This window comes from Bradyrhizobium sp. BTAi1, assembly GCF_000015165.1.
In the GTDB taxonomy this organism is placed as follows: Bacteria; Pseudomonadota; Alphaproteobacteria; order Rhizobiales; family Xanthobacteraceae; genus Bradyrhizobium; species Bradyrhizobium denitrificans.
Genome location: NC_009485.1, coordinates 3,423,957 through 3,480,395, shown reverse-complemented (window position 1 = coordinate 3,480,395; position 56,439 = coordinate 3,423,957). Strand labels below are relative to the sequence as shown.

Here is a 56,439-nt window from a genome sequence, read left to right as displayed (position 1 = left end):
TGACATGCGGGCCACATCCCAAGACGCTCATTGTGTTAAGCGGATGCAGCGGAACCTGACGTCTGCTGCGTGGTTCGTTTCCATTCCAGGGAGCAGCCAATGTCCATTAAGCAATTCGACGGCACCACGCCGATCTTCCTACCAGAGCGATTCTTCGACGGGCGACTGGAAGGATGGGCTGTGCTTGAAAGCCTGATTGGCGGTCTGCTGAAGCGGGCGACGATCACAGCAGAAGGCCGATGGGACGAAGCGAAGCAGGTCGTTCACTTCGTCGAGACGTATCGTTTCGATGATGGACACGAGGACACGCTCAACTGGACGATCCAAAAGCGTGGCCCCGGTAAGTACAATGGCTTAGAGCCACACCTCGACGGCGAGGCGCAAGGCGACCAGGCCGGTTGCGCATTCCATTGGCGTTACACGAGAGACACACCGCAGTCAGACGGCAAAACCACAAAGCTGAATTTTGACGACTGGTTTTATCTCATCGACGACAACGCCTGCATCGTTCGCGGATCAGCCGGCCGTGCCGGGCTTCCATTCGCGACCGCCCACGTGACCTATCGAAAAATTGCCGGGCCATAGCGGCTTCCGTTCGCGCGACTCGCTTCGCTTCCGTCCGCTCCCATAAGCGGAAGCTGCCGAAACACAGTAGCAGCCGAAAAACGGGTAGCCGCTCGATCCGATCTTTGCTCGGTAATGAAAGGGCGCACCGTGGATGGCCGAACTCGAGCCGAAGCGGAGCGAAGGCAGAGCAGGCACCCGCAGGAGGGTCAGCATAGCGGCCGCCGCGTGAGCGGAGGGACCCGGGACCGAGTGCAGTCGCGAGACCGGTTAACAAGGCACCCGCGCGAAGGCAGCATAGCGGCGCCGCAGCAAAGCGGAGGCGGCCTTCGCGCGAGTGCCTCCGGCGAGCGACACAATACCCGCGGCTTTTGATGGATAAAGGCTCTTCCGTCCAAATTGGGTTGATCGTCAATTCCCCCTGCTCGCCGTAACGGCGTCGGAACCCACCCCGTCCAAACGTCTTGAATCCGGACCGCTTCAACCCTGGAGTTCCGCGTCAATGGCCCCCCGCGCCAACTGGAAAGGCTTTCTGCGTCTGTCGCTCGTCACGTGCCCGGTAGCCCTCTACCCGGCCACGTCAGAGTCCGAGAAGATCTCGTTCAACCAGCTGAACAGGCAGACCGGCCACCGTATCAGGTACGTGAAAGTCGACGCTGACACGGGCGAAGAAGTCCCCAACGAGGACATCGTCAAGGGATATGAGCTCGAGAAGGGCCAATACATTGAGGTCTCGAAGGAGGAGTTCGAGGAGATCGCGCTGGAGTCCACGCGCACGATCGAAATCGACGAGTTCGTGGCCAGGACAGACATCGACCCGCGCTATCTGATCCGCCCCTACTACCTGCGTCCCGATGGCAAGGTCGGCCACGATGCCTTCGCCGTGATCCGCGAAACCATCCGGGAGATGAACAAGGTCGCGATCGGCCGGATCGTTCTCACCAACCGCGAGCACATCATCGCGCTCGAAGCGATGGACAAGGGCCTTGTCGGCACGCTGCTGCGCTATCCCTATGAATTGCGATCGGAGCAGGAGTATTTCGAAGAGATCCAGGACGTGAAGATCACCAAGGACATGCTGGATCTCGCGCGGCACATCGTGGAGCAGAGGGCCGGCACCTTCGCACCGGAGAAGTTCGAGGACCACTATGAGACCGCGCTGATCGACCTGATCAACCAGAAGCGTGCGGGCAAGACGATCCGGCCCAAGGATCGGCCGAAGGGCGAGAATGTCGTCGATCTGATGGAGGCGCTGCGGCGGTCGGTCGGGCAGACAGCATCGCCGACGCAGGCGGCTGCCAAGCCGGCGAAGAAGCCGAAGAAAGCTGCCGCCGGGCAGAAAGAGATGCTGATGCCGATTGCGGGAAAGAAGACCGCCGGTAAGGAGGCGTCGGCGAAGAAGCAGGCATCCGGCCGGCAGCGGAAGTCGGCTTGAAGTATCCCGTAACTCCGGACGGACGCTACTTCGTCGTCCGCGGCCGCCTCTGGCGCATGACCGATCCTGCCATCAGCGAGGACAAAAGAGCTCAGCTGACCACGCAGCTCATGTCGGCCCGGCGCGCGGTTCGGGCCGCCAAAACGGCGAAAAATCCGGATGCCGAAGCTGCAGCCCACCGCGCCGTGGATCAGGCTAAGAGAGCGCTGGGCGAGCGGGGGCCGGTCTGGTGGAGCGACGGCTCGCCCGATCTGAACCGCCACATTGCACGGAACACGCCCTACGCCACGTGGTATGCTGCAGTCTCACAGTCGCCCAGGTAAGCTCCGGTGCCGCGCAAGCTGAAGACCTATCAGACCTCACTTGGTTTCTACGATCTCGCGATCGCGGCGCCCTCCATGAAGGCAGCGCTGGAGGCATGGGGCGCGGGCAGCAATCTCTTTCACCAGGGAGCCGCAACGGAGACCGAAGATCCGGACGTCATTGCCGCCACCATGGCAAAGCCGGGCGTGGTTCTGAAGCGTCCGGCCGGGTCGACGGGACGATTTGCTGAGCAGTCTGAACTGCCCGATCTGGATGATGAGGAAAGTATTCCGAAAAAGAAGGCCGGACGTCCAGAGGCAAAGCGGCGTGCGGCCCCGACAGTGAGCGTTGAAGATTCACGGAAGGCCGCAGCCCAGTTCGAGCGCGAACAGCGGCGTCGAGACGCTCAGCGGCGCAAAGAGGAGGCTATCAGGGAGAAGGAACGGGCTCGGCGCGAAAAGCTGATCGCGAAAGCGCAAGCGGCGCTAGAAGCTGCGCAGCAGGAGCACAATGAGCGGCTTGGGAATCTCGAAGCCGAGCGGCGCGATCTTGAGAAGCGGATCGAAGCCGAAGACCGGCGCTGGGAGGCCGAGAGGGAGAAGCTCAGAGACGCACTACGTCGCGTCCGCGAATAGATTCGCCCGCCGATGTTAGTCGGGCGGACACTCCGGGCAGGTATCGCCGATCGAATCCAGCACGTGGCTAACTTCCGCGACCGCATCTTCGCGAGAGACGCCGGTCGGCGGATTCTGGGTCGCGATTTCAAAGGCTCGCTCGCGCGCATGAGGGTCAGCCCGCTCCTTCGCCCAGCCATGCTCTTCGCATTCCTGGATTGCTCCCGCCTCCTGCAGCACGGAGATCGCCCAGCCGCGCAGGCTGCGGATTGCCGCCCGTCGTTCCGTCGTCATCAGCATCGAAGTCACTCCTGCTGAACGAATCCTTCCACTCGCCTGCTCGTTCCGAGCAGTTACCGCGCAGCAGGGATTCGCAATCGTCGGGGCTCTGGCGTCTTCACCAGTTCGGCAGAGCAGTGCCGAACGCTAGCCGGACGTTGCGGGATCCTCTTTTGGCCCGGTCGCCACGATCTGCAGCGCGCCGTCCGGCAGCGGCCTCTGCAGCGCTTTCGCCTCGTCCCAGGGGGCGCGCAGCCAGGCGTCAAATTCCTCGGGAGACGTCAAGATCACCGGCATCGCCTTCGGGTGGACGCGGCCGACCTCGGCGTTCGGCTCGCACGTCAGGAAGCCATAGACGTCGATCGTGACCTCGCCCTCCTTCGCCTTGCGGACCGACGTCCAGCTGGTCCAGAGGCCGGCGAACGCCAGCGGCGGCCTGCTCTCGTCGGCAGCGAACCAGACCGGCACCTTCTTGCCATCGATGGTGTCGTACTCGGAGAAACTGGTGAACGGCACCAGGCACCGATTTTCCGGGCCGAGCCAACGCTTCCAGTGCGCGCTGGTCACATTGCGGATGTTGGTCGTGCCGCTGTCCGGCTCGAGCCGCAGCAGTTCCTTGAAGTCTGCCACCTTGCCCTTCGCCTGCAGTTTCTCGGCCCGCTTCTTGGTGGCGTCCATGAGCGCCTTGGCTGAGGACGGCATGCCCCAGCGAGCCATCGCGAGTTTCAGGCCGGCGGCGGAATTGCGGATGATGGGAGCCGGATAGTCCGGGAAGATGCCGGGCATGGACGGCAAATTGCCCGTGTGGTCGCTCCCAGGCGAAACGCCGAACAGCCGGCGGATCGCGTCCGCGTTCTTCGTCATCGAGTACAGATTGCACATCGTCAGGTCTCCGGAGCGGCCTGGCGCGGGCGCTGCGCCAACTGTAGCAGCGTCGCTGGCGGCCTGCGATTGACCTTGGCGCACCTGCTGCACCTGAGCCGGCCGGCGAGGTCGTGGATGAAGGTGGTCGACGGGCGGCGCAACGTGGCCGGGTCCACTTCACGCCGCGCTTTGCAGCGCGAGCACGCGATTCCCAACCAGGGATAGCCGCCGTTGATTGCTTGGTCGATCGTGGGAGACGGATCGACCGGACCGCCGTTTGCCCACATGCGCTCATTCCACGACTCGCAAAGGAGCCGGTCGGCCTGCCGGATCAGAGCCTCGCCCTGAGCCCGCACCTCGGCCGCCTGCTCGGCGAGAATTGTCGTCATCGCCCTCGCCCGACCGAGCTCCTTGGCGAGAGCCTTCCGGTCGCCTCCGGAGAGCGGCGTCGGATGATGCTTGGGCGCCATCCGACAGTCAGTCGAATGACGGCCAGCAGCCGTCCTCTTCGTAGCGGCCGGTCCGCTGCGTGCAGGTGTCGTCCAGAAGGCGCTGGCCGACGTCGCGCCAAGTCGCCTCCGAGCCATACAGGCGAACAGCATCATCCTTCTGGATCTCGACCGTGCGCCCGCAGCGCCGACACCCCACCCGCAGCACGTGGTCGGCGATCTCGCCCAGCCGCAGCTGGCTCAGGGAGCCTCTGGGCGACGGAAGCCTTTCGGCAGCGTTGGCCGCCTCCAGGGGCGCCTGCCAGTATTCTTCAGGCAGACAGTCGTTCGGAGCGAGTCCGCGCACCGGCGGGGCCTTTCTGCCGAGGTAGCGGGCCACTTCCTCCATCTGCTTCCGGTTCGGCATACGCCAGCTTGCGGGGCGGTCGGTCATGGCCATCATGAGAACATATCAAGAACTCGAAGTCGAGTCCGTTAGAGAGCGGGATAAGTCGGGGCTCGCACCGGGCGCTCAGCGTTGTCAGAGCCTTCCTCTAGCCACCTCGCCATCGCGCGGCCTCACGGAAGCCGACGGCATGTTTGGTCGACAACACGGGCACCAAGCCATACACCAGCATTTTGGACCTCACTCGCCGAGCCGACCTCAATCTGAGAACCTTGGTAAGGCTCGGGGCTGATGCCTTCTAGTTTCTGAAGATCGGACGCCAAGAGGCTGCCTAGGGCGATCAAGTCGTTGCGGGGCTACACTCTTCCCTGAGGCCGCCTGGCGTGAGCAGGGCATCGAACCCGAGGTTCGGGATCAGCCGGTTGAGATGCCAACTATCACGTCAGGGCGCGAGGTGGTCGAGGATTATCGCGCCGCCGGCATTAGACAGCAAAGGAGCAAGCGGATGATACAGGACGAATGGAAGTCGCAATGCGCGACCATTGGCGAATGCGCCACGGCGATCTTCGCGACGGCTGACGTCAAGATTACGCCGAAGGGCTTTGCCGATCCCCAGTTCCTCGCGTTGATGCTGCTCGCACGCACGGCCTCAAACTTGAAAGCCGCGCTAATCCTGCTCGATTCTGGGCAGATTGTAGAGGCGCGAACAATAACCCGGTGTTGCTTGGAAAATCTCTACTGGGTCGTTGGGCTTGCGGAAGACGGAGATAAATTCGTCAAACAAATGCGAGATGACGAGCTGAGCCACCGCAGAGCGCTTGGCCAAGCGATCTTCGCAGGTGAGTACACTCTCGATCAGGAAGTTGAACAGCGACTGCGCGATCAAATGCGCGACCTGAACCGAAGCGGACTTGCCAACAAGACGCTCAACCCGAAGGTCGTCGCCAGCATGCGCGATGATTTCAAACAAACGTACATCTTCTACTCGCAACTATCGTCGGACTCCGCACACCCGTCGATTTCGGCTCTAAACCGGTATGTCGTTCCCGACCATCCTGAAGGGCCCGGGTTCGACACAGTCCCCATTGTGAAGACTGCGGAGATTGAAGAGACCTACGAGTATCTATCTATGGCAACCATGGGGGTATGCGTGGCCGTAAACCAGATTATCGGCGGCACATCCGGGGGGCAAAAGCTTAACGCAATTGCCGAACAGCACACGATCCTTTCAAACCGCTCAAGGGCAGGAAAAAAGACCGGCAAGGCCGCTTCTGCCTGACCGTGCGCACCACTCAGTTGTCCTGTCATGTACGCAACCGGGACTGGGCGAGCGCCGATGAGCGGGGTTGGCTGTCACAGGCCGGAATGCGCCGGGTTGGTGTGGGCCGGAGGAAGCGAAGCGACCGACTACCCGGCTAGCGAATTTTGCCCGAAGGGCCTGGCCTTGACCGCCTTGGGGGCCGCGCCGCCCCACCGCTTGTGGAGCGGGCCCCAGCAAGCATAATCTAGCCCTGGTTGTTTTTCATTTTGTGAGGACAGGCCGTGCATTTGAAATGGTTTCATGTTCGCGATTTCCAGAGTGTCCGCGACTCCGGCCGCATTACCGTCTCCGACATCACATGTCTGGTGGGGAAGAACGAAGCGGGCAAAAGTGCACTACTAAAGGCTCTTTATCGGCTCAATCCTGTCATCCCAGCCGACGGAAGCTTTGACGTAACCAACGATTATCCGCGAATGGAGGTCGAAGACTACCGGCACGACGTCGAAACCGGCAAGCGAGCAGTCGCTCAACCGATCGAGGCTTGCTACGAATTGGACGCAGACGAGATCTCGGCTATTGCCGATGTCTTCGGTCCGGATTGCGTCTCAACTCCAATGATCAGCTTTGTCAAGAACTATGAAAACGCAATTGCATACAAATTCACAGTCGACGATCGAAAAGGTTTCGAACATCTTATCAGCAAAGCGGACCTTTCCGCTCAGACCAGAGCCGCTTTAAAGGGCGTTGAGCTAACGCCCGACGCCCTCACCCCGGTTCTGCAATCGCAGGAGCAAACAGTACAGGTCTCACAGCTTGTCACCACGTTGGAGGACATTAAGCAAAACGGCCTGATGGGGCACATCTATAATCGTTTGCTTTCGTCCCGCCAGCCCAAGTTTTTGTACTTTGACGAATACTACCAGATGACGGGGCACGAGAATATCGACGCCCTGATCAACCGTGAAAACAGCAACCAGCTGAAACCGTCAGATCATCCGCTGCTCGGCCTCATTCGGCTCGCACGCTTAAAGTTGCCCGAGCTCATCAATCCGGCGAGCACCATAGAGCTCAAAAATAAGCTTGAAGGCGCCAGCAACCATTTGAGCCGGCAAGTTTTGAAATATTGGTCGCAGAACAAGCACCTCCGTATGTCGTTCGACGTACGGCCGGCGCGGCCTGGCGACCCGCCCGGCATGCAGCAAGGCACCAATATATGGGGCGGCGTGTTCGACAGTCGCCACCAGGTCACGACAGAGCTGGGAAGCCGCTCGCGAGGCTTTGTGTGGTTCTTCTCCTTCCTGGCCTGGTACTCGGACGTCAAGAAAGGCGCCGAGCCTATGATCCTACTGCTGGACGAACCTGGGCTGACGCTTCACGCCAAAGCGCAGCACGATCTTCTGAGATATTTCGAGACGGAGCTAAAGGGTTCTCACCAGCTCATCTATTCTACGCATTCGCCGTTCATGGTCGACCCCGAGCATTTTGACCGGGTCCGCATCGTGCAGGACAAGAGTATCGATGCCGAACAGGACGCCGATATCGGGGCGGAAGGGACAACCGTCCTGGAAGATATTTTTGCAGCCAATCCCGACAGCCTTTTTCCCCTCCAGGGTGCGCTTGGCTACGAGCTGCACCAGACCTTGTTCATCGGCCCCTATACTGTGGTAGTTGAAGGAGCCGCCGATCTGCTCTTTCTGCAGGCTGTGTCTTCGATACTGCAGGAAGAAAAGCGGACCGGGCTGGATCCTCGTTGGACAATAACGCCGGTCGGCGGCTCTGCAAAAGTCCCGACATTTGTGGCCTTGCTGGGCTCTCAAAAAGGAATGACGATTGCCACGCTAATTGATAGCCAGGTCGCCGATCAGAAGAAGATCGAGGGATTGTATCGAGAAAAACTGTTGAAGAAAGCCAACGTGATGACTTTTGCGGACTTCACGAAGACGGCGGAGGCAGATATCGAAGATATGCTCGGCGCAGCGTTCTATGTTGACCTGGTCAACGCTGAGTTCGAGGCCCAGCTTTCGGCGCCAATTGATATCAACGCCCTGAATTCCAAGGAACCGAGAATACTGCAGCGGGTCGAAAAGTACCTCGTTGAGCATCCCCTGAAGAATGGAACTTTCAGTCACTACCGCCCCGCCCGGTACTTCAGCGAAAGCTCAAAGAAGCTAGGCAAGAAGTTGCCCAGCGAGGCCAAAAGCAACTTTGAGGCTGCATTCCAGGCGCTAAATGCACTTCTTAAATAGGGAAAGCAGCGCCCCAACTAGTGGGGAGGGCATTTTCGTTGGTTTTAGCCTGATACTCGCAATCTCGCTTGATGGCTATCGCTCGTCGCGTCACCTCAGAGTTGGCGCGGTCAACTCGTAACACATACGCAGGGTCCACGTAGATGGGCGTGGGCCTGACCTAAGCGGTAAGGACCGCAGAGGCGTCAAAAGGAATCCTGGCGTGGTGCATTTCACGCGCCAGCTCCGTTTTCCAGGATGTCCCCTGCCCATAGGAAATGTAGGCGATACCGTCAAAATCAGACGGCTTCTCTACATTCGACTTCAAGAGCGCCGCCACATGTGCCGGGCCGAGCTTTCCGATGAAGAAGCCGAGCTCGAACACGACGTTCTGACGCGCTCTTGGTTGAACGTCCGCGCCCGCAATGCCTCCAACATCGTCTGGCGTCATTAAGATCACAGCGAAGTTCGCTCCGTCTGCCTCCTCCCTGAACTTTGTGAGCAGGTGCCGACCGCTATTTGGTCGAAGATGCAGAATAATCGGATCCAGCCCTAGATTGCGCAGGAAGAGCGCCACTTCGTTTTTAGCCGCCTCGTCGCGGCCATGAACAAGAAAAATCTTGTTACTTGCCGCTGCAGGCTCCAACGTGACTGGTTGGGCGTCTTCAGGGATCATGGATTCGATGTCCTTGCGAGGGAATAATACGCCAAAGGCCCGGTGTTCGGTATCATTGATGTAAGTGCTAAAACTGCCAGTCGGCCAGTTCTGAGTGAGCGCGGCATGGCCTTTGGCCCACCAAAACACGTGAGGGAGTGCCACATCATCACGGATTGCATCGCCGACTACGTAGCGGCGCGCTTTCGCTCGAATCAACTTGTCGTACGCAAATTCACAGATACGCATTTTGGCAGCATGTGCAGAATTCTCAAGGTGCGGCTTCAAGTGGGCAACTGCAGAAGCGGCACTGATCCACTCAAGGCTGCCGGCCGACTCTGCCGCTTCCTTCGCTTCCCTAAGCGCCTTCGCAAGGTCAACGTGTCGATTGCCGACAGCCATGATTCAGGATGCTCCTGGTTTCATATCTGCAAGATCCGTTAGGCGGGTCGATCAGTTTGGTCCGGCTCGCCAAGCACAAGAGAGTAACTGGTGCTTCGGCCGCCCGCGGCGTCTTTCTTGAGGATGCCGCGCTTGATCAAATCGTCAATGTCGCGCGTGGCGGTCGGCTGCGAGACTTTGGCTATCTTGGCCCATTTTGACGAAGTGAGCTTTCCCTCAAAGCCGTCGAGCACGCGATTTAGCAGCAATCGCTGCCGGTCGTTGAGAGCGCTTGCCCCGTGCTTCTCCCATAAGGCTGCCTTCTGCAAGACACTCCCGAGAATCGTGTCGGCACCGTCGAAGGCCCTCTCCAGGCAACCGAGAAACCAGTCGAGCCAGTTGGTGATGTCGAGGGTCCCACGCTGGGTTCGCTCAAGGATGTCGTAGTAGGCTTTACGCTCCTTCCGGATTTGCGCGGACATGCTGTAGAAGCGCTGCGTGCTTTCTTCGGAACGCGCGAGCGCCAGATCCGCGATCGCACGCGCGATTCGTCTGTTGCCGTCTTCAAAAGGATGGATGGTCACAAACCACAGATGCGCAAGCGCGGCCTTGATCACAGGGTCCTGGCCCTGGTCGGCGTTGAACCACTCCAGGAACCCCTTTATCTCGGCTTCAAGCCGCCTGGCAGCCGGCGCTTCAAAGTGAACGCGCTCGCGACCAAAAGCCCCTGACACGACCTGCATTGGTCCCGTCTGGTCGGTACGCCACCCGCCAACCGTGATCTTTTGCATCCCGCTTCGTCCCGTCGGGAATAGGGAGGCATGCCAGCCGAACAGCCGTTCCGCGGTCAAGGCCTGGTCGTATTTCTGGGTCGCATCGAGCATCAGCTCGACCACCCCCTCGATGTGCCGTTCGGCGGGAGTAAGCGCGCCAATGTCCATCCCGAGCCGGCGGGCAATCGACGACCGCACCTGGTCGCGGTCCAGGATCTCGCCCTCGATCTCGCTCGACTTGACCACCTCCTCGGTCAACGTTTGGAGGGAAGCCTCCGCCTTCAGCTGGAACCCAAGACGCTCCATTCGACCAAGCAGTCGCCCCTGCTTATGGCGGACCTGGGCGAGCGTTTCGGAGAGCTTTTCGGTGTTCCACTCGAAGTCGGGCCACTCCGCTCTTTCATGAATATAAACCATAGTCTTTGCACCCCTTGAGCGGAGTATGGGGCTAATCTCTTCATCTTCAAGGCATTCCGATCATCTGGTGATTGGAATAAGGGCATTTATCTCTTCACCGACAAAGACTTGCACGATGAGATAGGATGTCATATAAATAATATGACATGAAGAAGCCCAGCTCCGCCCCTTTCCCGGATCTCACGCCCGCACAGGCTCGTGCCGCGAGGGCCCTCTTGGCCTGGTCCCAACAGGACCTAGCGACCCATGCCAATGTCGCAACCTCTACCGTAGCCGACTTCGAACGGGGCCGCCGAACGCCGGTTCCGCAGAACGCAGAAGCCATGCGTGCGGCTTTCGAACGGGCCGGGATCTCGTTTCCGGCAGGAGGCGCCGTACTGGGGCCGGCCCTGCCGAAGCTTGCCGACCTGACCAAGTCCGGAGCGCCAATCCGATATGTAAACGGCACCGACCTGGCTCAATGGGCGGAGCGCCGCGACGGCCAGGCTTCAATGCCAACCCTGCTCTCGAAGCTCGTTCGGGCAAGCGGAGGCGCCACGCTGCATTTCCCGTCCGATGAAGCCGTCCAGTTTGCAGGTTGGGACGGCACCACCCATGCCGCCTCTGCGTCCGAATACGTCCCGGCCGGGGCCACCGGCTGGGAGATCGGCACACAGCGCGAGGGAATCGCCGGCAAAGCCAATGAGGATTACGTAAAGCGAACCAAAGATCCGCTCGGCCTAAACCAGAGCGAAACCTCCTTCGTTTTCGTCACACCGCGTCCTTGGCCCAAGAAGGACGAATGGGCTCAAGAGAAACGCGCTGAAGGTCCCTGGAAGGATGTCAAAGCCTATGACGGCACGGATCTGGTCCACTGGATCGAACAGTACCCGGCGGTAGGCCAGTGGCTGGCGAGCGCCCTAGGAAAGCGCCCAGCTGGCGTGCGCCAACTGGAAGAAGTTTGGGACGAGTGGTCCCGCGCCACCCAGTGGCCGCTTCCTCCCGACGTGGTCCTCAGCGATCGTAGCGAGGACAGCGCTGTCCTGCTCCGATGGTTGCGCGGCGAGCATTCGGTCGTCGCCTTCCAGAACGAAAGCTCCGAGGAAGTCGCGGCCTTTGCCTACGCCACGATCAATCAGCTCCCCCCCGATATCGCGGAGCATTATTTCGCGCGCTGCGTCGTTGCCTCAAGCTCCGACGCAGCCCGGCAGCTTGCGAGCAGTCGTACACCACTGATCATCGTCATCCTCGAGCCTGAGGCCGGAGTTGCTGAGGCCATCTCAACAAAAGGCCATCACGTTCTGGCGGCGTTCGGCCAGAACCCTGGCTCAATCGGCACCGTGCGGAAGCTGAGTCGTCCGTCGCGCGACGGGATCGAAGCCGCACTGATCGATAGTGGCCTTCCGGAAGAGAAGGCCAAGGCTTTTGCCCGGGATTCTGCCCGAAGCTTAGCGATTCTGCGCCGGTTGATGCCCGGGGTTGCGAGCCGATTACCTAATTGGGCTCAGGGTACGATTTCCCGGTCATTGCTCGCGGCGTTATTGGCCGGAATGTGGGATGAAGACAAAGAAGCGGACAGGGCGATCCTGTCGCGCCTGTCTGAGATGCCCTATGAGGCCTTCATCGCTAGTATCGCGCCCTACGTCGGCGAGTTCGACAGCCCGATCCGCAAGGTTGGAGCAGCCTGGAAAGTGGCTTCGCCACGGGACGCCTGGCTGCTTGTGGCCTCTCATTTCACGGCCGCGGATATCGAGCGATACGAGGCCGCCATCGTCGACGTGCTGAGTGCGGCCGATCCGCGATACACCCTGAGCCCCGAAGACCGTTGGTACGCGTCGATGCGGGGCATCGTACCGGCCTATTCCGCCTACTTGAGACATGGCTTGGGCGAGACCCTTATTTTGCTTGCGCTGTTCGGGGATCGCGCGGCCATGGTGCCCCACGCCTCTCAATATCCCGACATGATCGTCCGGAAAGTGCTGCGAGGTGCCGACAGCCAGCGCTGGTGGTCCTTGTCGCGAGATTTCCAGCTGCTCGCGGAAGCTTCCCCAGACGAATTTCTCTCGGCAGTGGACGACAGCCTCGATAGTGAAGATCCACCGATCGCGGCACTCTTCAAGCCTGACGAGAACCCTGTTTTCGGCAGCGCCGAGCACATCTCGGACTTGCTGTGGGCGCTAGAGTCGCTCGCCTGGTCGCCGCAGCTTTTGCTTCATGTTTCCCTCGTGCTAGCCCGATTAGACGAGATGGACCGCGGCGGCAGGTATTTGAACCGACCGGCGGCCAGCCTTCGCACCGCGTTCCTGCTCTGGAGCCCGCAGACGAACGCTACGTTCAGCCAGCGCCTCAAAGTTTTGGACCGGATCAGGAAGCGCTATCCGAAGCCCGCTTGGAAGCTGATGCTCGGTATCTTGCCCACCGGTCACGATTCTTTCTCGCCAACGCCGTCCACGCGGTGGCGAGACTTCTCGACCGACAAGAAGGAAGTCGTCACCTATCAGCTCATCGGGAAAGGGGCGGAAGCGGTTTTGGATCGCCTCCTGGAGGACATTGGCTCGAACGCCGCCCGCTGGGTCGCGCTACTTGACCGATGGAGTGATTTGGGCGACCGCCGCCAAAAGGCGGCCGAGCAGCTAAAGCAGGTCGCTCAGGGCAATCCCACGAAGGACGATCGCGAGCTGCTTCGTACTAAACTTAGGGGCGTGCTGCACCATCATCGAAGCTTCAGGGATGCCGATTGGGTGCTTCCCGAGGAGGACATCGCAGAACTTCAGGTAATTTACGATGCCCTCGCGCCGCTGGATCCAATCGAGAGCGTTGCTTGGTTGTTTGACCCCTCGGTCTCCCTGCCCAACCCCACTGGCGACTGGGACAAGGATGAGAAGCTCCTTCAGTCGCAAAGAGCGGTTGCAGCAGCTGCTCTCCTCCGAGCCCATGGGACAGAGAGATTCTTCGACCTGATCGAGACGGTCCGTGAACCCGGATTTCTCGGTCAAGCGATCGCGCAATCTGATGCACCTGAAGATATTCAGAGAACACTTTTGGTGCAGGCGCTACGCAGCGAACGAGATGCAGATCAGGTCTTCGCGCGAGGTTTAGTCTGGACCAAGTACCGGAGTGCTGGCCGCGCATGGGCCGAAGGCTTGTTCGATGAGACGCTGAAGGGCGACTGGGGCGACAAGGCACTCCTGACGATCCTTCTGGCCTTGCCCGCAGCGGGCTGGGTTTGGAGCCTCACCAAACGTGCGGGCGAGGTCATCGAGGCATTGTATTGGAAGCGGTTCAATATCTTGTGGAGCAAGGAAGACGACGCCGACCCCACATATGTCGTCGAGAAGCTGATCGAGGCGGGACGAGCACGCGCCAGCGTCCACTTTATTGGCTATCACCTGCATGGCGGAACGACATTCGCCTCTGAGCTACTTGCGAGAGCACTGTTCGAGGCAGGAAGCCAGCCGGTCGAGCGTGAACTGGACGGGAACGACCAGATGCTCCAGTACTATGCGGAGGAGATATTCAAACGCCTAGACGAGGCGAAAGATATGTCGACTGATACCCTCGTCAAGCTGGAATGGCTTTATCTGCCTCTATTTGAGCACTCACAGCGCAAAGCGAAGTGGGTCATGGCAGAGCTTGCTTCCAATCCCGACCTTTTCGTTCAACTACTTTCGGCCGTCTATAAGCCGACGCAAGATAGTGAGGTGGTTGAACCACCCGTCGAAAATGAGGAGCATGCCCAGGCCGTCGCAAACCAAGCTTACAGGCTGCTGCGAATATGGGATGTGATCCCAGGCACGCAAGCAGACGGATCTATTGACGGCGCGAAGCTGGAAGCTTGGATCAAAGAAGCACGCAAACTTGCGCATGCCTTGGGCCGGGGTGTCATTGCGGACCAGAAGATCGGGGAGCTGCTTTCGGCCTCAAAGGTCGACGCAGACGGCATCTGGCCCGCTGTACCCGTCCGCGAGGTGATCGAAGCGATCCGCAGTCGCGATCTCGAAACGGGGGTAATGGTCGGGAAGTTTAACCGCCGGGGGGTGACATCGCGGGCGTATGGGGCCGGTGGTAGTCAGGAAAGGCAGCTTGCCAAGCAATACCGCGACTGGTCCCAGGCCACGGCATTTGATTGGCCGCGCACATCGGGAATTCTTGAGAATCTCGCCAAGGATTACGACCGCCAAGCAACGGCACACGACCAAGATGCGGAGCGGCTAGATTGGCGGTAAGTGCTGCCAATGGATCAATCTCTATTGCGCCCGAAGTGAGCTCAGTCAGAGCGATCAAATCAGATAGGGATTCACTTCTCGCCTCCCCTTGATTGTCCGGTCTCTGCTCTATCGCCGCCTGGCAGCACCGTCGACGATCATCGGCGTCGCACACCAAAACCGTTTGAAAAACCGTTTTAGTTTTCAAAACTCAAACGGTGATTTTGGCTAAGTGCTTGATTTAAATGGCGCGCCCGGAACGATTCGAACGTCCGACCCTCAGTCAGTAGACCTGGTCTATGGAGGTTGCGCCGTTGTTCATTTTGTACCGGTTGACCAAACGACTCGCCCTTCTCGCTCTATGCTAGCCAAATCTTCGATCCTAATCCCAGGACCTCCCTTATCCCGATTTCTTCGATCAGGATGCACAGGTCAGCTCCAATCGCGCGTGGCGAGAGCGCATCTAACGGTTCTGGTCATGAACACCGCATTTCTCCTGATGGCGCAGTATGGTGCCAAAGCCATCATTCCGATTGAGGACGTCTGCCGCGATTATTTTTCACATCTCAGCCCCACGAAGCTCGTCCAGAAGATTGGCGCGGGGGAAATTCCAATCCCCTTGGTACGTATGGAAGCCAGCCAAAAATGCGCGAAGGGCGTACATCTGGTGGATCTCGCTCGATACTTGGATGCTCGGGTTGAAGCTGCGCGCAAGGAATTGAACACCCTCATAAGCTGAAGCGCGTCGACCAGAGCTCCCTGGCATAAGACCAGCGTCGCGATTCGCTGTCAGCGCCGGGCTCCCGTCCTAGCGCCCGGCATCCAGCCAAACTGGTGCCGGCTTCTAAGTCGACTCGGGCTCCCCCTGCGCTTCTCCTGCGGATCGAAGTGGCCTTGGAGCGCTGGGATCCTGCGCGCTTAGCCGGTACGACAAAAGGTACAACACGAGCTAAAAACTCGCCTTAAACTGCTGGCTTTATTCGCTTTTTCTTAGCAACAGGTCCAATCCATCATCGGCGCCACGGAGAAGCGTCCGATTCCGGCGGAGCCGTATTTTGAAGTCTGTTCAGGCACCTGGGAGCCGATCCGAACTCTTGATCCGATCAGCCGCGGACCGCGCCGGACTTCATCCGGCGTCAGACCGCGACTGCAGCACGGCAGGTAATGGGAACGCGAAGTGCCCGCAAGCGCAAAAAGCGCGCCTCCGGCGCATTCCCGGGAGCAGAAACCGGACCATGACACCGGAACGGGCTACGGAAAAGAGGAATGGAACGAGATCAGACCAGGGAGCGTCGAGAACGGACAGGCGTCAGAGCCCCGCCCCCTTCGCGATTGCCGCGGCGAACGAGCGATCGAGAATGGCTGCGGCGTCGAGCCGCTCCTTGATGAGGCCGCTGCGCGTGTAGAGGTCGATCGTCCGCTGTTCGTCGCTGACCACGCTGTCGTCGATCGGCGCGATTCGTACCTTGGCGCGCTTGAGCCAATTGAGCGGCACCGCCGGCGGAATGTTCATCAGCCGGCCCCAGGTCTCGGCGTAGCTCTCGACATTGCCGAGCGACCAGGCGCGCGCGGCGGTGAGGCGCTGCACGAAATCCTCAAGTGCGGCGCGCTTGTCCTTGATCGCCGCTGGCGTTGCCACCTGGAAGCTCAGGCCGGGCGTCAATCCTTCGCCGGTGATGATGCGGCGTGACTTGAACAGCACCTCCTCCTGGCTCACATACGGCTCCCATGTCGACCACGCATCCACCGAGCCTTGCGTATAGGCGACCTTGGCGTCCGACGGCGGAAGGAACACGAGCTGGATATCGTTGGTGGTCCAGCCGCGCGACTCCAGCGCGGCGAGCACAAGCTGATGGCCGATCGAGCCGCGGCCGGTCGCGATGGTCTTGCCCTTGAGATCGTCGAAGCTCCTGATGCGCGAGGTCTCCGGCACCAAGATTGCGAGCCCCTCTTGGGTCTGCCGGATCGCCGCGATGGCCTTGACCGGCACGCCCGAAGCCGCCGCGAAGGTGAACGGCGCGTCGCCGACCAGCCCGGTCTCGATCGCGCCGGCGCTGAGCGCCTCCAGGAGCGGCGCCGCCGCGACGAACTCCTTCCACTCGATCGTGTAAGGCACGTCCTTGAGCACGCCCGCCGCCTCCATCACGGCGCGCGAATTGCCCTTCTGGTCGCCGACACGCAAGCTGACTTGCGCGAGCGCCGATGCGGTGAATGCGAGCAAGATGCCTGCAACAGCGAGAACACGCTTCATTCCGCCGCCACTCCCTTGGCGCGCTGCCGGGCGGCGATCAATTGCCGCGTCGCGGGGATCAGCTCGCGGCCATATTCGATGGCATCGATCAGCGGATCGAAGCCGCGGATCAGGAAGTGGCTGATGCCGAGGTCGTAATAATCGCCGAACACCTCGGCGACCTGCTCCGGCGTGCCGACCAGGGCCGTGGTGTTGCTGTTGGCGCCGGTGAGCTTGGCAATCTCGGTCCACAGCCGCTTGTCAACGCGCTTGCCCTGTTCGGCGATCGCGAGCAGGCGCTTCGCGCCATCGGTGGCATGGCCGTCGGCCGGCTTGCGATAGCCGGTCTGGTCCTGCAATGCGGTGGCGCGCTCGAGAACGGCCTGCGCCTTGGCCCAGGCCTTCTCCTCGGTCTCGGCGAGGATCGGCCGCACCGACAGCGAGAAGCGCGGCGCCGGCCGGCCGTGCCTGGCGGCCGCGGCGCTGACGCGGGCGACCTGCTCGCGCACCTGGGCGTAGGACTCGCCCCACAGCGCATAGGTGTCGGCATGGCGGCCGGCGACGTCGATCGCGGCATCCGAGGCGCCGCCGAAATAGATCCGGATGCCCTCCTTGCGATACGGCTTGACCTGCGCAAACGCGTTCTCGACCTGGTAGTACTTGCCGGCATAGCTGAACGGCTTCTCGCTGGTCCATTGCGACCGGACGATGTCGAGGAACTCGCTGGTCCTGGCGTAGCGCTCGCTCTTGTCGTCCAGCGTATTGCCGTCCTGGCGCAGCTCGGCGGCGTTGCCGCCGGTGATCACGTGCAACGCGACGCGGCCCCTGGAGAATTGATCGAGCACCGCAAACTGCCGCGCTAGCAAGGTCGGCGCAGTGAAGCCCGGCCGCTGCGCGATCAGCACGTTGAGCCGGGAGGTCACGCCCAGCACATGCTGCGCGACCTGCAGACTGTCCGGCGAGGTCGAGTGGAACGCCAGCAGCGCGCGGTCGAAGCCGGCATTCTCATGCGCTTTCGCGACCGTCTCGATGTGCACGGGATCGAGCACCGGGCCCTGCCGCACGATCGTCTCGGACGAGTTGTTGTTGGAAATGAAGCCGATGAATTCGATGTCGGACATGGGTCCTCTCTCCTGAAATCTCAAAGTCCAAGCGCCAGACGGCCGGCAGCAATTCGCGTCGCGTCGTCCTGCGGGGTATGCACGCGCCCGCACAGCACATCGCGATAGTGCCGCTCGAGCGGATTGGCGCGGCTGAGCCCGTGGTTGCTCGACAGCGACAGCGCATCCTCGACCGCGGCGACCGCGTTGTTGGTCACGGTGAGCTTGATCACGTTGCCTTCCACGGGGCTGATCACGCGGCCCTCGTCGAAATCGCGCGCGACGCTATGGATCAGCCGCGCATTCACCTGCAGCCGCGCCTCGATCGCGCCGAGCACCTCCTGTGCCCGCGCCAAGGTCGCCAGCGGCGCGCCGAGGCTCGACGGGGTCCGTGTCTTGAGAAAATCGACGATCCAGTTGCGGGCGGCGCGGGCGACGCCGTCATAAATCGCGCCGACAAAGGCCGCATGCACCAGCGCCTGGGTCGGGTTCTGCACGCGCCAGTCCTCCGGCTTGCGCAGCTCGATCTCGTGGTCGAGCGGAACAACGACGTCGTCGAACACGACATCATGGCTGCCGCTGGCGCGCAGGCCGAGATGGTCCCAGGTCTCCACGATGCTGATGCCGGGCAGTCCCGCCTGCACGAGGAACAGGCCGAGCCGCGGCTCGGCCTCATCCGTCTTGGCCCACACCGAGTACCAGGACAGGATCGGCGCGCCGGTCGAATAGATCTTGTGCCCACTCAGCCGCCAGCCGGTCTCGGTCCGACGCGCAATCGTCTCGGGCAGGCCGCCACGCGACGGCGAGCCCAGCGCCGGCTCGACGCGGAACGTGTTGATGAGGGCGCCGCGCTCGACCGAGTCGCGCGCCAGCTTGCGCGCGAGCCGCGGCGGATATTCCTGATGCCGCGCCATGACGAAATGCTGGATGTAGTGCATGGCCAGCACCAGCGCGGTCGACGGATCGGCTTCGGCGATGATCCCGAGCACACGCGCCGTGAGACCTGCGCCGGCCCCGTGTCCGCCGAGTGCAATCGGCACCGTCAGCGACAGCAGGCCCGCCTCGAACAGGTCCTGGAAGTTCTGGAACGGGAAGCTGCGATCCCGATCATGCAGCGGCGCGCGTTCGGCGAACACCGGCACCAGCCGGAGCGCACGTGCGATCACCTCGTCCTCGTTTGCCGGCGCGGTCTGGCGCGACAGGATGCTTTCCACAGCGGCTACCATGTCGCCTCCAATCCGAGGAGACCGAGGATCTGACGGCGCAGATCGGCAAGATGCGGATCGCCGCGATGCCGCGGATAGGGCCTGTCCACGACGATGTCGGCCTTGATGCGCGCCGGCCGGTCGCTGAGAACGACGACGCGGTTGGCGAGCACCAGCGCCTCCTCGACATCGTGGGTGACCAGCAGCGTCGTGAATCCCTTGCGCTGCCACAGCGTCACGAGCTCCGCCTGCATCGCGATGCGCGTCAGCGAATCGAGTTTGCCGAGCGGCTCGTCCAGCACCAGCACCTTGGGATCGTTGACGAGCGCGCGCGCCAGCGCGACGCGCTGCGCCATGCCGCCGGACAGCTGGTGCGGATAGGCATTGCGGAAATCGGCCAGGCCGACGAGATCGAGCGCGGCGTCGACGCGATGCCGCTGCTTCTTCAGGATGCCCTGCGCCTCCAGGCCGAGCGCGACATTGTCCCAGACGGTGCGCCAGGGAAACAAGGTCGGATCCTGGAACACGACGACGCGCGAGGGATGCGGGCCCTTGATGCTGACATCATCCTCGCGCAGCGCGCCGCTGCGCGGCTTGTCGAGGCCGGCAATCAGGCGCAGCAAGGTCGACTTGCCGCAACCGGATGGTCCAAGCAGCGCCACGAACTCGCCGGGCTCGACGACCAGGCTGACGTCGTCGAGCACCTTGAGCTCGGCGCCGTCGATATCGAAGGCATGATCGACATGCGCAATGTCGATCGCAGCACCGGGGAATTGCGCCCGTGTCGCCTCAGCGACGACTACCATTTGACGACCCCCTTCTGCCAGACCAGCACACGGTCGCGGGTCTTGAACAGCAGCGTGATCGCGCCCGAGCACAGCAGCGACATCACCAGCAGCGCGGCATACATGTTGGCATAAGCGGCCCAGCCTTGCGCCCATTGCAGATACCAGCCGAGCCCAGCCTTCACGCCGATCATCTCGGCAACGACCAGCACAGCGAAGGAGGCGCCGAGCCCCATGAACAGGCCGACGAACACATGAGGCAGCGCCGCGGGAATTGCGACCTTCAGCACCAGGAACCAGGGCTTGGCGCCGAGCGTGCGCGCGACGTCATAATAAGCTGTGTCGGCACGCTGGCGACGCCAGACCAAGTCAGCACCGTCACGGGAAAGCCGGTCGCGAGCGCGATCAGGAAGGTCGATGCGCTCCAGCTGGTCGGGAAGGTGAAGAACGCGATCGGCAGCCACGCCGTGGCCGGCAACGGACCGATGAAACGCAACACCGGATGCACCCAGTAGCCGATCCTGGTCGACCAGCCGATCGAGACACCGGTCACGAAGCCGATCGCAGCGCCGATGACATAGCCGCCGAGCTGCAGCTTGACCGACGCCCATGCGCTGTCGAGCAGCTTCGGCAGATCGTCGGTGTAGACCTCGATGATGGCTTGCGGCGGGGGAAAGAATGGCAGCGGCAGCCAGGCGAATTTGGCTGTCGCGAGTTCCCACGCCGACAAGAAGACGCCGACTGCGATCAGCCAGGGGCTGCGCTTGCGCAAGGCCGCGCCGGCGCGGCCGAGCCGTGACGCGGTCAGACCGGCGACCAGCACCAGCGCTGCGATCACGAAGTCCGCGACGGCGAGATCCGTCGTGCGTGACCAATCGCCGACATCTTCCCGCACCAGGCAGGACACGCCAAACAGCGCCCACGCCAATGCTGCAGCCATGCCCGGCGCGAGTTCACGCAGCCTGTCAGCCAGACCGGTGCCGCGTTCGAGTCCGCCGGCGGTGGTGGCGTCAGACAGAGAAAATGTCGACATAGATTCGCTCGGCAAATTTGTTGGTGTCGGTGCTCGGCTTGAACACGGAGACGACCTTGAGGTCGTCGGCATAGGCCTTCAGCTCCTGCTTCAGCGCCGGACCATGCGGATGGTGATGATGGGTGTGGTAGCGCGCCATGCCTTCGAGATCGGCCAGCGTCGCCTGCTTCGGCGCGTAGGGCTGGAACGACTTCGCCGCCTCGCTCGGATTCTGTGCCGTGAACATCGCGGCATCGAGCAGCGCCTGGGTGATGGCGCGCCCCACGGCCGGCTCGTCGCGCACCAGGCTGCCGCGCAGCCCGAGGATGCAGCAGACCCGGTTCTGATACTCGCCGTCGAGATTGGAGGCCACTTCCTTGTAGGCGGGGTCCTTGAGCCAGAGATAAGCGAGCGGATCGGAGGCCAGGAACGCCTGCGTCTCGCCCTTGTCGGCCGCGACGTTGACGACGGCCCCCGGATAGACCCGCCAGTCGACGTCCTTCACCGGATCGATGCCAAGCCGCGCCAGCTGGATCGAGAAGAAGTTCTTGTCGGGGCCACCGAGATCGCCGACCGCGACCGCCTTGCCCTTAAGGTCTGCGAGCTTGGTGATCCCGGAGTCGGCGCGCACCAGCACGCGCATGCAGCCACCATGCGTGCCGGCGGCGATCTTGACATCAAAACCCTGCTCCAGCGGCTTCAGCCAGCGCAGCGCCATGCCGAGGCCGGCGTCGCTCTTGCCGGTCGCGATGGCCTCCAGCAACTGGTCGGTCGAGCCCGAGTAGTTGATCAGCTCGACGTCGAGATTGTGCTTTTTGAAGAAGCCCTGATCGATCGCCACCGGGACCGGCGTCAGGCAGACCGCACCGGCATTCCAGGACAGTTTCAGCTTGCGCGGCGCCCCCGTGAGGGCTGGTCCATCCGTCGCGGTCCTGCAGATCGGAAACTGCGAGAGATCGATCTGCGGTGTCGCGCGCAGCGACAATGCCTGCGCCCCATACCCGCCAAGCGGCGCCGCAATCGCTGCCGCAGCGCCGGCCTGCAACAGCCTCCGCCGGTCGAGCATCGTGGGTGTCCTACGCTCTTCGTTCATCACTATCTCCCCCGGGAAATGCTCCGCGGCGGGCGCAGACGCATGGCGTCCGCGCACCCGTCCTGCGGCGTGCGTCAATCAATCATCAGACAAGATGGCGGTCTTCACCGCATGAATTCATGCACAAATGATGCGGGCGAGCGGACCAGCCGTCAATGAAATGGATTTTCGAATACACCGCCGCACCAAGTGATTATCTCCCCGCACTGCAACCCAGGCGATGAAATCCGTTTCTTTCGTAGTTGTCCCGATCATGCTCGACGGTCGCAAGACGGACTGCGGATTCGTCCGGCTGCGAATAACGGTGCGACAACGTCCTACGGACTGATGCGTTAACGACACGATCGTTGCCGGGCACGGCTGCAAATCAGTCGGCCATTTCATTGACGCTCTGCCGGACCGTCTTACAGTTCAGCTTTCAGCAACGACACTCAGGATACGACGGAATGACGGCGGCTTCGAAGAGACACGGTTCAATCGATCGGCGAGGGCTGGTGGCGGCCACGCTCGGCACAGCGCTGCTGCTCGCCGGAACGGCATTCGCTGCGGCAGGCGACTCGATCGTGCTGCGTGTCGGCGACCAGAAAGGCGGCAACCGCTCGCTGCTCGAGATTTCCGGTCTCGCGCGCGACCTCCCCTACAAGATCGAGTGGGCCGAGTTCCCCGCAGCCGCGCCCATCCTCGAAGCCATCAATGCCGGCTCGCTCGACGTCGGCTACACTGGCGACCTGTCGTTCCTGACGGTCTATGCCGGCGGCGCGCCGATCAAGGCCATCGGCGGCACGCGCTCCGATGCGAAGACGCAGGCGATCCTGGTGCGCAAGGATTCGCCGATCAAATCCGCGGTCGATCTGAAGGGCAAGAGACTGGCCGGCACGCGCGGCGGCTGGGGACAGTTCCTGATCGATGCGACGCTGGAGAAGGCCGGCTACAAGCTCGACGAGGCCACCTTCGCCCCGCTCGGTCCGGTCGATGCGAAGGTCGCGCTACTGGCTGGCTCCGTCGATGCCTGGGCGGTGTGGGAGCCGTACATCTCCTACGCGACGCTGAAGGATGGTGCGCGGGTGGTCTCGCATGGCGAGGGCCTGACGCCGACCATCACCTTCATCGTCGCCTCGGACACCGCCATCGCCACCAAGCGCGCCGCGCTCCAGGATTTCGTCAACCGGCTGAACCAGGCGCGCCTGTGGTCCCTCGACCATGTCGCCGACTATGCGAGAAGCACGGCCGAGCTGACGAAACTGCCGGAGGACGTCCTGCTGGCGGCCTATCAGGCGCAGCGCACCACCCCGATCGTCATCGATGACGTCGTCGTGACGGAGGTGCAGGCAGCCTCGGACCGCGCCACGCGCTACGGCATCCTGAGCAGGACGCTCGACGTCAGCAAAGCCGTCGATCGCAGCTTCACGGTGCCGGCCGGATCGAACTGAGCTCGCGCAACCAGGCCGAACGAGGCAAGCCCCGTTCGGCCGTTCGTGAACGCCAGACCCTACCAGCTGGGCAGCACAGCACCCTTGAACTTGCTCAGGACGAACTCCTTGACTTCCGGCGTCCTGTAGCTGTCGACAAGCGTCTTCACCCAGGGCTTGTCCTTGTCGGCGGCCCGCACTGCGATCAGGTTGACGTAGGGCCCCTTGGGGTCCTCGCGCAGGATCGGATCCTTCACCGGATCGAGACCCGCCTGGGTCGCGTAGTTGGTGTTGATCGCGGCAGCATCGACGTCGTCCAGCGCCCGCGGCGCCTGCGCCGCATCGACCTCGACGAATTTCAGCTTCTTGGGATTCTCGGTGATGTCGAGCACGGTCGGCTTGAAGCCGACACCGTCCTTCAGCTTGATCACGCCCTTGTCGCGCAACAGCAGCAGCACCCGGCCACCATTGGTCGGATCGTTCGGAATCGAGACCTTGCCGCCATCAGGAATGTCGGCCCAGCTCTTGTGCCTCTTCGAGTAGACTCCGATCGGGAAATTGACGGTCAGGGCGACCGCCTCGATCCTGTAACCGCGATCGGCCTTCTGGTTGTCCAGATACGGCTGGTTCTGAAACGAGTTGGCCTGGATCTCGCCGGCGTCGAGCGCGGCATTCGGCACCACATAGTCCGAGAACTCGACGAGCTGGATCTCCAGCCCCTTGGCCGCGGCAATCGGCTTCACCGCCTCGAGGATCTGCGCATGAGGCCCCGGCGTGACACCGATCTTGATCGTGTCCGCCATGGCCGCGCTCGACCAGGCAAGCGCCGCCGAAACCAGCAGCAAAGAACGTCGCAACATCTGAAATCTCCCAATGATCGATTCTGTCTCCGCGTCGATCAGCCGACGCGGCCGGCCGCCTGACGGTGGGACCTCTCAACGCCGCGCTCGGCCTGGCGCTGCCGTATCCGCGGGATGATCTCTTCGGCGAACCGCGTCATCTCGGCCTCGAAGGGCTGAAATTGCAGCATGAACAGTTCGATGCCAGCGGCATGAAAGTCGATGATGCGATCGGCCACCTCGTCATAGCTGCCGACAAGCCCGGCGGCCGTACCGCCATTGCTGCCCACCCGCGCGCTCTTCTGCATGGTCTGCATCATGACGACCTTGGGGTCGGTGTTCTGCTTCTGGATCGCCTTCATCGGCGCGTCCTTCTCCGCAAGCCGCAGCAGTCGTTCATGCGCCGCATCAGCCTCCGCCGCGGTCGACCGCGCGATCACGAACGCCGACAGGCCGAAGCGAAGCGGCACGGCCGCGCCTCTCGGCCGGGAGGCGACATTGTTGATCAGCGCGGCGACATCGGCGAGCGGCTGGCCGTTGATGAACCAGACATCGCCATGATCGGCCACCAGCGCCCGCGCCGGCTCCGATTCGCCGCCGACATAGATGCGCGGCCGCGCACGATAGAGATCCTTCGGCCGCAGCGCGTAGTCCTGCACATCGAAATATTTGCCTTTGTAGGTCAGGCGCTCGCCCTGCAGCAGCCGCGACACCACGGTGATCCATTCCCGGCCATAGGCATAGCGCTCATCGTGCTCGGCAAAGCCGATCCCGGCGCGCGCCAGCTCCGGCCTGTTCCAGGCATTGACGAGGTTGATCGCGAAGCGACCTCTGCTGATGTTTTCGATGCCGAGCGCCATCTTGGCGAGCACCACGGGATGGAAGAGGTATGGCTTGATGGCAGTGATGATTTCGATGCGGCTGGTGAGCGCGGCGAGCGCCGCGGCCGCGCTCCAGGCCTCCAGCTGATCGAGATCCTCCTGATGCGGATTGATCGTGTGCTGGGCCACCAGCGTGGCATCGTAGCCGAGCTCCTCCGCCTTCAACACGAGAGCGCGATTGCGCTCCCACGACGCATCATAGGGCTCCTCCGGATCCTGATGGGCCGCGCGCGGGCCATGCACCGACGCCCAGATGCCGAAACGAAGCGGATGAACCATGATCGAACCTCGCGAACGCGTCCGGATCGTCCCCGCGGCGCGGCACGATCTCCGGCTATCCTACTAACAAATTCAGAAAAGAAGTTCTTGCCGCTTTTGGCTCACGGCGGAAACCGAAAACCTCCAACCGCGACGACAATTGGAATACCGCTCTATTCCGGTCCGCGATGTTTCGTGGGAAAGTTTGGCGGCATCAAGCGGCGGCGCCGGCCTGGCTTGAAGAGCCCGGTGCGTCAAAGCCCACGCGTGCCGACGCGCATGACGCGGACGCACCTGACATCGCGAGGACTGCACGACTTTGAGCAATATCGACCAGACCGCAGGACCGATCGAACTGGCCCAGGCGACCACCGACGGGCATCTCAACGGAGCGGATCGGCGTCATGCGATCGGCCCGGCGACGCTGCAGGCCTTGTCGTGGCTGGCGCCGGCGCTTCTGGTCGTGATCTGGGAAGCGCTGGCCCAAGGCGGCTACCTGTCGCCGCAGGTGCTGCCGGCTCCGAGCAAGATCCTGCGCACGGCCTACAAGCTGACGACGCAGGGGACCTTGCTCAATGATCTCGGCGTCAGCCTGTTGCGGGCGACTGCAGGCTTTGCGATCGGCGGCGCCATCGGCTTCGTCCTCGGCCTGCTCGTCGGTTTCTCCCGCCTCGCCGAAGCCCTCATCGATCGCAGCATTCAGATGATCCGCGCGATCCCCTTCCTGGCCGTGCTGCCGCTGGTGATCGTGTGGCTTGGCGTCGGCGAGGCCGAGAAGGTCTTCCTCGTTGCGCTCGGCGTCACCTTTCCGATCTACATCAACACGACACTCGGCATCCGGCAGGTCGATCCGAAGCTGATCGAGCTCGCGCGCGTACAGGGCCTGTCGCCGCTCGCATTGATCCGGCGCATCATTCTGCCCGGCGCCCTGCCCTCGATTCTCACAGGTGTGCGCTATGCGCTGGCGACCGCCTGGCTCGCGCTGGTCGTCGCCGAGACCATCGGCGCGCAATCGGGCCTCGGCTTCCTCGCGATGGACGCCCGCGAATTCCTGCGCACCGACGTGATCGTGCTGACGATCGTCATCTACGCGCTGATCGGCGTGCTCGCTGACCTGATCGCGCGCTGGCTGGAGCGACGGCTGCTCGCCTGGCATCCGAACTACGGAGCCGGGCGATGAGCGTCCATGAGGCTGCAGCGGCGCAGCGTCCGGCCGAACCAGCCGTGATCGTCAACGGCCTCCGCCGCGCCTATGGCGACCGGACCGTGATCCAGGGTCTCGACCTTCGTATCGAACGCGGCGAGTTCGTGGCGCTGCTGGGCGAGAGCGGATGCGGCAAGACAACACTGCTGCGCGCGCTCGCCGGTCTCGACCCGATCCAGGGCGGCCGGATCATCGCCCCCAAGCGACCGGCGGTGGTGTTCCAGGAGCACCGCCTGCTGCCCTGGGACAGCCTATGGCGCAACGTCGCGCTCGGTCTCGACGGTCCGGACGCACGTGCGCGCGCAGCCGCCGCGCTGGCGGAGGTCGGATTGGGCGACCGGCTCGACGACTGGCCGCGCAACCTGTCCGGCGGCCAGGCGCAGCGCGTCGCCCTTGCTCGCGCGCTGGTGCAGCAGCCGCAGCTGTTGCTGCTCGACGAACCTTTCGCCGCGCTCGATGCGCTGACTCGCATTCGCATGCACGCGCTGGTGCGCGAGCTCGTCGCCACGCACCGGCCCGGTGTCCTGCTCGTCACGCATGACGTCGACGAGGCGATTGCGCTCGCCGACCGCATCCTGGTGATGCGGGACGGGCGGATCGCCTTCGCGCACCGCGCTCATCGCGACGGCACGGTCGCACGCGGCGACCTGCTGGCTGAACTCGGTGTGCTCGCCGCACACGCTCCCGCCTGATTGTTGGAAGGATCGACCATGTCTTCGGATGACTTCTCCCGCCGCCAGTTCCTCGGCACCGCCGCCTTCGGGATCGGCGCGCTCGCCGGACTGACCTTGACCGACGACGCCTGGGCGGCGCCAGGGCGCGTCACCGACACGGTGCGCCTCACATGGGGATTGTCGGGTCTCAACCTGATCGCCAAGGAGCGCGGCGAATTCGAGAAGCTGCTCGCCAAGGACGGCATCAAGGTCGAATGGCTCGGGCCGTTCCCGAACCATGCGCCGACCTTGCAGGCCGTCACCGGCGGCACCGCCGATTTCTCGTTCGGCGGCTCCACGACCCCGGCGCTGGCGGCGATCATCGCCGGCTCCCCGCTGGTGTTCACGCAATTCGTGGTCTACGAGCCACGCACCACCGCGATCATCGCGCGCGATGATTCCGGCATCAACAAGGTCGAGGACCTGGTCGGCAAATCGGTCGCCGTCAATCGCTCGGGCCTCGGCGAATTCCTGCTCGTCGCCGCGCTCGAGAAGCACAAGGTCGATCGCTCCAAGGTCAAGTTCGTCTATCTCAATCCGCCGGACGCGGCGCCGGCGCTCGCCTCCGGCAAGGTCGACGCCTGGTCGATGTGGAGTCCCGGCGTCGATATCGCCCGGCTCGACTACAAGGCGCACGACATCTTCCTGGAAGGCCGCGACCTCGAATTCCAGATCGACTACACCTCGTATCTGACGACCCGTAAGTTCGCTGCCGAAAATCCGGCGCTGGTCCGCGCGGTCAACGACGCCTTCCGCGCCGAAGGCAAATGGATCTCGGAAAACAGCAAGGAGGCGGAATACATCGCGCAGAAGGCGGGCAAATACAGCGACCAGGTGCGCGATCAGTTCATCGCGATGAACCGGCAGTACCGCTATTTCTCCGTCAACGACAAGCAGTTCGTTGCCGATCTGCAGAAGGCGGCGGATTGGCTGGCCGAGCGCAAAGTGCTGCCCGAGCCGGTCAAGGTCGCCGACCATCTCGCCCGGATCGAGGATCCGGCGCCGCAGCGCTGAAGCCGATCCGCTCCTCCTGGCATCATCGAGACCATCATGAACAAGCCGCTTTCGACCAAGACGCTCAGCGCCGAGACCCCGCTTCCTCCTGCACCAGGCGCGCTCGATGCGTTGCTGGCCGCGATCGCCGACGGCGAGCCGGAACGCGAGCGCGAGCGCATCCTGCCGCACCAGCAGATTGCGCTGATCAAGCAGGCGCGGCTCGGCGCACTGCGGCTGCCCGTCGCCGCGGGCGGCGGAGGCAGCTCGATCCGCGATCTGTTCGCGATCGTGATCCGGCTCGCCGAAGCGGATGCCAATGTGGCGCACATCCTGCGCAACCACTTCAGCGTGGTCGAGCGGCTGGTGCGCAATCCACGCGATGATCAGGCGCGCGAATGGCAGAAAGCGGTCGCCGGCGGCGCGATCATCGGGCTTGCCACGACCGAACTGGACAGCCCACAGGTCGGTAACATCACGCCAAACACGACCTTCACGCCGGATGGCGACGATTACCTCCTCAACGGCACGAAATACTACAGCACCGGGACGCTTTATTCCGATCTCGTGCTGGTGCGCGCTGCCGATCCGGATGGTCGTCCGGGCGCCACCATCATTCCCCTCGATCGCGACGGCATCGAGCTGATCGACGATTGGGACGGCATGGGGCAGCGCCTGACGGCGACCGGCACCACCCATTTCCGCAACGTCAGAGTCAAGCGGCAGGAGATCGTGTTCGACGCCCCGGACATCGGCTACGGCGTGCCCTACTCCAACACGTTCGCGCAGCTGTTCCTGACGGCGGCCGTCGCCGGCATCAGCCGCGCAGCTTTGCGCGACGCCATCGCACTGGTCCGCTCGCGCAAGCGCACATTCTATTATGCTCCGCACGAGAAGCCGACCGACGACCCGCTGCTGCAGCACACGATCGGCCAGATCGCGAGCGCCGCGCATGCCGCCGAGACGGTCGTCCTGGTCGCGGCCGAAGCGCTCGACGCGGCGACGGACGCATTCGATGCCGGGCGAGCCGATGCCGAGGAGCTCGCGCACCGCGCCGCCCTGCTCTCGGCACAGGCCAAGATCGTCGCCGACGATGCCGCCATCCGCAATGGCGGCCTGATCTTCGATGTCGGCGGCGCCTCGTCGACCAAGAAGGCCACCAATTTCGATCGGCATTGGCGCAACGCGCGGACGCTGTCATCGCACAATCCGGTCACCTACAAGGAACGGGCGATCGGACAATTCCTGATCAACGGCACACCGCTTCCGGCCAAGGGCTTCTTCTGACCGACGGCGCTGCCGCGACGAGGGACACGACCCATACGGCTCGTGCCCGAAGGAGGCGACGGATGAGCAAGCGTGACCTTCATCTCGTATCTGAGACCGCGTTCGATCCCCAGCACTTCCACTCGGCCCTGCGCCGTGTCGCAGCCGGCGTCAGCGTTGTGACCGCGGGCCGCGGCGAGGAGATCACCGGGGTGACCATCGCCTCTCTCATCTCGCTGTCATCAGAGCCGCCGCGGCTCATGATCAGTCTCGGCAACCGATCGTCAGCGTACCCGCTGATCGCGCGCGACGGCTGGTTCGGCATCAACATCCTCAGCTCGGATCAGCTCGCGCTCGCTGATCGCTTCAGCACGCCGCATCTGTCGGGACAGCAGAAGTTCGAGGGCATCGACTGGTCGCGCGGTCCGGCCGGCGTCCCGCTGCTGCAGCACGCCCAGGCTGCGATCGCGTGCGAGGTGGACGAGATCATCGAGCGCTACGCGCATGCGATCATCGTCGGCCGGCCCGACAGCGTCGAGCTTGCGCCCAAATTGTCGAGTCTGCTGTATTGGAACGACCAGTATGTCGAGGTCGACCGCAACGCGGATCTCGACCTGCTCGCCGAGGTCAGCGTGCCCTTGACCCATGTCCGGTGATGACGCGCATGCTCACGGAGACAACGGCATGAGCTCTCGCCCCATTACGGGATCGGGTCTGGACAACGCCACCTCGGCAGGCGAACGCTGGGGCCTCGATCGGCTGGTTGCGGAGCTGCGCGTGTCGCGGGAGGAGACGCACAGCATCCGCAAGGACGGCGTCATCCACCGGCCGCCGTCGCGCGAAAAGCTGGCGCAGGTCGTCTCGGCGCTGACCGAGGCCCTGTTCCCGCGCCACTATGGCCAATATGATCTCGATGGCGAGAACATCGACTATTTCGTCGGCCATCGGCTCAGCGTCGCGCTCGACCTGCTGTCCGACCAGATCCACCGCGCAGCCTTGTTCGTCGGCGATGAGCTGATCCCGGGCTTCCGGCAGCCCGAGGCCATGGAGTTGACCCGCCGCTTCGCGGCCGAGTTGCCGGCCCTGCGCGGTATCCTGATCAGCGACCTGCGCGCCGCCTTCGTCGGCGATCCCGCCGCCAAGAGTTTCCCGGAGATCCTGATCGGCTATCCCGGCATGACCGCGATCATCCATCACCGGCTCGCCCATCTTCTCTATGGCCTCGGCACCCGCCTCGTTTCGCGGCTGATCGCCGAGATCGCGCATGCGCGCACCGGCATCGACATTCATCCGGGCGCGCAGATCGGCTCCGGCTTCTTCATCGATCACGGCACCGGCGTGGTGATCGGCGAGACCGCCATCATCGGCGACCACGTCCGGATCTATCAGGCCGTCACGCTCGGCGCGCGCCATTTCCCGACCGAGGAGGACGGGACGCTGATCAAGGGCGACGCCCGCCATCCGATCGTCGAGGACGATGTCGTGATCTATGCCGGCGCCACGATCCTGGGCCGCATCACGATCGGACGGGGATCGACGATCGGCGGCAATGTCTGGCTCACGCATGACGTGCCCGCGAACAGCGTCGTCACCCAGGCCTCGCTGCGCAACAGGGTCGGCGGGCCTGCGCTGCAGAAGTCCTGATCGAAACGCCGCTCCTTGGTTCCTGATGAGAACGACGTGATCATGCTCGCGCCGTGGTCAACAATGCAAATCCATTTCATCGACAGCATCGGGACAGAGCCGCTAGATTTTCATCCAGCGTAGCCGGCGTTCGTCGTTGCGATGGCAGCCGCGTTTCAACGGATTGCACGATGTTTGACCCTCTCGCCGTGATCAGCCTGCAGCAGGATACGCCAGGGCCTTCCACTCCCGATGGCCAGCTCCGTGACATCCACGACCATGCAGGCAGGCTGCGCCTGGAGCACCATGAACGAGGTCTCGCCTCCCGCGCCGGCATCAGCCGGCTTGCCCGCCCTATCGTCCGTCGCCTGCGATGGCTCACCACCTGAGCGATGCATTCGCCCGCGATCCGCATTAGCCAGCGTCAGTCAGTCGATCACCGCTCCACATCCGACATCAGCGAGCCAAGACAAGAGCGCCCCATGAGCCAGCGTCGCCAACTGAACCTCAACCTCTTCATCTATCCCGGCGGCCATCACGAGGCGGCATGGCGCTACAAGGGCTCGGCGGCGAGCCGGGCGCTCGATATCAGCTATTACCAGCAGCTGGCGCGCACGGCCGAGCACTATACGTTCGACGCGATCTTCTTCGCCGACGGTCCGGCATTGGCCGATAATGTCCGCTATGCGCAGCGCTTCCGCTTCGAGCCGATCACCTGGCTCTCGGCCATCGCCGCAGCCACCAGCCGCATCGGCCTGATCGGGACGGCCTCGACCACCTATCACGAGCCCTACAATCTGGCGCGGCTATACGCCTCGCTCGATCATCTCAGCGGCGGTCGCGCCGGCTGGAACATCGTCACCACCAGCGCGCCGCAGGCGGCGCAGAATTTCGGCCTGCCCGAGCATCCTGATCATCACGAGCGTTACGAGCGCGCCAAGGAGTTCCTCGACGTCGTCACCGCGCTGTGGGACAGCTGGGAGGACGACGCCGTCGTCAATGATCCGGCGTCCGGCATCTTTGCCGATACCGACAAGGTCCATCCGCTCAACCACGTCGGCAAGCATTTTCGCGTGCGCGGGCCGCTCAACGTACCGCGCTCGCCGCAGGGCCGGCCGGTCTATGTCCAGGCCGGCTCGTCCGAGGACGGCCGCGCCTTTGCAGCGCGCTTTGCGGAGGCGATCTTCACCGCGCACCAGACGCTGGCTAGCGCCCAGGAGTTCTATGCCGATATCAAGCGCCAGGCGCGGGCGCTCGACCGCAATCCCGATCACGTCAAGATCCTGCCCGGCATCAGCCCGTTCATCGGCTCGACCCAGGCCGAGGCCGATCGGCTGCAGGAGGAGTTCAACGACCTGATCCAGCCGGAGTACTCGCTGGTACAGCTGCGCCAGATGTTGGGGCTCGATCTCTCGGGCTTCGATCTCGATGGTCCGTTCCCGCGCCATCTGATCGAAACCGACGGCGCGCGTGGCGTCGCCAGCCGTTTCAAGCTCGTGGTCGACATCGTCGACCGCGAGAAGCCGACGATCCGGCAGCTCATCCAGCGCCTCGCCGGCGCCCGCGGCCATTGGGTGATCGCCGGCCCGCCGGAGAAGATCGCCGACAACATCCAGACCTGGTTCGAGAACGGTGCCGCCGACGGCTTCAACGTGATGCCGCCCTGGCTGCCCGGCGGCTTCGATCTGTTTGCCGAGCACGTCGTGCCGATCCTGCGCAAGCGCGGCCTGTTCCGCGAGGAGTATTCCGGCAAGACCCTGCGCGAGCACTACGGCCTGGAGCGGCCGGCCAGCCTCTACAGCCATCAGGTCCAGGCGATCGCCTGAGATCCTCAACCCGGGCGGCGCGGATGCCTTGCATGGCGTCAGCGCCGCCTTTCATTTGTTCAAGATCTGGAAGTCCCATGCATTGTTTGACGAGATTGCGATTCCTTGGCCTGATGGCTGTCTCCGTCCTGTCGATCGCCGCCGGTGACAACGCGCTGGCGCAGTCGGCCGAGAAGAAGGACCTGAAAGTCGGCTTCGTCCCCGGCCCCTATATCGATGAGTTCAAGATCGGCGTCGCGCCCGAGCTTGCGAAGAAGGGCTATCAGATCCGCTATGTCGAGTTCTCGACCGGCCTCGAAGCCAACAACGCCGTGTTCAAGAGCGAGATCGATGCGAACGTCATGCAGCACACGGTGTTCCTGAACTCCTACAATGAGCGGCAGAAGACCGACCTGGTCGGCATCGTCCACGTGCCGACCCCACCGATGGGGATCTATTCCAAGAAGCACCCGCTGGGCACCAAGATCGGCGCTGGCGCCAAGGTCGCGGTGCCGAACGATCCTGTCAACCTGCAGCGGGCGTTGTGGATCCTGCGCGATCTCGGTCTGGTCGAGATCCGCGATTCCAAGCCGATCGACGTCACCGAGCTCGATGTCGTCAAGAACCCCGGTGGTATCAAGATCATCCCGCTCGAGGCCGCGCAGGCGCCGCGTGCGCTCGACGACGTCGACTTCGCCGCGATCCAAGGCAATTTCGCGATCTTCAGCGGCCTGAAGCTGACCAACGCCTTCGCGCTGGAAAGGATGACGGCGCCCTATATCAACGTCGTCGCCGTCAAGCGTGACAATGCCGAGACCGCATGGGCCAAGGACATCGTCGCCGCCTACAAGTCGCCGGGCTTCAAGGCCGCCATCCTCGCCGATCGCTTCTATGACGGCTTCACGCTGCCCGACTACATGAAGTGATCGGTGCCGGCGGCCCGTGATCATCATGGGCCACCGCTGCTATCAGTATCTGCTGATCGCTACTTCAATCCGAAGCCGAGCGCGCGCAGCGCCTCGGTCAGCCTGTCGCGGCCGTTGAGCGCCTTCGCCGAGCCGAGCCGGTTGAGCACCGTTTCCCGCCAGCCGACCGGCGCCACGCCCTGGCTGGTCTGGAAGTCGCGCAGCGTCTCGTCATAGGCGGCGATGCCGTGGATCTCGTCCGTCGGCGCATAGCGCTCGCGATGCAGAACCACGCTCTGGCTCAGCCGTGGCTTGACGTCCTCGCCGGCCGCCTGATCGGCATAACCGACACAGAGGCCGAACACGGCGAGCACGTTCGGCGGCAGGCCGAGCTCCTCGGCCACCGCCTGCGGGCGGTTGCGGATCGCGCCGATATAGACCGAGCCAAGGCCGAGCGCCTCGAGCGCCACCACGGCATTCTGGGCTGCGAGGGCCGCGTCGATGATCGCGACGAACAGCGTCTCCAGGAAATGGATGCCATCGTCGGGGCGTCCTTCGCGCTTGGCCAGACGCTCCGCCCGCGACAGATCGGCGAGCCAGACCAGGAACAGCGGCGCCTCGCGGATATGTTTCTGACCGCCGGCGAACTCCGACAGGCGCTGCTTGCGCCCCTGATCCTCCACCGCCACGACGCTCCAGGTCTGCAGATTCGAGGACGATGCGGCCGACTGGGCCGCGGCCACCAAGGTCTCGACGGTGTGCGGCGGCACCGGATCCGGCCGATAGCTGCGGATCGAGCGGTGCGCCAGCAGGTGACCGAGAATGTCGTCGGCACCGGAGGCGACCTCTGGAATATGCGCGCCATATCGCTTGCGCAGCGCCGCCGAGATCTCGTCTTCGGCCGCCGTCGGCTTTCTCGTCTCGATGATCGTCATTCCCTCGTCCTCATGTCGGTCCGTACATCATTGTACCAGCCGATGCGCGAATGAGCTGGCGCGTCGATCCGCAGCAAAGCCCACCGGGCAGGCGACGACAATCCCCTGCAAGATCATACGTCCATTGTCGACGCGCCCCACTACTCCGCGGCCTGGGCCGCAGCGGCCGTCTCAATCACCGGTTTACGCAATCCTGCCTGCTCCATCAGGGGCAGCACGCGGCGGCCAAAGAAGTCGAGGTCCGGCTTGAAGTCGTAGAACGACAGCTGCAGGCCGTCGACGCCGGCTTTCTTGAGCTGCACGAACTGCTCGACCACCTGCTCCGGCGTGCCGATCACCTCGATATTGCCGCCGATCGCCCGGCGCTTCGGCGCGTCGACGCCGACGCGGCCGCGCCAGGCATGCGCGTCGCTGTCGAGCTTGTGGAAGTCGCCGACCGGATCGGCATGAGCGACGATCGCGTCATGATAGGCCCAGGTTTCTCGTTCGGTCTCGCGGCAGATCACCATCGGATTGAGCAGCGTGCGGACCTCGCGGCCGATGTCGCGCGCGGCCTGCTTGACCCTGGCGGTGTGCGCCGGCAGCGCCGGAAGGGCGCTCTCGAAACTGGAGCCCGCCGGGCTGGTGATGAAGACGATATCCGAATAGCGCGCGGCGAAGGCGATGCCGGCGTCGGAGCCGGTGGCGTTGACGAGCACCGGCCGGCCGAAGCGCGGCTTCGGCGTCACAAAGGCGTTGTTGAGCTTCCACGACGACTGGCCGGAGAACGAGTAGTTCTCGGTGTCGCTCCACAGCCGCTGCAGCACTTCAAGAAACTCGGCGGCGAGCTCGTAGCGGCGGTCATGATCGATCCGGCTCCAGCCGAACGCCTCATGCTCGGCGGCGCGGTGGCCGGTCACGACGTTGATACCCCAGCGGCCATTGGAGATATGGTCGAGCGTGGCGCCATATTTCGCAAGATGCAGCGGATGCCACGGACCATACAGCACATGAATCGTGGAGATCAGGATGATGCGCCGGGTCAGGCTGGTCAGGGCCGAGGTGGTGATGAAGGAGTCGAGCGCCTCGCCGGTGAACACGCCGCCATAGCCGCCCTTCGGCAGCCATTGTGACAATGCGAACACCAGATCGAAGCCGAGGTTTTCCGCCGTCAGCACCAGATCGCGGTTGTAGTCGAAATGCCACGATGTGGTGCGCGGCAGGGTCGAGGCGCTCCAGCCGCCCGCCTGGATCGGCAGGAAAAGGCCGAGCAGCAGCGGCTGCGTCAGTGCACGCGACAGCGGGCTCTCAGGCCAATCGGCGGGGCCGCGAAAACCGTCGAGATCGACCAGTGCCCCCGGGCGATGCGTGATAATCGTCATGCTGTCCTCTTGTCGTCTGCGCCGGCTGCGCCCGCAGCCGCTTCGCCGGCGCGACGAAACACGGTCTCCATCAGCCATTGCTCGTTCGGAAATTGACCGGCCCATTCATCCCAGCCGGAATGCTTGCGGTATTGGCCGAGACGGCCAGAGTCGAGCGCCGTCTCCTGCGTGATCGCCACGCGGCGGTCGCAATCGGGCGCGACATAGATCGCGTCGGCACGGCAATAGAGCTCGCACATGAAGCAGGTCTGGCAATCTTCCACCCGGGCCAGTTGCGGCGGCCCGGATGGCGCCCGTTCCAGCACATTGGTCGGGCACACCTCGACGCAGGCGCCGCAATCGGTACAGCGATCGGCGACAATCAGCTCGATCATGACGCAGCTTCCAGCTCGCGCGCCGAGGATTGCGGCTCCCGCGCCGTATCAGCAGTGACCTCAATCCGATCGAAGCCGCGGCTCAACAGCCGCACCGCAAGCTGCGGATCGAGCCCTGGATGATCCACCCTGCGATGCATGCCCCTGCTCTCGGTGCGGCGGCGTGCCGTGGCGACCGCCCAGCGCGCGCTCGCGACCAACGCCGCTGTTTCGCGTGACCGCAAGGTTTCGCCGGCTGCATGATCGACGATCTCGCGCCAGAGTCCGTCGAGCGCGCGCTGCGAGGCGGCCAGCGTCGCCTCCTGCCGAAACAGCGTCTTCTCGAACGGATGCATCTCGGCACGCACACCGGCCCTGATCGCCTCGAGATCGATGGCCCTGGTACGACCGTGCGGATGCAGGCCGGCACGTCCGAGCGGCCTCAACACAGCAGCGGGCGGTCCGATCTCGCGCGCCAGCCGCGCCGCAGCCTGCCCGGCCCGGATGCCTGAACTCAGTGCCCAGGCCGAATTGACATTGCCGCCGCCGGAGATCGCACCGGCGACCTTTTCGCGGGAGGCATTGTCGCCGGCCACGAACAGCCCTGGTACCGCGGTGCGGCCATCGACGGCGTCGACCTTGACGCCACCGAGGCCGCGGATCGTGCCGTCATTGTGCAGCGTGACCTCGAAGCGATCGCGATAAGGGTCGATGCCCCAGCGATCGAACACCAATGGCACGTTCGGCGAGATCGTATGCAGGCGCGCCTTGATGTCGTCGGGCAGACGGTGGAGCGAGCAAAACACCGGACCGGCGAGCAGCGCTTTCGCGAGCCCGATCGTCTGCTGAGGTCCGAACGGCAGATCGAGCTCGCGCCCGTCGCCGTCGTAGTAGGTCGCGAAGGAATACGCCATGCTGCGCGTCATCGTCGAATGCGCCGGCGCGATCGTGTAGGCCGCGGTGAACTCCATGCCGGAAAGCTCGGCACCGGCTTCCGCCGCGAGCAGATAGCCGTCACCGGTGTTGGTCAGCGATCCCAACAGATGCGACAGGAAGCTGGTGCCGCCAGCCGCGAGCACGGTCGCCCCCGCCGCGACCTGATACGGACGGCCGCCATCCTGCCGGCGCTGGCCACGGGCGCCACCAATCGAACCGTCACTGCGCGCCAGCAGTTCCAGCACCGGCGAATGGTCGAGAATGGTGACACCATGCTCGCAGGCGAAGGCGCGCAGCGCGCGCATATATTCGGGACCACGCACGGCGCGATGGTTCGCGCGGCCGTCGTCGTCGATGCCGAACGCATAGTGGCCCGACAGGGTCGGCAAAGAGCGCCAGGTCTCCTCGATGATGGCATGCATCCAGGCGGCTTCGCCGAGACCAAGTCCCGCGGCAACGCGCTGGCTGACAGCCTGCTCGCGCGCGCCCGGCGGAACCCACCAATGACCGGGCCCGGCTGCCGCCGTGACGCCACTGGTGCCGCAATAGCCCTTGTCGACCAGGATCACGCGAGCGCCCGAGCGCGCGGCAGACACCGCGGCCCAGGCGCCGGCCATGCCGCCGCCGATGACGAGCACGTCGGCCGTGAGCGCCAATCGATCTGGCACGGAGACGGTCATCACACCACCGGATCGGTCTTTGGCCAGCCCGAGGTTTCTGTCCATTGTGTCCCCGTGCGCAGCCCAACCATGTTTCCAGCTCCGAAGCCGTGCGCGAACGACGCAGGCCGGCGCATCGTCATTCAGCGCAGCGCCGCTGGCAATTTCAGAGTTGCGCGATTTTCGGCGCCTCCATTCTCGCGACAATCGTTGATCGAGAAAATTTCAGTTGAGCGGCTCAAGCATCCGAAACCGCTAATGGCACGAGCTCGCCTGCATAACAATTCTATCGCGCCACCGCCTGCTGCGGCACAGTTTCGACAACAATCTGGATTTTCCTGGAACAATGCCGACAGGAAAAGGGCGTCGGATAGAATATTCGTCTTTCCGAATCCGGCCGGCGGTTTGCGTGTTAGATTATGAATCCTACGCATGGTCGGCACGCGAGAGAAAAGGCATCTTTGCATGAGCCGTTTTTCGGAACGACACGTGATCATCGTCGGTGGCGGAGCATCCGGCGTTCTGCTGGCCTATCAGTTGCTGCAGCAGGCCCATTCCAACGTCCGCGTTACCCTGATCGAGAAGCGCCCGGAGGTCGGCCGCGGGCTCGCCTACCACACCGGAAATGCCGATCATCTGCTGAACGTGCGTGCCGCCAATATGAGCGCGCTGCCTGAGGATCCTGATCATTTCTGGCGCTGGCTGTCGTCTCATGAGCACGGACAGCAGCTCTGTCCCGACCCGTTCTGCTTTGTACCACGCCGCCTCTATGGCGATTACATTGCGAGCCTCATCGCACCGTTCCTGGCCGAGGACGATGGCGCGCGCCGTCTGACCATCATTCGCGGCGAATGTGTCGCTGTCAGCGAGGGTGCCAGCGGCGTCACCGTCAGCCTCGCCGACGGCACGCGTCAGCTCGGCGACGTCGCCGTGCTCGCGACCGGCCACGATGCCGCGGTTCCGCGCTCGGCCTGGCACGCTGATCCATGGATCTCCCCTTCCGTGCCGGGCTTCAGCCAGGATGCGACGGTGCTGATTCTCGGCACCGGCCTGACCATGGCGGACTACGTGCTGTCGCTGCTACGCGCCGGCCATCGCGGCCCGATCGTGGCGATGTCGCGCCGCGGGCTCATGGCCAAGGGCCATCGGCGCATCGCGCCCTGCAAGATCAGCGAGGACGAGATTCCGTTCGGCGCTCCCGGCAGCACGCTGCTGCGCTGGTTCCGCCAACGCATTGCCGCCCACGTCGCTGACGGAGGCGACTGGCGCGGCGTCATCGATGCGATCAGGCCGTTCAGCCACCGGCTGTGGCACGAATTGCCACAGTCATCGAAGCGCAGCTTTCTGGAGCATGCGCGGGCGTGGTGGGACGTCCACCGGCATCGGATGGCACCGGAGGTCGAGGCGCGTATCGCAACAGCGATCGCGGATGGGCAACTGCGCATTGCCGCAGCCAAGCTCGTCAAGATCGATGGCGGCTCCGTCGCTGGACGGGCGCATTATCGCCGCCGCGGCCGCAGCGAGATCGAGACCCTGGAGGTCGGCGCCGTGATCGACTGCACGGGCATCGTCAGGGATCCTCGCGCCACGGCCAATCCGGCGGTGCGCAGCCTGTTCGATCAAGGGCTCGCGCGCTGTGATCCGCTCCGGATCGGCATCGAGGTCACGGCCGATTGCGCCGTCGTCGGCGCCGATGGCACGCCCTCGCAACGCCTGTTCGCAATCGGCCCGCTGACCCGCGCCGCCTTCTGGGAGATCATCGCCATCCCAGACATCCGCAGTCAGTGCGCTGCGCTTGCCAATCGATTGGTGCAAGCGCAGCCGATCGAGGTGCCGCCGCGCGAGGCGCCGGCACTCGCCGCCGCTCCCGATCACCAGGTCGCGATATAGGTTCCCTTGAAGCGGGTCTCCAGGAATGCCTTGACCGGCTCGGACTGATAGGCCTCGATCAGCTGCTTGACCCAGGGCTTGTCCTTGTCATCCTCGCGGACCGCGAGGATGTTGACCCACGGCCCTTCGGCGTTCTCGCGCGCGATCGCGTCCTTGGCTGGATTGAGTCCCGCCTGGACCGCGTAATTGTTGTTGATCGAGACGAGATCGACGTCGGCGAGCGCGCGTGGCAGCTGCGCCGCATCGAGCTCGACGAATTTGAGCTTCTTCGGATTGTCGGTGATATCGGCAACGGTGGCTGCGACGTTGTTGGGGTCCTTCAGCTTGATCACGCCGTGCAATGCCAGGATCATCAGCCCGCGCGCGCCATTCGAGGGATCATTGGCAATCGCGACGCGGGCGCCCTCGGGCAGCTCGGCCAAGCTCTTGTACTTCTGCGAATACACGCCCTGGGGCGAGGCGATCGTGGTCGCGACCTTGACGATCTTCCAGCCGGTCTTGGCGATCTGGTTTTTCAGATAGGGCTCGTGCTGGAACGAGTTGGCTTCGAGGTCCTTCAGCGCCAAGGCCTGGTTGGGAATGACGTAGTCGGTAAATTCGACGACCTTGATGTCGAGCCCGCGCTCGGCGCCGACCTTCTTCACCACGTCGAGTATCTCAGCATGCGGCCCGGCGGTGACGCCGACACGAATGGTCTCGGCCCGTACGGGCGTGAGCAGCGACACGAGGGCAGCCAGGGCAACGACAGGAAGGCGCATTCAAGTCTCCAACGAAACAAACAAGTTCCGCCGCTCACTAGCGCCGCTGCCATTCGCGTTCAATTGCAGCCGCGAACAAAGCAACGAAGACGCTATGGATCCGCGCCGCCCGATCCGGATATTCTCCCACCAAGGGTTTTCATGACCGGTTTGTTCTCGTCCCCCGACCGAGATCATGGCCCGCGAGATCGCCCGCATGCCGTTGTGCGCATGCGGGCTGCGCAATTCGATCAGTTGAACAGGTCCGGCTCCTGCGCCGTGATCCAGTCCCACAACGGCTGGAAGCTGAAATAGCCGCCCTTATGAGTGCCGACCTGCCCCGCAGTATGTTTCGCAATGTCGTGCGGGATCGGTTTGGTCGGGCCTGCCGCCTCGGCCAGCAGCTGGGTGCGCGCAGCGTTGTCCATCGCGATGTACCACCACGCCGCGGCTTCGATGGTCGGGCCGACCGTGAGCAAGCCGTGGTTCTGCAGGATCGCAGCCTTCCTGCTGCCGAGCGCAGCTGCGATCTTCTTCCCCTCATCGGCGTTGAGCACGACGCCGGTGAACGGATCGAACAGCACGTGATCGTCGTAGAACGCGCAGGAATCCTGGGTCAAAGGGTCGAGCAGCCGGCCGAGCGCCGAGAACGCCTTTCCGTAGGTCGAATGCGTATGGGCAGCGGCAATCACCTGCGGATGGGCCGCATGAATCGCGGAATGGATGACGAAGCCGGCCTGGTTGATCGGCTTGTCGCCGATCAGGATGTTCCCGTCGTGATCGACGAGTTGCAGATCGGACACCTTGATCTGGCTGAAATGCGTCGACAACGGATTGATCCAGAACCGGTCGGGGAATTCCGGATCGCGCACAGTGACGTGTCCGGCCAGACCCTGATCGAAGCCGTAGCGGGCGAACAGGCGGAAGGTCGCCGCGAGCCGCTGCTTGCGATGCAGCCGCTCCTCCGCGAAGGTCGCTGCCGGCTGACGCTCGACGAGCGCAAATTTCCGGGGTCGTTCGACGAACTCATTCATGTCGTTTCACCTCTTGCACCGAGCCCCTGCGCCATGCCGCCGGACGAGCTCACTGCCGTCATGGTAGAACGACCCTTGCGAGACGATCTTTTCAAAGATCAGGGCTCGCCGGCAATACCGGCAAGCCCTCCTCCGCCAGGCTCGATCCAAACCATCTCTGCCGCGCCTGAACGGGCCGCACGCCTCAGCGATGCCGCAGCCGCCGATTCAGCCGGCGCGCCAGATGATCGCCGACCGTCTGCACGGTCTGCACCAGCGCGATCAGGACGACGACCACGGCCAGCATCATCTCCGGCATGAAGCGCTGATAGCCATAGCGAATGCCGAGATCGCCGAGGCCGCCGCCGCCCACCGCACCCACCATCGCCGAATAGCCGAGCAGGCTGACGACCGCGAGGGTCAGAGCCAGGACAAGGCCGGGCAGTGCTTCCGGAATCAGCACCTTGAACACGATCTGCAGCGGCGTCGCGCCGAACGAGGATGCGGTCTCGATCAGACCGCCATCAACCTCGCGAATGGCCGCCTCGACCAGCCGCGCGATGAACGGCGTCGCGGCCACGGTCAACGGCACGATCGCCGCGCCCGATCCGATCGACGTACCGGCCACGAGACGCGTGAAGGGAATGATGGCGACGACGAGGATGATGAAAGGCGTCGAGCGCGTGGCATTCACGACTACGCCGAGGATCGCATTGACCGAGGGCGCTGCGAACAGCTCCCCTTTGCGACTGGTCGCCAGGAAGATGCCGAGCGGCAGCCCGAGCGAGGTCGCGACCAGCGCAGCGGTCGAGACCATGAACAGGCTTTCGCCAGTGGCCTGGATGATCAGATTGATGAGCTCAGGAGACATAGCCGAGGCGCTCCGCTGCGAACTGGTGCTGTGAGAGATAGGCCAGGGTCTGCCGGGCCGCCGCTTCGCCGCCGGGAACGCCCAGGATCAGCGAGCCGACAGGCTGGCCGCCGATCTCGTCGATCCGCGCCGCCAACAGCGCAACGTCGACCGACAGCTCGCGCGCCAGCCGCGCCACCAGGGTATCGCCGGCGTGGGAGCCGCGCACCTGAACGCGGATGACCGCCTGTCCGAGCGGCGCCGGCTGCTGCACGAGGCGGCTGGCCAGCGACACCGGCACGGCGTCGCCAAGCACTTCCGCAAGGAATGTCTGCGTGGTCGCATGTTTCGGATGGGTGAAGATGTCGGCGACATGGCCGCGCTCGACCACGCGGCCGTCATCGATCACCACGACTTCCTTCGCGAGCTGGCGGACGACCGACATCTCGTGGGTGATGAGGATGATGGTGACACCGAGCTCGCGGTTGATGTTCGCGAGCAGATCAAGGATCGCCCGCGTGGTCTGCGGGTCCAGCGCCGACGTCGCTTCATCCGACAACAAGACGTTCGGCCGCGTCGCCAGCGCACGCGCGATGCCGATGCGCTGCTTCTGGCCGCCGGACAGCTCAGACGGGTAGCGGTCGTGCTTGTCGGCGATGTCGACGAGCTCCAGCAGTTCGGCGACGCGCGTCCGGATGTCCGCCTTCGACCAGCCGGCGACCTCCAGCGGCAGAGCGATGTTGTCGGCCGCCGTGCGCGAGGACAGCAGGTTGAAGTGCTGGAAGATCATGCCGATCGAGCGCTGCGCAAGCCGCAGCGGCTGACCGCGCAGCGCCGAGATGTCGCGGCCATCGACAATGACGCGGCCCGTGGTCGGCTTCTCCAGCCCGTTGATCAGCCTGACAAGACTCGACTTGCCGGCACCGGAGCGTCCGATCACGCCGGTGATCGCGCCGCGGGCGATCGCAAAATCGACATCTTTGAGCGCCTCGACGGCTGGCTTGTCGCGATAGGCGGGATAAGTCTTGGACAATCGCTCGAAGCGGACCATCGGCTCGGCGATGAGACCTTCGGGCAACGCGGGCTCCGCCGGCCGGATCGGCTCGGCAATGGATGGGTGAGCATTCATGGAGTGACCTTGGGCTGACCTTGGCTTGGCGTGTTGCAGCGCACGCGTTGGCGTCAACATCGCCTGCGATCCTGCTCAAGGCAATTTCAGAAAAAGCGCCCAATTTGGATGAAGCTTCTCGGGAGGATGACGGCGGTGAAATGTCATCCTCCTCGCCGCGTGTTCATTCTCGGTGGAACACGAGAGTCCGCACTTCGATGCTCTCGCGCGGCGGCGCGTCAGCCGGAGTCGTCGGGTCGACAAAAGCGGTGTGCGGCGCGAAGCGCGTGCGCCCGTCGGTTGCCGAATCATAGCATTTCAGCAGCAGCGCTTCGTCGGGCGTCATCTCCGGGAAATAGAACCAGCGATGCGACGGATTATAGGTAACCGAATAGGTCTCGCCGTTGCGATTGGGATAGATCAGGTCGGAGGCGACCAGATCATCGCGCGCGACAGTCGTGCCATCGCACATCGCCAGCGGCGTGTCGCGCAACGGGCCGATGATCGGCCGCCAAAGGTTGACGACCTGCACCCGGCCGCGTAGCAGCTCCTCCGCCTCGGTGCCGAGATGCTCGCGGACCCGATCTGCGCCTGATCGCTCGGTCTGATCCACATGCACACGCGTCGCCGGCTGGCGCGGTCCGCTGTTGCGGACATCGGGCGCGCCAGGAACGCGCTTGCGAATGGTGTGATCGAAGATCACGACCCGATCAGCGCGCAAGGTCGCACGAAGGAACGCCTCGACGGCCGGATAATAGACGTTGCGGATCTCCTTCTCATTGGTGAAGTCGCGCACGAAGGTCGGGTGACGGACCAGGGCGAAACCCTCACGGTCGAGGGAGAACGACTGCGCAATCGGACGACCATTGAACACGGCGACCTGGCGCGGCTCCGGCACGGCGGTCGATTTCGCCTCGCCCGGCGGCGGATCGAAGGCGTAGGTGCGCGGCTTGGCCGAGGTCGGCGCAAGATAATTGAGCTCGGCGAGAACGAGGGGCAACGATTCGATCTTTCTCTCGACCAGGCTCATGGCTGTCTCCAGGCAACTTCATGCTGATGCATGCATGTTGGTTCGTGCCGTCCGCGCCGGCAACCCGCCGGCAAAAATAGCAACGAACCTGCTACCGGCCACACGGCCGGTAGCATGACACGTCGCGCAGCGCGGCGCTGTCGACTGGTTTCTCCTCTGCGTCGGCGCGCTCTACTCCGCCGCCTCACTCAGACCGAGTCGCGCCTGCGGGATTTCGCCGGTTACCACCGACACACGCTCACCCCACCGCTCTTCCGGATAGTAATCCCAGACGGCGTGGTGCTGGCTCGCCCAATTATCCCAGACCAGAAGCGAGTTGGGGCGCCACGGCACGCGCGTCTGCAGCGCCAGCTGGCCCTCGATATGACGGAACAGCAGCTGCAGCAGCGCGTCACTCTCCCGCCGGGTCAATTGCACGATGTGGGAGGTGAAGGACGCATTGACGTAGAGGAACTTGCGGCCCGTGCGCGGATGGCTCACCACCACCGGATGCTCGGATTGCGGGTAGGTCTTGCCGGGATCGGGCTTGGCGCCATAGCCCGCGGTCCACGCCAATGAGCCGTCATGAATGGCGGTCAGGCCCTCGAGCAGCTGCTTGATCGGATCCGACAGGAATTCATAAGCCAGATACATGTTGGCGAACGCCGTATCGCCGCCGAGCGACGGTGTCTTGGTCACACGCAGCAGCGAGACACGAATCGGGCTCGGATCGCAGGACACGTCCGGGTGCCAGCCGTCACCGGCGGTGAAGCGCGAATTCGCATCGGTCTTCCACGACAGGAATTCCGGATCGAACGGGCCATCATGGCGAAAGCGGGTGGCGGCCAGTTCGTGCCGGTGCAACGACTTGCCGAAGCGTCGCGCGAAGCGCTTGTGGTCGTCCTTCGAAAGATCCTGATCGCGGAACACGATCGCGAGATTCTCATCGAGCGCGCGCTGGATCTCCGTGAACTGCTCGTCCGGCAGATCCTTGGAGAGATCGACGCCGCCGATCTCCGCGCCGACAGTCGGACTGAGCTGTCGCACCTCGATCGTGCGGTAAGGCTCGCGCCTTGCGCTGTTCCAGGCCTGGATGGCCAGCTTGTCGTTGAAGTCCCGGTAGAAACTCATGACCCGTCGTCCTCGAAATGTGTGATGGGAAATCAGAAAGCCGCCCTGCGCACGCGGCCGCCGCGGACGGTCAGGAGCGCGCGGGCCGCGCGCTCGGCATCGCGCGCCGAGGCGAAATGCTGACCGTCGAGACTGTCGAAAGCGCGCTCGGACGAGAAAAAGCTGAAGCCGCGCTCGTCAGCGGTGACGATGCCTGCGGTGCGGTTATGGACCTCGATGATATAGGCTTTGGACATGATTGATCGTTCGCCGCCTGCCTGCGGCGCTCCTGTCTGATCTGCTGATGTATTGAAGGCGTTGCGTTCGGCTGCAGCGATCAGCAACAGGCCCCGGTCGCCGCAGAGAAGCAGCGTCCGGCAAGGCGCTTGCGCACCAGGCAACGGGCTGCGTTTGTGGTTCTCATCTCGGTGATCCAGGGGTGAGCGATGATGGCGATGAATATCCGCGCCGGAGGCCGTGCGGTCAATGAAATGGAACTTCAAAGATCGTGAACCGGCGCATCGTTTGTTTCAGGACCAGACACGCCGAAGCAAATTTCGCTCGCAACCCCCGCCAGCTCGGACTGCGACTAATTTGCACGGGGCGATGCCGCGCGTGCGCCGCAGAACGCCGCCTGATCAGGGATCTGGAGAATCATTGCGCTCTTCGACAGGAACCCTTCCGTCCGGCGCCGGTTGCGGTCCTAGACGACGCGACGTCCCATCCCCGAGGGAGACTCAACTCATGGCAGTCCAGATCGTGATGGATCGAACAGGCGACAGCCGCTACCCGTTCGATCCGGCAAGCCCGGCACAGGTCGCGGAGGCCGAGCGGCTGTTCCGGCATCTGACCGACCGCGGCTTCACCGCCACGGCCCGCGTCGCACCTGGACGATTGGAGATCATCCGTTCGTTCGACCCGGGCGTGGAAGAAAGCGTGTTCTTCCCGCGGCTCGTCGGCGGTTAGCAGCACCGATCATGTTCGCGGCCATTCGATCAAAGCAGCGCGCCTTGCTGCGCCGGCTCGCGGTGCAGAACCTGTTCTGCCACCACCAAGCCCACCGCACGCCCGACGGCCGGTCGCGACGCCTCTTGCAGCAATGGCTGACGCCACTGCAGTGGAAGCAGTTGACCACCCGCGGATATTTCGACGTCATCGGCTCCCAGAGCGGCAGCCGCTACCGGATCTACACGGGCTCGGCGATGAATGTCTGCCTGCTCGACGACAAGGGACGCGCTCGCCGGGGCCTCTGCTTCGTTCCGGTCGGCGACCTGCCTGCCGGCGACGTCATGCTGGCCCAGAAGCTCGCGCTGGAGCTATGCGAGGACAGCGCGATCACGGTCGCGAAGGAATTCGTCCCGCGCTCATCCTACTGGATCTGACCGCCTCGGCGTACCCTTCCCACGCGTCGTCGCCATTCGATCATGCGTTGCCGCCCCTGCAGATCAGCATCCGCCGGGGCGACCAGGTCGCAGGGATCCGGCGCTCACGGATGGCGTCGTGCCTCTCATCACGGCGAGTTCGAGCTTCCACCAATTCACAACCGGTAGAAGCGCGCCGCATTGTCGTGGAACAACTTGCGGCGATCGCCGGCGGCAAATCCGGACGTGATCGTCTTGAAGGCCTCGAACAGCCTGTCATAGCTGCTGAAGAGCTTGTCCACCGGGAAGTTGCTCGCGAACATGCAGCGGTCCACGCCGAACATCTCGATCGCCGACAGCACATAGGGACGAAACGACTCTACGGTCCAACTCCAGTCGCCCATTCCCAGACCCGAGATCTTGCAGGCGACATTCGGCGCCTGAGCCAACAGCTTCATGCCCGTCTTCCACGCCTCGAAATGGTCGTGGCCGTCGACCTGCATGCCGGTATGGTTGAGGATGATCTGCGTGTCCGGGAAGTCGCGTGCCAGCTCATAGGCCTCCTGCATCTGCGGATAATAGATCTGCAGATCGAAGGACAGGCCGAGGTCACGCAGCAAAGCGAAGCCGCGCCGCCACTCTGGCTCGCGGCAGACGCCGGGACGGTCGAGATAGGTCTTGGCCGGATCGGGATGATAGTTCAGCGACTGCCGGATGCCGCGGAAGTTCGGATAGGCCAGATGCGCTTCGAGCACGTCGCGCACATTCGGCTGCGCCAGATTGGCATAGCCGACAATGCCATGCGGGAAGCCGTTCTGATCGGCCACGGCCTGCAGCCATTTCGTTTCACCGACGGGATCGTCGGGATCGAACCCGACGTCGAGATGAACCGACTTGACAACGTTCTGGTTCTTGCAATCGGCAAGGAAATCCTCGACCAGATAGCTGTGGCAGATCGCCGTGTAGTCGCCGAACGCAGCCGGCTTCACACCGTCCTGCAGCCAGGGATAGCGGTGATTCTCGAGATCATAGAGATGATGGTGCGGATCGATGATGGGAAAGTCGGACATGGTGGCATCCTGAAGCAGGGACAGGCCGGGCGTGGGTTGCGGATGCCTGAGGACGCAGGCACCCGCTGCGATGTCGCTGCGATCAGTAATCACCCGCCGACGGCGGATAGACGCGCTTCAGCTTGGCCTGCGCTTCCGGTGTACCGACATTGCTTGATGTCACCAATGCGAGCGGCAATGGCAGGCTCTGGGTCACGGCCGCTCCCGTCAGCGCGTTATAGACCTGCTGCACCGCTTCGATCCCCTGCCCGCCGGCTTCCTGCAGGAACAGCCCCTGGACGACGCCCTCGCGCAACAGCTTGACGGTGGTCGGGCTGCCGTCGGCGGTGGCAAGGCCGACCTTGCCGACCAGGCCACGGGTCTGCAGCGCCTTGGCGGCGCCGGTCGCGGCTTCGTCATACATGCCGTAGATCGCCTTCACGTCGGGATGTGCGGTGAGGAGATCGTTGGCCTGGTCGACCGCCTCGCGCACCGTGAGACCCTTGGTCTGCAGGATCTGGACGAGCTCACAGCCGTCGGCCTGGAAGGATTCCTTGGCGCCGGCGAGATATTTCTGCGCGTTCTCGCGATCTTGCGGCAGCGACAGCATGCCGACCTTGTTGCCGCCGCGCTCCTTCGCAAGCGCACAGACGAACTTGCCTTCGGCCTTGCCGCCCTCGAAATTATTGGCGGTCACGGCCGACGTGTAGTCGGTTTCGCCCGGCTGCGGGCCGATGCCGGCAAAGGCAATCGGGATCTTCTTCTCCTTCAACAGCCGCAGTACGGGGGGCGTGCTGGTGGAGCTCACCGGGCCCATCACGATGGCGTCGACGCCGCGGGTGATGGCGGTCCGCACATTCGTCATCTGGTCAGCCGGCGAGTTGTGTGAGTCCATCTCGATATAGGTCATGCCGAGCTCGGCCGCCTTGGTCTTGGCGCCGTAGCCGACCCACTGCCAATAGGAGATGTCCAGCGACGGTGCGATATAGGCCACCGTGAACGTCTTGGCGCCTTCAGCCGCCACGGGCTGCGCGACCGAGGCGATGACCGCAGCGACGGCAAGCGCGAACAAGCGATGAGATCGTCGATTCATGATTTCCTCCGTGTTTTTTGGTGGTTCCGCAATTTCGCAGTCTCAGCTGCGGACCTTCGTGGCGCGATCGATCAGGACTGCGACGAGAATGACGGCTCCCGTGACGGTTCCCTGCCAGAAGCTGTTGATGCCGATCAGGTTGACGCCGTTCTGGATCACCGTGATCATGATCGCGCCGAGCATGGCGCCGATCGCCGAGCCGGTGCCGCCGAACAGGCTGGCGCCGCCGATCACGCAGGCCGCGATCGCCTGCAGCATGAGGTTGGCGCCGGCGGTCGATTCCGAGTTGCTGATATAAGACAGGCTCAGAAGGCTGGCGAAGGACGCCGCCACGCCGGACGCGACATAGACTCCGAAGCGCACGCCATGCACGGGAATGCCGAGCAGCCGGGCGGCCTTGTCGTTACTGCCGATGGCGAACACCCAGCGGCCGACGACGAGCTTGCGCAGGACACATTCGAGCGCGATCACGGCGAGCGCGCAGAACAGCACGAAGTTGGTAATACCCGGGATCATCTCGCCGCCATTGAGCGTCCAGAAATTCGGATCGGCGATCGCAATCGAGTGGCCGTTGGTAATCACGAAGGACAGGCTGGCTCCGATCGCATAGGTGATCAAGGTGACGACGAAGGGTGCGAGGCCGACAACCGTGACGAGGCCACCATTGATCGCGCCGACCGCAAGCCCGACACCGAGGCTGATCAAACAGACCACCGGCCACGGCAGGGCGGCAGAGAAGCAGAGGCCGGCCACCATGCCGGTCAAGGAAAACGTCGAGCCGACCGACAGATCGATCCCGCTGGTCGCGATCACCAGGAACACGCCGAGCGACATCAGGATCAGCGGTGCCGCGGCCTGGGCGATGTTGGCGAGATTGCCCCAGGTCAGAACATAGGGCGACCAGAAGCTGATGCCGACCAGGAGAACCACGATGGCCATCGCGATCGCGATCTCCGTGCGATAGATGCGCGTCAGGCGTACGACGAGCGAGGCGCGCTTGCCCGGCTGCGGCCGGTCGGCCGCGCGCTGATCGATCACCACTTCCGTCATGCTGCCCTCTTGCTTGCCCATGCGCAGATGTTCACGCCGCCATTCCGGTCGCGCGCGACAGCGACACCTCATCGAGTTCGTCGCGATCGAGAACGCCGCTGGCCTGGCCGCTGAGATCGAAGGCGACCACCCGGTCGCACACCGCAATCAGCTCGGTGAATTCGGTGGACCACCACACCACAACGCAGCCGGCGGCGGCGGCATCGCGGATCATCGCGTAGATCTCGCGCTTGGTGCCGATGTCGACGCCGCGCGTCGGCTCCTCCAGCACCAGGATCTTCGGCGCCGGCGCGAGCCAGCGTGCCAGCAACAGCTTCTGCTGTGTGCCCCCGCTCACGGTTTGCGGCAGCGCGTCGATCGAGCTGGCTTTGATGGAGAGCATGTCAAGCGCCGTCTGCGCGGCCGTCGCCTCCCTGGACGAAGCCAGAATGCGACGGTCCGCCACCCGAGCGGCCGCGACGATGTTGTCGAGGATCGGCAGGGTCGCGAGAATGCCCTTCTCCGCGCGATCGCCGGAGACATAGCCGACCCCTGCCCTGATCGCTTCGGCCGGACTTGGGAATCTCACATCGATACCGTCGATCGTGATCTGCCACGCCGCGGGCCGGCTCGCCCCGATCAGGGTCTCGATCACGCCGGACGGTCCGGCCGGCGCACCGGCGAGCCCGAGCACCTCCCCCGAGGCGACGCTCAGCGACACACCTGGACTGCGCAACACAATCTGCATACGCGCGGACGCAGCCGGCGCGCCGCGCGGCGCAGGAGGCGACACCGCACTGCTCTTCTGCCCCATCGCCTCGACGATGGCCTCGTCACTGATGTCGGAGAGAGCCACGCGGTCGAGCACGGAGCGCCCGTCGCGCAACACAGTGCAGACATCGGCGAGCGCGCGGATCTCGCCCATGCGATGCGACACCAGCAGCGTGCTGATGCCCTGCTGCGCCAGCCTGCGCAGAATGCCGAACAGCCGCTCCGTCTCGGAAAAGGTCAGGTTGGCGGTCGGCTCGTCCAGCAGCAGCACGCGCGCCCCGGAGCTCAGCGCCCGCGCAATCTCGACAAACTGCCGCTCGTGCAGGTCGAGCTGCGCCACCGGCCAATCCAGCGTCCGCTCCGCCAATTCCTCGTCGACCAGCGCCAGCGCGGCGCGGGCCTCCGCGTAGCACGCGGCCTCGCCGAGCCGCGCGAAGGCGCACTTGCGATGCGGCAGATAGATGTTCTCGGCCACTGACAGATGCGGCAGCAGCGCCAGCTCCTGAAACACGACAGCGATCGCGTTGGGGTTCGGATCGAGCCGGCCATCGATGCTGATCGACCCGGCATCAAGGCGGTGCGACCCGGATATGATCCGGATCAGCGTCGACTTGCCGGCTCCGTTGCCGCCCAGCAGCGCGTGGATTTCGCCACGGCGGATCCGCAGATTGGCTCCGCGCAGGACGTGCGTGGCACCAAAGCTCTTTTCGATTTGCTTGGCTTCGAGGACGAATGCCGTGGCATTCGTCCCGGCCTGGGTCTCACGCGGGGCTGACATTTCGGGATTCACGTTCTCACCTGCACCACGATGCGTCAGAGGAAACCGATCGACAGCCACGGGATGAAGGCGACGAGCAGAAGGCCGAGCACCAGCGCGCCGAGATAGGGCCAGATGCGCGCCAGTCCGGCATTGGGATCGATCTGGCCGATCGAGCACGCCGCGTAGTAGCCGAGCCCGAAAGGCGGCGCGAACAGGCCGATGCCCATCGCGAGGATGATCACCATCGCGTAGTGCACCTCGTGCACGCCGAGCAGCTTGGCGGCCGGGAACAGCAGCGGCCCGAACAGGACCATTGCGGGAAGACCTTCGAGAATGCTGCCGAGCAGGACGAACACGGCGATGGAGATCAGGAGGAAGCCGTATTTGCCGCCGGGAACCGATGTCATCATCGCCGCCAGCGCATGCGAGAAGTTCGACTGGGTCAGCGCCCAGGCCATCGCGGTGGCCGCGCCGATGATGAAGAGAATCGCGCCCGACAAGGCCGCAGTGTGGACCAGCGCCGGGTAGAGCTTGCGCCAGTCGAAGCGGCGGTAGACGAGCAGCCCGACGATGACGGCATAGGCGATGCCGATGGTCGACACCTCGGTCGCGGTCGCCACGCCTTCCGTGACGGCGGTCCGGATCAGCACCGGCAGCAGCAGAGCGGGGATCGCTGTGATGAGCGCGGCGCGGATCGTGCCCCAGGACGGGCGCGGACGAATGACGCTCTCCGGCTCGACCATGCGCCGCTTGGCAACGATCGCCAGCGCCGCCGCCAACACCAGGCCTGGCAGAATGCCACCGGTGAACAGCGCCGAGATCGAGACGCCGGCCACCGAGCCGATGATGATCAGCACGATCGACGGCGGGATGGTCTCGGCCATCGCGCCGGAGGCGGCGAGCAGCGACACCAGCTCGCCATCATGAATGCCGCGCCGCTTCATGTCGGGAAACAGCACCGGCGCAACTGCGGCCATGTCGGCCGTCTTCGCACCGGAGATGCCGGACACGAGCAGGATGGCGCCGAGCAGCACATAGGACAGCCCGCCCCGGACATGCCCGACCAGCGAGACGAGGAAGCCGACCATCGCCTCGGCCATCCGGGTCATCACGATCAGGTGCCCGAGCAGGATGAACAGCGGGATCGCGAGCAGCACCAGCGAAGAGACGCCTTCATCGATCCGGCTGGTGACGACCTCGAGCGGCGCGGTCGTGACCGTCAGCAGATAGGCAATGGTGGCGAGGCCGAAGCAGAACGCGATCGGCACGCCGGCAAGCACGGCCGCGCCCAGCAGCAGCGCGAAGAAGACGATCAGGTTCCAATTGCCGAGAGCCTTCAGCGCCGGAGCGGTGCCCCACAGCACAAGCGCGACTGTCGCAAGCAGCACCAGCGCGATCGCGAGATCGCGCGAGGCGTGGCGGGTCATGCGCAGCAGCGCGGTCGCGAGCATCAGGCCGATGCCGACCGGCACGGCGCCGGCCCGCAGGCTATCGGACAGGCCGAGCGCCGGCGTCTCGACGAAGGACTGACCATTGGCGTAGTCGATAGCCGGATGCAGCAGGATTCCCATGAACAAGGCCGGCGCCATCAAAGCGAGACATTCCAGCACGGCACGCACGCGCGGACTGACGCGGTCGACCAGGGCCGTCATCCGCATGTGCTCACCGCGGCTGAGCGCGAGCACCGCGCCGAACATGGCGAGCCAGAGAAAGGTGATCGACGCGAGCTCATCGGCCCAGGTCAGCGGCCGGTTGAAGACGAAACGCGACATCACGCCGGTGAAGAGAATTCCGACTTCCGCGACCAGGGCGACGATCGCCGGAATCTCGATCAGCCTGGTCAGCGCCCGTTCGAGACCGTCGACGACGCCGTGCTTGGTGGAGGCCGTCAGAGACATGTCGACGCTGTTCATCCGAGCTCTCCCACATTCGACTGCAGGATCGTCCAGGCCTCCTCGCCGAACTTGCCGCGCCAATCCTTGTAGAAGCTGCTCTTGCCGAGCGCGGCACGGAACGCGGTCTTGTCGACATCGACGAAGGTGAAGCCCTTGGCGGCCAAGTCGGCACGCAGGCTCTGGCTCAGCGCGGCAATATCGGCGCGCTCGTCGTCGGCCGATGCGTTGAACTCGCGCGTGACGATCGCCTGCAGATCGGCGGGCAGCCGCGTGAACGCAGCGCGGTTGCAGAGAATCCAATAGGCGTCCCAGACGTGGCTGGTGAGCGAGCAGTATTTCTGGACCTCGTAGAGCTTGGCGGTGGCGATGATCGGCAGCGGGTTTTCCTGCCCCTCGACCACCTTGGTCTGCAGCGACGTGTAGACCTCGTTGAAATTGATCGGTGTCGGACCGGCGCCGAGGGCCTGGAACAGGCTTGTCAGGATCGGCGCAGCCGGCACGCGAATCTTGAAGCTCTTGAGATCGTCCGGTGTCCTGATCTCACGGGTCGAGGACGTGACCTGGCGGAAGCCATTGTCCCAGGGCTTGGAGAGCGCGATCGCGCCGGTCTTCTCGATGTCCTTGCGGATATGATCTCCGAGGCTGCCGTCCATCGCCTTCCACACCTGATCGTAGGAGGAGAAGGCAAAGCCGGTGTTGACGATGCCGGCGAGCGGCACGCGCGTAGCGAGCACGGAGCTCGCGATATTGATCGCGTCGACCGCGCCGACCCGGACCTGCGAGATCAAGTCCGTATCCGATCCGAGCTGATTGGCCGGATAGAGATTGATCTCCAGGCGGCCGCCGCTGGCGTCCTTGATGCGGTCGGCGGCCTCTCGCGCCCGCTTGTTGACCGGATGCGACGGATCCTGCCCGGTCGCGAGCTTCATCGTGAACTCCGCCGCCTTCGCGTAGCGCGAGATCGCGAATGTGAAAGGCAGAGCAGCAGCTGCCGTGATCAATTGCCGACGCGTCGTCCCCTTGCGCATTGCCGTCCCTCCAATATGATATTGTTTGTTATGATCCGGCACTGCAGCGCGCCGGCGGGTCAATGAGAGCGGATGGCCCGCTATTTGAGCCAGGCCTTCACCTGCTTCGCGACCTCCGAAAGCGAGATGCCGTAGCGGTCGTGCAGCGTCGGCAACGCGCCTGCGTCGAGGAACGCGTCCGGCAGGCCGATCTGCCGGAACGGCACATGCACGCCCGCCCGCATCAGCAGGCCGGCGACGGCCTCGCCGAGGCCGCCGATCACCGTGTGATTTTCGGCGACCACCACCAGGCGGCCCGACCGGCCCGCCTCGCGCCGGATGGTCTCTGCATCGAGTGGCTTGATGGTCGGGACGTGCAGCACGGCGACGTCGACGCGATCATCAGACAGCGCCTTGGCCGCCTCGAGCGCGCGCATGGTCATCAGGCCGGAGGAGATCATCAGCACGTCGCGGCCGTCGCGCAGCAGCTTGGCCTTGCCGAGCTCGAATGTGTAGTCGTATTCATCGAGAACGAGAGGCACCTGGCCGCGCAGCAGCCGCATATAGACCGGGCCCTGATGCGCCGCCATGGCCGGCACGACCTGCTCGATCTCATGCGCGTCACAGGGATCGATCACGGTCATGTTCGGCATCGCCCGCATCAGCGCGAGATCCTCGGCCGCCTGGTGGCTCGGGCCGTAGCCGGAGGTCAGGCCGGGCAGCGCGCAGACGATCTTCACATTGCGATCTTCCTCGGCGATCGTCTGATGGATGAAGTCATAAGCGCGGCGCGAGGCGAACACGGCGTAAGTGGTTGCGAACGGCATGAACCCTTCGGCGGCCAAGCCGGACGCGGCGCCGAACAGGAGCTGCTCGGCCATGCCCATTTGATAATAGCGCTCGGGGAATTCCTTCGCGAAGATATGCAGGTCGGTGTACTTGCCGAGGTCCGCGGTCATGCCGAGCACATCGGGCCGGCGGCGCGCCAGTTCGACCAGCGCGTGGCCGAACGGCGCCGGCCTGGTGCGCTGGCCCTCGGAGGCAATCGAGGCGATCATCGCCGATGTCGTCAGGCGCGGCTTGCTCAGATCCGGTGCGGGTCTTGTCGATTTCATCACGGCCTCCCGGCGTCGAGTGCGGCGATCGCGAGCTGCCACTCATGCGGCTCGACGCGAATGAAATGGTTCTTCTCGCGCTGTTCCAGGAACGGCACGCCCTTGCCCATCAGCGTGTCGGCCACGATCATACGCGGCCTCGGCGCCTCGTGGGTCTTCGCGGCGTCGAAAGCGGCGACCACGGCATCGAGGTCATTGCCGTTGACGCGCTGCACGAACCAGCCGAATGCCTGCAGCCGATCGACGAGCGGCTCGAAACCCATGACCTGGGTCGAGGGCCCGTCGGCC

At 63.8% G+C, this 56,439-nt stretch carries 52 protein-coding genes and 1 pseudogene (1 of these 53 cut by a window edge); 20 read left to right on the top strand and 33 right to left on the bottom strand.

Features of this window, described 5'->3' with window-relative positions:
• The first annotated feature begins 99 nt into the window (after positions 1-99).
• The 4 genes from BBTA_RS15555 (at position 100) to BBTA_RS15540 (ending at position 2,937) form a co-directional block, all read left to right on the top strand.
• Positions 100-585 (top strand): DUF3833 family protein, encoded by a 486-nt coding sequence (locus BBTA_RS15555; RefSeq protein WP_041750668.1) that lies wholly within the window; start codon positions 100-102, stop codon positions 583-585.
• Positions 586-1,066: 481 nt separating this feature from the next.
• Entirely contained in the window at positions 1,067-1,999 is a 933-nt protein-coding gene (locus BBTA_RS15550) for a Ku protein (RefSeq protein WP_012043443.1), read from the top strand.
• Entirely contained in the window at positions 1,996-2,322 is a 327-nt protein-coding gene (locus BBTA_RS15545; RefSeq protein WP_012043442.1) for a hypothetical protein, read from the top strand. The genes BBTA_RS15550 and BBTA_RS15545 overlap by 4 nt, the downstream gene beginning before the upstream one ends.
• 6 nt (positions 2,323-2,328) lie before the next feature.
• On the top strand, positions 2,329-2,937 hold the full coding sequence (locus BBTA_RS15540; protein WP_012043441.1) for a hypothetical protein: 609 nt from the start codon (positions 2,329-2,331) through the stop codon (positions 2,935-2,937).
• A gap of 15 nt (positions 2,938-2,952) precedes the next feature.
• Here BBTA_RS15540 and BBTA_RS15535 read toward each other — a convergent pair whose 3' ends face one another.
• From BBTA_RS15535 to BBTA_RS15520, 4 genes are all read right to left on the bottom strand, one after another.
• Positions 2,953-3,216 carry a hypothetical protein gene (locus BBTA_RS15535; protein WP_041750667.1) on the bottom strand — a complete coding sequence of 88 codons (264 nt, stop codon included), beginning with the start codon at positions 3,214-3,216 and terminating at the stop codon, positions 2,953-2,955.
• Between the two features lie 126 nt (positions 3,217-3,342).
• Positions 3,343-4,077, bottom strand: coding sequence for an SOS response-associated peptidase (locus BBTA_RS15530; RefSeq protein ID WP_012043439.1), 735 nt, complete (start codon positions 4,075-4,077; stop codon positions 3,343-3,345).
• 2 nt (positions 4,078-4,079) lie between these two features.
• Positions 4,080-4,529, bottom strand: a complete 450-nt coding sequence (locus tag BBTA_RS15525) for a hypothetical protein (protein ID WP_012043438.1) — start codon at positions 4,527-4,529, stop codon at positions 4,080-4,082.
• A gap of 7 nt (positions 4,530-4,536) precedes the next feature.
• Positions 4,537-4,950 (bottom strand): hypothetical protein, encoded by a 414-nt coding sequence (locus BBTA_RS15520; RefSeq protein ID WP_012043437.1) that lies wholly within the window; start codon positions 4,948-4,950, stop codon positions 4,537-4,539.
• Positions 4,951-5,398: 448 nt separating this feature from the next.
• Between BBTA_RS15520 and BBTA_RS15515 the strand changes: the two genes are divergently transcribed.
• The gene (locus BBTA_RS15515; protein ID WP_148221445.1) at positions 5,399-6,172 is read left to right on the top strand and encodes a DUF5677 domain-containing protein; all 774 of its coding nucleotides are present in this window, start codon (positions 5,399-5,401) and stop codon (positions 6,170-6,172) included.
• A 263-nt stretch (positions 6,173-6,435) separates the two neighbouring features.
• Positions 6,436-8,400, top strand: coding sequence for an AAA family ATPase (locus BBTA_RS15510; protein ID WP_012043434.1), 1,965 nt, complete (start codon positions 6,436-6,438; stop codon positions 8,398-8,400).
• Between the two features lie 160 nt (positions 8,401-8,560).
• Here BBTA_RS15510 and BBTA_RS38170 read toward each other — a convergent pair whose 3' ends face one another.
• Together BBTA_RS38170 and BBTA_RS15500 are read right to left on the bottom strand one after the other, a co-directional pair.
• Complete coding sequence (locus tag BBTA_RS38170) at positions 8,561-9,436, bottom strand: TIR domain-containing protein (RefSeq protein WP_012043433.1); 876 nt, start codon at positions 9,434-9,436, stop codon at positions 8,561-8,563.
• 38 nt (positions 9,437-9,474) lie between these two features.
• Positions 9,475-10,605 carry a Fic family protein gene (locus tag BBTA_RS15500; protein ID WP_012043432.1) on the bottom strand — a complete coding sequence of 377 codons (1,131 nt, stop codon included), beginning with the start codon at positions 10,603-10,605 and terminating at the stop codon, positions 9,475-9,477.
• Positions 10,606-10,820: 215 nt separating this feature from the next.
• Here BBTA_RS15500 and BBTA_RS15495 point away from each other — a divergent pair, with 215 nt between their 5' ends.
• Both BBTA_RS15495 and BBTA_RS15490 read left to right on the top strand, forming a co-directional pair.
• The gene (locus BBTA_RS15495) at positions 10,821-14,810 is read left to right on the top strand and encodes a helix-turn-helix transcriptional regulator (protein ID WP_244424430.1); all 3,990 of its coding nucleotides are present in this window, start codon (positions 10,821-10,823) and stop codon (positions 14,808-14,810) included.
• Positions 14,811-15,267: 457 nt separating this feature from the next.
• Positions 15,268-15,528, top strand: a complete 261-nt coding sequence (locus BBTA_RS15490) for a pyocin activator PrtN family protein (protein ID WP_041750666.1) — start codon at positions 15,268-15,270, stop codon at positions 15,526-15,528.
• Positions 15,529-16,098: 570 nt separating this feature from the next.
• Here the strand turns inward: BBTA_RS15490 and BBTA_RS15485 are convergent.
• From BBTA_RS15485 to BBTA_RS15460, 6 genes and pseudogenes are all read right to left on the bottom strand, one after another.
• Positions 16,099-17,040, bottom strand: coding sequence for an ABC transporter substrate-binding protein (locus BBTA_RS15485; RefSeq protein ID WP_012043429.1), 942 nt, complete (start codon positions 17,038-17,040; stop codon positions 16,099-16,101).
• Entirely contained in the window at positions 17,037-18,140 is a 1,104-nt protein-coding gene (locus BBTA_RS15480) for an LLM class flavin-dependent oxidoreductase (RefSeq protein ID WP_012043428.1), read from the bottom strand. The genes BBTA_RS15485 and BBTA_RS15480 overlap by 4 nt, the downstream gene beginning before the upstream one ends.
• Before the next feature lie 20 nt (positions 18,141-18,160).
• The gene (locus tag BBTA_RS15475) at positions 18,161-19,345 is read right to left on the bottom strand and encodes an acyl-CoA dehydrogenase family protein (protein ID WP_012043427.1); all 1,185 of its coding nucleotides are present in this window, start codon (positions 19,343-19,345) and stop codon (positions 18,161-18,163) included.
• Positions 19,339-20,130 carry an ABC transporter ATP-binding protein gene (locus tag BBTA_RS15470; RefSeq protein ID WP_012043426.1) on the bottom strand — a complete coding sequence of 264 codons (792 nt, stop codon included), beginning with the start codon at positions 20,128-20,130 and terminating at the stop codon, positions 19,339-19,341. Before BBTA_RS15470 ends, BBTA_RS15475 begins: the two co-directional genes overlap by 7 nt.
• A pseudogene (locus BBTA_RS15465) lies at positions 20,124-21,142 on the bottom strand (ABC transporter permease). The gene BBTA_RS15470 and the pseudogene BBTA_RS15465 overlap by 7 nt, the downstream one beginning before the upstream one ends.
• Entirely contained in the window at positions 21,120-22,214 is a 1,095-nt protein-coding gene (locus BBTA_RS15460) for an ABC transporter substrate-binding protein (RefSeq protein ID WP_172236253.1), read from the bottom strand. Before BBTA_RS15460 ends, BBTA_RS15465 begins: the two are co-directional and overlap by 23 nt.
• A 446-nt stretch (positions 22,215-22,660) precedes the next feature.
• On the opposite strand from BBTA_RS15460, the gene BBTA_RS15455 reads away from it, so the two are divergent.
• Positions 22,661-23,644, top strand: a complete 984-nt coding sequence (locus tag BBTA_RS15455) for an ABC transporter substrate-binding protein (RefSeq protein ID WP_041750664.1) — start codon at positions 22,661-22,663, stop codon at positions 23,642-23,644.
• Positions 23,645-23,703: 59 nt separating this feature from the next.
• Here the strand turns inward: BBTA_RS15455 and BBTA_RS15450 are convergent, their stop codons facing one another.
• Complete coding sequence (locus BBTA_RS15450) at positions 23,704-24,483, bottom strand: MetQ/NlpA family ABC transporter substrate-binding protein (protein ID WP_012043423.1); 780 nt, start codon at positions 24,481-24,483, stop codon at positions 23,704-23,706.
• A gap of 38 nt (positions 24,484-24,521) precedes the next feature.
• On the bottom strand, positions 24,522-25,622 hold the full coding sequence (locus tag BBTA_RS15445; protein ID WP_012043422.1) for an LLM class flavin-dependent oxidoreductase: 1,101 nt from the start codon (positions 25,620-25,622) through the stop codon (positions 24,522-24,524).
• A 298-nt stretch (positions 25,623-25,920) separates the two neighbouring features.
• Here BBTA_RS15445 and BBTA_RS15440 point away from each other — a divergent pair, with 298 nt between their 5' ends.
• The 8 genes from BBTA_RS15440 to BBTA_RS15400 all read left to right on the top strand — a co-directional run bounded on the left by BBTA_RS15440 (position 25,921) and on the right by BBTA_RS15400 (position 34,131).
• Positions 25,921-26,781: an ABC transporter permease subunit gene (locus BBTA_RS15440; RefSeq protein WP_012043421.1), complete on the top strand. Its 861-nt coding sequence runs from the start codon at positions 25,921-25,923 to the stop codon at positions 26,779-26,781.
• Positions 26,778-27,497: an ABC transporter ATP-binding protein gene (locus BBTA_RS15435; RefSeq protein ID WP_012043420.1), complete on the top strand. Its 720-nt coding sequence runs from the start codon at positions 26,778-26,780 to the stop codon at positions 27,495-27,497. Before BBTA_RS15440 ends, BBTA_RS15435 begins: the two co-directional genes overlap by 4 nt.
• A gap of 18 nt (positions 27,498-27,515) precedes the next feature.
• Entirely contained in the window at positions 27,516-28,532 is a 1,017-nt protein-coding gene (locus BBTA_RS15430; protein ID WP_012043419.1) for an NrtA/SsuA/CpmA family ABC transporter substrate-binding protein, read from the top strand.
• A 36-nt stretch (positions 28,533-28,568) separates the two neighbouring features.
• Entirely contained in the window at positions 28,569-29,798 is a 1,230-nt protein-coding gene (locus BBTA_RS15425) for an acyl-CoA dehydrogenase family protein (protein WP_012043418.1), read from the top strand.
• Between the two features lie 62 nt (positions 29,799-29,860).
• Entirely contained in the window at positions 29,861-30,433 is a 573-nt protein-coding gene (locus BBTA_RS15420) for a flavin reductase family protein (RefSeq protein ID WP_012043417.1), read from the top strand.
• Between the two features lie 28 nt (positions 30,434-30,461).
• A complete protein-coding gene (gene epsC, locus BBTA_RS15415) occupies positions 30,462-31,421 on the top strand; it encodes a serine O-acetyltransferase EpsC (protein ID WP_012043416.1) in 960 nt (319 codons plus the stop codon).
• A gap of 461 nt (positions 31,422-31,882) precedes the next feature.
• Positions 31,883-33,226: an LLM class flavin-dependent oxidoreductase gene (locus tag BBTA_RS15405; protein ID WP_012043414.1), complete on the top strand. Its 1,344-nt coding sequence runs from the start codon at positions 31,883-31,885 to the stop codon at positions 33,224-33,226.
• A 77-nt stretch (positions 33,227-33,303) separates the two neighbouring features.
• Positions 33,304-34,131, top strand: coding sequence for a MetQ/NlpA family ABC transporter substrate-binding protein (locus tag BBTA_RS15400; protein ID WP_012043413.1), 828 nt, complete (start codon positions 33,304-33,306; stop codon positions 34,129-34,131).
• 59 nt (positions 34,132-34,190) lie between these two features.
• On the opposite strand, the gene BBTA_RS15395 is transcribed toward BBTA_RS15400, so the two are convergent.
• The 4 genes from BBTA_RS15395 to BBTA_RS15380 all read right to left on the bottom strand — a co-directional run bounded on the left by BBTA_RS15395 (position 34,191) and on the right by BBTA_RS15380 (position 38,375).
• Positions 34,191-35,045 carry an NADPH-dependent oxidoreductase gene (locus BBTA_RS15395; RefSeq protein ID WP_012043412.1) on the bottom strand — a complete coding sequence of 285 codons (855 nt, stop codon included), beginning with the start codon at positions 35,043-35,045 and terminating at the stop codon, positions 34,191-34,193.
• Positions 35,046-35,185: 140 nt separating this feature from the next.
• Positions 35,186-36,406 carry an LLM class flavin-dependent oxidoreductase gene (locus BBTA_RS15390; protein ID WP_168167895.1) on the bottom strand — a complete coding sequence of 407 codons (1,221 nt, stop codon included), beginning with the start codon at positions 36,404-36,406 and terminating at the stop codon, positions 35,186-35,188.
• On the bottom strand, positions 36,403-36,780 hold the full coding sequence (locus BBTA_RS15385; RefSeq protein WP_012043410.1) for a ferredoxin family protein: 378 nt from the start codon (positions 36,778-36,780) through the stop codon (positions 36,403-36,405). The genes BBTA_RS15390 and BBTA_RS15385 overlap by 4 nt, the downstream gene beginning before the upstream one ends.
• Positions 36,777-38,375 (bottom strand): FAD-dependent oxidoreductase, encoded by a 1,599-nt coding sequence (locus BBTA_RS15380; protein ID WP_012043409.1) that lies wholly within the window; start codon positions 38,373-38,375, stop codon positions 36,777-36,779. Before BBTA_RS15380 ends, BBTA_RS15385 begins: the two co-directional genes overlap by 4 nt.
• Positions 38,376-38,819: 444 nt before the next feature.
• On the opposite strand from BBTA_RS15380, the gene BBTA_RS15375 reads away from it, so the two are divergent.
• Complete coding sequence (locus BBTA_RS15375) at positions 38,820-40,244, top strand: FAD/NAD(P)-binding protein (protein ID WP_041750663.1); 1,425 nt, start codon at positions 38,820-38,822, stop codon at positions 40,242-40,244.
• Here the strand turns inward: BBTA_RS15375 and BBTA_RS15370 are convergent.
• The 7 genes from BBTA_RS15370 to BBTA_RS15340 form a co-directional block, all read right to left on the bottom strand.
• The gene (locus BBTA_RS15370; protein ID WP_012043407.1) at positions 40,226-41,002 is read right to left on the bottom strand and encodes a MetQ/NlpA family ABC transporter substrate-binding protein; all 777 of its coding nucleotides are present in this window, start codon (positions 41,000-41,002) and stop codon (positions 40,226-40,228) included. The two genes, BBTA_RS15375 and BBTA_RS15370, sit on opposite strands and share 19 nt — an antisense overlap.
• 230 nt (positions 41,003-41,232) lie before the next feature.
• Positions 41,233-42,015, bottom strand: coding sequence for a class II aldolase/adducin family protein (locus tag BBTA_RS15365; RefSeq protein WP_012043406.1), 783 nt, complete (start codon positions 42,013-42,015; stop codon positions 41,233-41,235).
• A 184-nt stretch (positions 42,016-42,199) separates the two neighbouring features.
• Positions 42,200-42,865 carry a methionine ABC transporter permease gene (locus BBTA_RS15360; RefSeq protein ID WP_012043405.1) on the bottom strand — a complete coding sequence of 222 codons (666 nt, stop codon included), beginning with the start codon at positions 42,863-42,865 and terminating at the stop codon, positions 42,200-42,202.
• The gene (locus BBTA_RS15355) at positions 42,855-43,973 is read right to left on the bottom strand and encodes a methionine ABC transporter ATP-binding protein (RefSeq protein ID WP_041750662.1); all 1,119 of its coding nucleotides are present in this window, start codon (positions 43,971-43,973) and stop codon (positions 42,855-42,857) included. Before BBTA_RS15355 ends, BBTA_RS15360 begins: the two co-directional genes overlap by 11 nt.
• A 163-nt stretch (positions 43,974-44,136) precedes the next feature.
• Entirely contained in the window at positions 44,137-44,982 is an 846-nt protein-coding gene (locus tag BBTA_RS15350) for a CmcJ/NvfI family oxidoreductase (protein WP_012043403.1), read from the bottom strand.
• 171 nt (positions 44,983-45,153) lie between these two features.
• Positions 45,154-46,092, bottom strand: coding sequence for a TauD/TfdA family dioxygenase (locus BBTA_RS15345; protein WP_012043402.1), 939 nt, complete (start codon positions 46,090-46,092; stop codon positions 45,154-45,156).
• A 32-nt stretch (positions 46,093-46,124) separates the two neighbouring features.
• Positions 46,125-46,328, bottom strand: coding sequence for a hypothetical protein (locus tag BBTA_RS15340; RefSeq protein ID WP_012043401.1), 204 nt, complete (start codon positions 46,326-46,328; stop codon positions 46,125-46,127).
• Between the two features lie 487 nt (positions 46,329-46,815).
• Here BBTA_RS15340 and BBTA_RS15335 point away from each other — a divergent pair, with 487 nt between their 5' ends.
• Both BBTA_RS15335 and BBTA_RS15330 read left to right on the top strand, forming a co-directional pair.
• Positions 46,816-47,037: a hypothetical protein gene (locus tag BBTA_RS15335; RefSeq protein ID WP_012043400.1), complete on the top strand. Its 222-nt coding sequence runs from the start codon at positions 46,816-46,818 to the stop codon at positions 47,035-47,037.
• Positions 47,038-47,048: 11 nt separating this feature from the next.
• On the top strand, positions 47,049-47,453 hold the full coding sequence (locus tag BBTA_RS15330; RefSeq protein WP_049795364.1) for a hypothetical protein: 405 nt from the start codon (positions 47,049-47,051) through the stop codon (positions 47,451-47,453).
• A gap of 155 nt (positions 47,454-47,608) precedes the next feature.
• Here the strand turns inward: BBTA_RS15330 and BBTA_RS15325 are convergent, their stop codons facing one another.
• The 8 genes from BBTA_RS15325 to BBTA_RS15290 all read right to left on the bottom strand — a co-directional run.
• Positions 47,609-48,502, bottom strand: a complete 894-nt coding sequence (locus tag BBTA_RS15325) for an amidohydrolase (RefSeq protein WP_012043398.1) — start codon at positions 48,500-48,502, stop codon at positions 47,609-47,611.
• Positions 48,503-48,584: 82 nt separating this feature from the next.
• Positions 48,585-49,574, bottom strand: a complete 990-nt coding sequence (locus BBTA_RS15320) for a substrate-binding domain-containing protein (RefSeq protein ID WP_012043397.1) — start codon at positions 49,572-49,574, stop codon at positions 48,585-48,587.
• Positions 49,575-49,616: 42 nt separating this feature from the next.
• Positions 49,617-50,624, bottom strand: coding sequence for an ABC transporter permease (locus BBTA_RS15315; RefSeq protein WP_041751450.1), 1,008 nt, complete (start codon positions 50,622-50,624; stop codon positions 49,617-49,619).
• Positions 50,625-50,655: 31 nt separating this feature from the next.
• Positions 50,656-52,152, bottom strand: coding sequence for a sugar ABC transporter ATP-binding protein (locus tag BBTA_RS15310; protein ID WP_012043395.1), 1,497 nt, complete (start codon positions 52,150-52,152; stop codon positions 50,656-50,658).
• 35 nt (positions 52,153-52,187) lie between these two features.
• Positions 52,188-54,047 (bottom strand): TRAP transporter large permease subunit, encoded by a 1,860-nt coding sequence (locus BBTA_RS15305; protein WP_012043394.1) that lies wholly within the window; start codon positions 54,045-54,047, stop codon positions 52,188-52,190.
• The gene (locus BBTA_RS15300; RefSeq protein ID WP_012043393.1) at positions 54,044-55,057 is read right to left on the bottom strand and encodes a TRAP transporter substrate-binding protein; all 1,014 of its coding nucleotides are present in this window, start codon (positions 55,055-55,057) and stop codon (positions 54,044-54,046) included. Before BBTA_RS15300 ends, BBTA_RS15305 begins: the two co-directional genes overlap by 4 nt.
• 80 nt (positions 55,058-55,137) lie before the next feature.
• Positions 55,138-56,151, bottom strand: coding sequence for a transketolase family protein (locus BBTA_RS15295; protein WP_012043392.1), 1,014 nt, complete (start codon positions 56,149-56,151; stop codon positions 55,138-55,140).
• Positions 56,151-56,439: the end of a transketolase gene (locus BBTA_RS15290; protein ID WP_012043391.1), read on the bottom strand. Its footprint extends 560 nt past the window's final position; the window shows 289 of its 849 coding nt (coding positions 561-849); its start codon lies off the right edge, out of view; it ends in the stop codon at positions 56,151-56,153. Before BBTA_RS15290 ends, BBTA_RS15295 begins: the two co-directional genes overlap by 1 nt.

Bases quoted from the DNA above. Each gene is read 5' to 3' on its own strand.
- BBTA_RS15535 (WP_041750667.1), bottom strand. From the start codon at position 3,216: ATGCTGATGACGACGGAACGACGGGCGGCAATCCGCAGCCTGCGCGGC.
- BBTA_RS15475 (WP_012043427.1), bottom strand. From the start codon at position 19,345: ATGGTAGCCGCTGTGGAAAGCATCCTGTCGCGCCAGACCGCGCCGGCA.
- BBTA_RS15485 (WP_012043429.1), bottom strand. From the start codon at position 17,040: ATGAAGCGTGTTCTCGCTGTTGCAGGCATCTTGCTCGCATTCACCGCA.
- BBTA_RS15430 (WP_012043419.1), top strand. From the start codon at position 27,516: ATGTCTTCGGATGACTTCTCCCGCCGCCAGTTCCTCGGCACCGCCGCC.
- BBTA_RS15460 (WP_172236253.1), bottom strand. From the start codon at position 22,214: ATGAACGAAGAGCGTAGGACACCCACGATGCTCGACCGGCGGAGGCTG.
- BBTA_RS15555 (WP_041750668.1), top strand. From the start codon at position 100: ATGTCCATTAAGCAATTCGACGGCACCACGCCGATCTTCCTACCAGAG.
- BBTA_RS15325 (WP_012043398.1), bottom strand. From the start codon at position 48,502: ATGTCCGACTTTCCCATCATCGATCCGCACCATCATCTCTATGATCTC.
- BBTA_RS15340 (WP_012043401.1), bottom strand. From the start codon at position 46,328: ATGTCCAAAGCCTATATCATCGAGGTCCATAACCGCACCGCAGGCATC.
- BBTA_RS15425 (WP_012043418.1), top strand. From the start codon at position 28,569: ATGAACAAGCCGCTTTCGACCAAGACGCTCAGCGCCGAGACCCCGCTT.
- BBTA_RS15305 (WP_012043394.1), bottom strand. From the start codon at position 54,047: ATGAACAGCGTCGACATGTCTCTGACGGCCTCCACCAAGCACGGCGTC.
- BBTA_RS15330 (WP_049795364.1), top strand. From the start codon at position 47,049: ATGTTCGCGGCCATTCGATCAAAGCAGCGCGCCTTGCTGCGCCGGCTC.
- BBTA_RS15490 (WP_041750666.1), top strand. From the start codon at position 15,268: ATGAACACCGCATTTCTCCTGATGGCGCAGTATGGTGCCAAAGCCATC.
- BBTA_RS15480 (WP_012043428.1), bottom strand. From the start codon at position 18,140: ATGTCCGACATCGAATTCATCGGCTTCATTTCCAACAACAACTCGTCC.
- BBTA_RS15515 (WP_148221445.1), top strand. From the start codon at position 5,399: ATGATACAGGACGAATGGAAGTCGCAATGCGCGACCATTGGCGAATGC.
- BBTA_RS15550 (WP_012043443.1), top strand. From the start codon at position 1,067: ATGGCCCCCCGCGCCAACTGGAAAGGCTTTCTGCGTCTGTCGCTCGTC.
- BBTA_RS15310 (WP_012043395.1), bottom strand. From the start codon at position 52,152: ATGTCAGCCCCGCGTGAGACCCAGGCCGGGACGAATGCCACGGCATTC.
- BBTA_RS15295 (WP_012043392.1), bottom strand. From the start codon at position 56,151: ATGAAATCGACAAGACCCGCACCGGATCTGAGCAAGCCGCGCCTGACG.
- BBTA_RS15420 (WP_012043417.1), top strand. From the start codon at position 29,861: ATGAGCAAGCGTGACCTTCATCTCGTATCTGAGACCGCGTTCGATCCC.
- BBTA_RS15385 (WP_012043410.1), bottom strand. From the start codon at position 36,780: ATGATCGAGCTGATTGTCGCCGATCGCTGTACCGATTGCGGCGCCTGC.
- BBTA_RS15365 (WP_012043406.1), bottom strand. From the start codon at position 42,015: ATGAATGAGTTCGTCGAACGACCCCGGAAATTTGCGCTCGTCGAGCGT.
- BBTA_RS15345 (WP_012043402.1), bottom strand. From the start codon at position 46,092: ATGAGTTTCTACCGGGACTTCAACGACAAGCTGGCCATCCAGGCCTGG.
- BBTA_RS15520 (WP_012043437.1), bottom strand. From the start codon at position 4,950: ATGATGGCCATGACCGACCGCCCCGCAAGCTGGCGTATGCCGAACCGG.
- BBTA_RS15470 (WP_012043426.1), bottom strand. From the start codon at position 20,130: ATGGTAGTCGTCGCTGAGGCGACACGGGCGCAATTCCCCGGTGCTGCG.
- BBTA_RS15525 (WP_012043438.1), bottom strand. From the start codon at position 4,529: ATGGCGCCCAAGCATCATCCGACGCCGCTCTCCGGAGGCGACCGGAAG.
- BBTA_RS15350 (WP_012043403.1), bottom strand. From the start codon at position 44,982: ATGAGCCTGGTCGAGAGAAAGATCGAATCGTTGCCCCTCGTTCTCGCC.
- BBTA_RS15435 (WP_012043420.1), top strand. From the start codon at position 26,778: ATGAGCGTCCATGAGGCTGCAGCGGCGCAGCGTCCGGCCGAACCAGCC.
- BBTA_RS15405 (WP_012043414.1), top strand. From the start codon at position 31,883: ATGAGCCAGCGTCGCCAACTGAACCTCAACCTCTTCATCTATCCCGGC.
- BBTA_RS15450 (WP_012043423.1), bottom strand. From the start codon at position 24,483: ATGTTGCGACGTTCTTTGCTGCTGGTTTCGGCGGCGCTTGCCTGGTCG.
- BBTA_RS15320 (WP_012043397.1), bottom strand. From the start codon at position 49,574: ATGAATCGACGATCTCATCGCTTGTTCGCGCTTGCCGTCGCTGCGGTC.
- BBTA_RS38170 (WP_012043433.1), bottom strand. From the start codon at position 9,436: ATGGCTGTCGGCAATCGACACGTTGACCTTGCGAAGGCGCTTAGGGAA.
- epsC (WP_012043416.1), top strand. From the start codon at position 30,462: ATGAGCTCTCGCCCCATTACGGGATCGGGTCTGGACAACGCCACCTCG.
- BBTA_RS15375 (WP_041750663.1), top strand. From the start codon at position 38,820: ATGAGCCGTTTTTCGGAACGACACGTGATCATCGTCGGTGGCGGAGCA.
- BBTA_RS15455 (WP_041750664.1), top strand. From the start codon at position 22,661: ATGACGGCGGCTTCGAAGAGACACGGTTCAATCGATCGGCGAGGGCTG.
- BBTA_RS15445 (WP_012043422.1), bottom strand. From the start codon at position 25,622: ATGGTTCATCCGCTTCGTTTCGGCATCTGGGCGTCGGTGCATGGCCCG.
- BBTA_RS15530 (WP_012043439.1), bottom strand. From the start codon at position 4,077: ATGTGCAATCTGTACTCGATGACGAAGAACGCGGACGCGATCCGCCGG.
- BBTA_RS15400 (WP_012043413.1), top strand. From the start codon at position 33,304: ATGCATTGTTTGACGAGATTGCGATTCCTTGGCCTGATGGCTGTCTCC.
- BBTA_RS15395 (WP_012043412.1), bottom strand. From the start codon at position 35,045: ATGACGATCATCGAGACGAGAAAGCCGACGGCGGCCGAAGACGAGATC.
- BBTA_RS15380 (WP_012043409.1), bottom strand. From the start codon at position 38,375: ATGACCGTCTCCGTGCCAGATCGATTGGCGCTCACGGCCGACGTGCTC.
- BBTA_RS15370 (WP_012043407.1), bottom strand. From the start codon at position 41,002: ATGCGCCTTCCTGTCGTTGCCCTGGCTGCCCTCGTGTCGCTGCTCACG.
- BBTA_RS15500 (WP_012043432.1), bottom strand. From the start codon at position 10,605: ATGGTTTATATTCATGAAAGAGCGGAGTGGCCCGACTTCGAGTGGAAC.
- BBTA_RS15360 (WP_012043405.1), bottom strand. From the start codon at position 42,865: ATGTCTCCTGAGCTCATCAATCTGATCATCCAGGCCACTGGCGAAAGC.
- BBTA_RS15355 (WP_041750662.1), bottom strand. From the start codon at position 43,973: ATGAATGCTCACCCATCCATTGCCGAGCCGATCCGGCCGGCGGAGCCC.
- BBTA_RS15300 (WP_012043393.1), bottom strand. From the start codon at position 55,057: ATGCGCAAGGGGACGACGCGTCGGCAATTGATCACGGCAGCTGCTGCT.
- BBTA_RS15315 (WP_041751450.1), bottom strand. From the start codon at position 50,624: ATGACGGAAGTGGTGATCGATCAGCGCGCGGCCGACCGGCCGCAGCCG.
- BBTA_RS15335 (WP_012043400.1), top strand. From the start codon at position 46,816: ATGGCAGTCCAGATCGTGATGGATCGAACAGGCGACAGCCGCTACCCG.
- BBTA_RS15390 (WP_168167895.1), bottom strand. From the start codon at position 36,406: ATGACGATTATCACGCATCGCCCGGGGGCACTGGTCGATCTCGACGGT.